Raw genomic sequence first — 57,671 nt, forward strand, 5'->3', positions numbered from 1 at the left:
GCAATCCAACCATATCTAATGTCCTTTTAATAACTGATTTATCTGGTATGCCTCGTTGAATACGCTGTACTTCCATATTTTGATAGGCAGTCATTGACGGGAATAGAGCAGGCGTTTCAATCATACTTCCAATTCGTTTACGCTGTTTCTGCAATTCTTCTGTTCCAGAATTTCCCCATAAAGAAAGTGTACCACTTGTTGGAAACGCAAGCCCTGTGACTAATCTTAAAAAAGTAGTCTTACCTGCTCCGTTTTGACCAATAAATCCATAAATTTTTCCTTTTTTTATTTGTAAATTTATGTGGTCTAATGCTAATGTTTGTTTATATTCTTTGGTTAAAGACTTTGCTTCTAAAATAATTGAACTCATATCCCAAACCTCCTTTACTTAAACCAGTATAACGGGCAATTTTAAAGAATTTCTTAAATCGTAATGAGAAAAGTTAAAAAAATAATAAAGCTAAGGAACGTTTAATCCTTAGCTTTATGTAGGCGGTAGCCAATGCCCCAAACAGTATCAATAAATTCTGTATCAGAGCATATCGCTTTTAATTTATTGCGTAAATTACTGATATGAACATTAAGTGTATTATCTTCAGCAATATATTCTGTATCCCAAACACTTTGAAAAAGATTCGATTTTGAAAATACTTTATCTGGATATTTCATCAACAATTCTAAAATGCCAAATTCTTTAGCGGTTAAGGATAATTCTATTCCATTCAAAAATGCTGTATTTTTCTCTAGGTCTAAAGTCAGATTGTTATGTTGCAAACATTCTGTCTGGCTATTTTGAAATTGTACTCTTCGCAGATTACTTTCAATTCTGGCAAGCACTTCTTCCATATCAAAAGGTTTTGTGATATAATCGTCTGCTCCCAGACGAAGCAAGTCGATTTTATTTTGTGTAGTTTCTTTCGCTGAAATAATAATAACAGGTATCGTAAATTTCTTGCGTACATCAGATAAAATAATATCACCACTCCGATAAGGAAGCATAATATCAAGTATAATCAAATCAATTTTTTCTTTATTCAAAAAATCCAGAACATGAAGTCCATCATATTGGCAATGCACAGCATATCCTTTTTCTTTTAGAAAATCAGCCAATAACGCATTTATTTCTAAATCATCTTCAATAATCAATATTTTATTCATTAGCCTACCTCATTCCTGCAATGCTACTTTCCCATTATACATTTAAGGTTGTATTTCCTCAATACCATTGCAACCAATTATATGAGAGGGATTCTTATTTTGTCAATCTAATTGTAAGCAGAATAGTATAGATTGGATAAACAATTACCATACTATTCTGCTGTAACATTTATTCTACAATCTTCCAGTTATCGTCCTTATGAAGCACAAGCTCATACTGTGAGATTTGCGTCATTTTCGACTTGTTATCCAGATACTTTACGGACACGCTGACTTTGAGGTTGTCGCCGTCTTTGGTAAAGACAGGATTTACCAGTTGCCAACTATATTAAAAACAAAGGAGACTATCATAAATGAATGTTAATAGTTTGGCACATACAAAGTGGAATTGTAAGTATTATATTGTATTTGTGCCCAAATACAAGAAGTCATATCTATACAGCAGAGTAGTATGCATGGAAGAAAAACAGAGTATGGTGAAATAATATTTAAAAATATATTGTTGCCTATTGTTGACATGAATTGCCAATAATGGTATATTTACCAACAAAAAAAGGAGAACATACACATGAATCAGAACTTATATTCAAGACGTTATATGTACATGTATTACGGACGTACACAGCTATAAATATGCAAGGTTAGTGCATTAGTTTATGGCGTGTAGGTCTTTTAGTCTAGTGCATAAAACCAGAATATAAGAGATGATTTAACACATTTTATATCTTAGATTGGAAATATCGCACTGGACTTTGAGGGTTTAGTGCGATTTTTTTTATGCTACCAGGCATCTGGAAGGAGCTGCCGGTGGCAGGTTTTGTAGGTGAAAGAGCATTTGTAAAGAACTGTTGGAAATAGGTTTACAAGAAGGAGAGATAAAAAATGAATGATGTAATAGAATTGGAACTCATAACAAGTGGAGAAGCAGAAGGTTTGCGTAAATTGCAGGTAGAAGCATTTATAGCGTTATATGAAAAATATCGGGATGATATTACAAGCCCGGCAAAAGAAAGTCTTGAAAAAATAACACAGAAGATAATTGAAGACAATTCGGATTTCTATTTTATTTTGTTTAATGGTAAGAGAGTAGGTGGTGTAAGAGTTAAATGGCATAATGGGAGAAATGTAAAATGGATTTCCCCTATTTTTGTTATTCCGCAATTTCAAAATAAAGGAATAGCAAGTGCTGTAATAGAACGATTATTTGAAATGTATTCTTCTGATACAATAGAATGGCGGTTAGATACTATTAAGCAAGAAGAAAAAAATTGCTATTTATATGAAAAATGTGGATTTGTCAGAGTCGGCGATGAAACAGTTATAAACGAAAAAATGACTTTAGTTGAGTATACAAAAACTTGTAAAAAATCATGAGGCAGAGTGACCTAAGGAGCCAGAAAAATGATAACAGAGGCATTTGATAATTCAGAGGCAATAATTAGACCGAAGGATTTTTATGGGGAGAAAAGGCAGTTGTGTGATAAGTGTATTATTGTTTTTTCAGAGCAGATATTTGACTATATACTGAAAACATATGCACATGAGCAGGCTGGTACAATAAAGTGTTGCAATGGAATTACAAAGGTATATGTTTTTGAAATAGATAATATGAAAATTGCGGCATACTTAAGCCATATAGGTTCTTCAATGGCAGGGAGTGATGTGATAGATGCAAATTGGCTGACGGACGCAAGCAGGTTTATTATGTTTGGTTTAGCAGGTTCGCTGGATAGTGACAAGACAACAGGAAAGTTTGTTATTCCAATAGAAAGTTACCGGGAAGAAGGAATGAGTTATCACTATGCAGAACCATCAAATTATATGAAAATTAGAAATTATCAGATTGTGAAATTCATATTTGATAATTTAGGACTTCCTAATGTGGCAGGAAAAGTCTGGACAACGGATGCAATATATCGGGAAACGAAAGCGAAGCTTGATGCAAGGAAAAAGGAAGGATGTATTGCCGTGGAGATGGAACTGGCTGGAGTTCAGGCAGTCTGTGATTTTTATGGTTGGGATTTATATAATTTTCTGGTTATAGGCGATGTGCTGGACCAGACAATTTATGATGCAACTGGGCTGGCGGCAGCAAATCATGACGTGGACAAATTATATATCGCAATTGAACTTGCCAAGAGAATTTGACACGTTGATATTTATTGATGAATCCAGTAGTAAAATATTATTTATAGATAGAAAAATCAGACAATTTGTCAATAAAAGGGTTGCAATTTGTAAAAAATAGTCGCATAATATCTATATCATATTTGGGAGAGTGAGTTATGAGAAATGAGCGCAGATATTATAATAAGAAAAAAATTAGAAGTTCACAAAAGAGACAATGCTTAGGGTGTTGGTTTTTTTGTGGGCTTTTTTTATTTAAAATTTCAATATTATAAAGTAAATTAGTTGGAAGGGATTAGGAGTTGAGGATGTTGATATTAAGATAATTATATGAAGCAAAAATAATTTTGAAAACAGTAAATTGAGTGTTTTTAAAGTTAAAGGAGGCTATATATGAAAAAGACAAACGTAAATGAGAAAAGAATTTTAGACATATAAGAAATTTAATGAAAAACTTGCAGGGAAAATAGAGGTTTGGACTGTTGAAATGTCGAACTATACATGAAAATTAGTCTATCGGAAGGAGAACGATATGGACGATGTAAAAAATATTTTTGTTTCACATTATCATGTAGATGCGGAAAGAATAGAGAATTTAAAATTATTGTTGGGTAAACATGGAATGACAATGAAAGATAGTTCTATTTATGAGAGTAAAAATCCAAATAATGCTCATAATGAAGAATATATAAAATCCATTATTCGACCTAGAATTGATTGGGCTGGGACTACGGTGGTATTAATAGGTAGGGATACCAGTAAAAGTGAATATGTAAACTGGGAAATTGAACATGCAGCTAGAAAAGGAAAACGAATTGTGGGTGTTTATTTGCCTGGTGAAAGCGATAGTGAGCTTCCGGAAGCATTGAATAAATATGGAAATTCACTTCAAAAATGGAATGGAGAAAGTATTATTTCTGGAATTAATGGAGATAATACATGGAATGGACCTGGTAGGAATTGGGGAACGGAAAGAGTGACTTGCTAAAAGGGGGAGGTATGCATAAATGTATTTATATTCATATGTAATCACCAGGGATTATGGATTTGCGCCAAATCCATTTTGGAATATTTGTTCATTGGCAACATGTAAACCACAAATTAGAGAGAGGGCATTAAAAGGAGACTGGGTTGCCGGTTTTGGAGGTGCAAATACAGCAATTGTGCATAAAATGGTCTTTTTAATGCAAGTTGACGAAATTTGTACATTTGATGAGTATTGGGTAGATCCTAGATATTTTGTGAAAAGACCTCGTTTTGATGGAAATTATCAGCAATGCTATGGTGATAATATTTATCATCATATTGATGGCGAATGGATGCAAGAAAATTCACATCATAGCTATGCTGATGGAATAAATAAAAATAATCTTATTCATGATACAAGGATAGATCGGGTATTGATATCTTTTCATTATTGGTATTTTGGGGAAAATGCTATAGAACTTCCAAAAGAATTCAAAGAGGTAATTGCTACTGGAAGGGGATATAAAAAACTACAAAATAATATTTGTGCAGATGTTACTAATTGGGTTGGAAACTATTATGAGATGGGACAGAACGGACTACCTTACAAGTGGAAGAAATTTGGACAATTTGTTAGGTTTGAAGGCGAAAAGAAATGATTATAAATATAAAAAGAGAAGAATTAAAAAAAACTAAAGTATATGATACATATTGGCAATTTGCATGTGAGCGCCAGAATATTTTTATGCGTAAATTGATGGGGAAAAAAGATAATCTTACGGAAGATATTATTTTAAGAGAATATAAGTTTACCAATACTTATAGGGCCAGTGATAGAGTAAGCCAATATCTGATAAAAAATGTTATTTATCAAGGCGGATATACAGAAGAAGATACCATATTTCGGGTTTTACTTTTTAAAACATTTAACAAAATAGAAACATGGGAAAAGTTAGAAAATATTTTGGGGAGACTTAATTACAAAAACTTTGATGTAGATCGGTATGGTAAAGCCTTGAATGTTTTTTTTGAACAGGGGGAAAAATTATATTCAGCTGCATATATAATGGCATCAGGAAAGTCAGCGTTTGGGCATGAACGTAAGTTTATGAATCATTTAATGTTAATAGATTATATGATGAAAGATCATATCACCCCCAAAATTATGCATTGCCAAAATTTGGAAGAACTTTATAATACGTTGCTGGCATATCCGACTATTGGAACTTTTTTGGCATATCAATATGCAGTTGATATTAATTATTCAGAACTGGTAAATTTTGATGAAATGGAATTTGTAGTTGCCGGACCTGGTGCTAAAGCTGGAATACGAAAATGTTTTAGTAATTCAGATGAGTATTCACAAGAGTATATTATTAGATATATGTGCGAACACCAAGAAGAAGAATTTGAACGTTTAGGTTTAAAATTTGCAACTCTCTGGGGACGGAAACTTCAGCTTATAGATTGTCAAAATATTTTTTGCGAAACTGATAAATATTCTCGGGTTAAGTATCCAGATATTATAGATTGTAATGGGCGAATGAGAATTAAACAAAGATATAGAATGAGAGAAGATAAAATAGCTTTTTTTTATCCTCCAAAATGGAAAATAAATGATAAAATAGAGGAATTTTATGGGAGTAAATGAGTGTGCTTTTGGCAGAACAGCAGATGAAGTGTATTGTGATATATATCAAAAACTTAAAACATTTGGTGAAAGTGTAATTGGACGTAATGGACAAACTAAGGAATTAACGCATGTATGTATGTCTATATCTGATCCAACACAACGTTGGGTGGAAAGACGAAAGCCGTCAATAAGTCCTGCGTTTGCTATTGCTGAATTAGTTATGATTATGAATGGAAGTGATGAGGCTGCACTACTAAATGCATGGAATCCGGCACTTCCAAAATATCAAGGGAGATATGAACGCTATCCAGGCGCATATGGTAAGCGACTGCGGTATTCTTTTGGATTCGACCAGATAAACAGAGCTTTTGAAGCTTTGAAAAATAATCCAGAGTCAAGACAGGTAGTAATGGAAATTTGGAAGCCAGATATAGATCTACCACAGAGTGCGGGAATACCAAATAATGATGATATACCATGCAATATTTGTTCATTATTAAAAATTAGAAATGGCAAATTGCTGTGGACTCAGATTATGCGAAGTAATGATATAGTGTTTGGATTACCATATAATTTCTTGCAATTTACTTTTTTACAGGAAATTATCGCTGGTTGGCTAAAGGTGGATGTTGGTGAATATATGCATATTAGTGATAGTTTACATATGTATGTTAATAATGAATGCAGTATTGATATTGAAAAAACAGCTCACGTCAATACAGAAAAAATAGGATTGGAAAAAATAGAGTCAGAAAAAGTATTTTTGGAATTGTTGGTTCGCATGAGAGAACTTTCTCAAAAAGAATGTACAAGTAATTATATTAAAAGTATTGTAAAAAACAAATATTTACCAGAGGCATATCAAAATATGTTGATACTTTTGTGCGAGTATATTGCATATCGTCATCATATGGATGAGGACGTAATTTGTTGTTGCGAGCAAAATATTTCTAATAAATTGTATCAATATATGATGAAAGAATGGATGTGCGGAAGAGTTAAACTATAATTTAGTATTATGCTGTTTGAAAAATTAGAAATAGATTTGTGTGGAAATATCTTCAATTTATATAAAATTTAAAATTATAAGGAGAAAACGGAAATGAATATATTTGATGTTGGGTTAGAAGGTTGGAATATCATTTATATTAAGGTGAATTGGCTTGCAGGAATCATTTTAGTAATTGCAGTTTTGATTGTTTCGTTTATGATTAGAAAATGTGCAAATATAGCAAAAAAGCATTCTATTACTATTGATGAGGTGAATTTAGGTATTGGAGATACTAGTGTGAAACTTGTGTATAATAAAAAGGACCAAGAAATCGCATACAAATTGTGGGTAGAATTAAGTACACGAAAAATAGGATTGCCATTTGATCAAGATAATGATGTTATAAGTGAGGTGTATAATTCGTGGTATGATTTTTTTGGAATTGCAAGAGAGCTGTTAAAAGAGATTCCAGTAAGTAGATTACCATATTCAAATGATTTGATTAAACTCACAGAGAAGGTGTTAAATACGGGACTACGTCCGCATTTAACAATGTGGCAAGCAAAATTTAGAAAATGGTATAGTGACAATATAAATAATAAAGAAAAAACACCGCAGCAGATACAGATGATGTATCCTGATTATGAAGAATTAAAAAAAGATTTAATTGAAACAAATACAAGAATGATTGAATACAAGAATCTTATGGAAAGAATGGCATTTGAGAAGTAGGGTGATTTTTTCCTATGTCTGGTGTTACAAAACATATATATGATAAAAGCTGATGCAGTAATTGGAGTGAATTTTTATTATGAAAATGTCTGGCAAGGGGGAGAAAAATGTCTTATCATGAAATTTTAAAAGAAAATGTTTTTATAAGGACAGCTATGTGGGAGGTATATGAGAAAAAATGTGTCTACTGTGGATGCGCTCTTATACCTAAAAATGCAGAGGTTGATCATATTCTACCGGATAACTTAAGCTTAGAGAAAGTTAAAAATTCAAATGATGAAGATTTAAAGAGGTATCTTAAAGAATTAGAAGATAAAAAATTTGTTAAAAATTCTATTGAGAATTATATGTTATGTTGCTCTAATTGTAATAAAAGAAAAACAAACATCCCATTTAAAACAAGTAATCTAAGATTTTTCCATGAGTTAGCTTCTCGTAAAGCGGAAAAAATATGGGAGAAATATGAAAAAAAGTTACAAATTAGTGGTGTAGAAAAGTCTGTTATTTTACAGCCAAGTAATATAGAACCGAATAAGTATAATGAAGAAGATCTAAAGATAGAATATGAGTGCTTTAATAATGGAGATAGAATGGTATTTCATTATGGCTTAGGAGAGGTTAGAATAGATGCCTATTTACCTATACGGTATAATGATAAAATGTGTTGTATGGTTTATTTTAGAAGCTTATACCAAACGGATATTGACATAGGATTTGATGAGAAAGATATTGTAGCTATATTATTTGAAGGATGCAGTTCGAGAAAAAATGCATATGAAAGAAGCTGGTGCAGAGTCAGGAAAACATTAGAGGATGAAAAATTTTATGTTATGAGTCTTCCAAATGTAATGATTAAAGCATCTACTGATATGGTTAAACAATTTGCCCAAATTATAGATAGATTATTTGATGACTATATTGTACAGAAGGAAATTATAAGAGCTGAATTGGGTGCTGAAAATTTCCAGGAATATAAAGAAAAGGGAGGTTATTATAAGATTTTAGAATTAGAATTGAATTTTTTTGCGGAGTTTTTAAAATTTATGAAAAAGCATCCATATGATGGTGAAGATAAGCCTTATAATATATTTCAGGTGTATTCTGATAATGATATGGTGGCACTACGCAGGAATGTCGATTCTAATGAGGATGCAGAAATATATGCATATTTGAAATTTATACCTAAAATGGAGGGATATATTGATGTGATTTGGCAACCGGGAATGTATAGACCTATAGGAGAAAGTGAACGGATGAAATATTTTGATAATAGAAAAAAGTGGACAGCACAATATGTACATGACTGGCTGGTTGGAGAGTTGTTTGCTGTTATACTTAGTGAAATGAAGCAGGAGAAAGTTTCTCTTTTGCAATTTATATTTAGCAACAGGTATGGGGTGAAATATACAGTTTCAGATGCAGTACGATGCGGGTGGATAAAATCATATTCAGAAGAAGGAATGGAAAAACAATTATAAACCATGAACACAATTTGCAGAGATATCTTCCGGGCCATTCATGAGAGAAAATGGCTCAGTATAGAGTACAGAAACGGAAAAGATGAAGTAACAAAATATTGGATTGGAATTATGGAGATAGACCCTATCCGGAAATCCATGCATGTAATGGGACTGCATTTGGGGCAGTATACCACAATGAGCCTTTACATTTATATTGAATCCATACTGTCATCGGCAGTAATAGAAGGCTCTTATTTTGAAACTAAGCAGGAGCTGATAGATGATATTACATATAATCAGGGAAAATACCGGAGAATCTTTGATAATATTGCAAATCTGAAGGTGCTGAATTATCTTGTTGACTGCAATAAAATGGATTCTGTACCTTACAAAACAGATTATGCACTCATTGAGCATCTGGATGGTGAATGGCAGGGGACTTATAAGCTCACACCGGAGCAGTTTAGGCAGATTGTATCAAAGTTTCAATATGGAGCAAAGGATGCCGCTTCCAAGAAGAAAATGAAGCAGCTGGCAATAAACGTATTAAGTATACATACGCCCAAAGGCGTATATGTGCTGGCATACCGAAAGCTGCGGCTGGATGTGCAGAAGAAGACCTTAAGGCAGGATGAAGAAATAACCGTCTGCATGGAGTTTTCGTTGGAGAAGAATAAGCCGGAAGCAAAATTCGGAATAAGGAAATTCCTAGATGCAGATGACTATGAACTTTTAAATGATTTTGAAAAGAATCAGGAGCTGATAAAAGATAAAATAACGAAGTCCAATCCCCAGATAAATGGTGTGGATGATATGCCATATGTAATTGCAGTCGGCAGGGATTTGCTGGTGGATCTTCATCAGGAGTATGAAGCAATTCATAAAATGTATGAAAAAGATGAAGTGACCATTCCGATAAAAGCATTTTTCGGAGAACTGTTAAAACAGGTAGACCGAAGGAAAAATTATCCGATAACACTTTTAGACCGGAAAATCAATCTGGACCAGTTACTGGCAATTCATAATGCCATGAAATATCCGCTGGCATATATCCAGGGACCGCCGGGAACCGGCAAAACAAATACCATCGTAAATACTATGGTGACTGCTTTCTTTAACGAGAAAACGGTCTTATTTGCGTCTTATAACAATCATCCCATTGATGGAGTGTGCGATAAATTAAAGTCCATTCCTTATCGGAATAAGGGGATGATACCATTTCCGATTATCCGCCTTGGAAATGATAAATGCGTGCTGCAGGCACTGGATGATATTCGGGATTTGTATAAGCGGACAAAGGATATTTCCATATTTGACAGTACCCTTGAGAAGAACAAGGACGATAAGACGAGAAGGACGGAGAAGCTGACCAAGCTTTTACAGAGGCATGAAGAGAGAATCGAATTAAAGGAGCGGGAAGAAGCGATTCTTAAAATGATAGAGACTAATCAGCATCTGACCTTTCAGACAGAATTGCAGGGTGTTCAGCTTCAGGAGGTACGGAAAAAATTAGCAGAAATTGGTGAGATTACAGATGAAGAAGCATTGAAACTTGTAGTGGAAGATGAGGAGCTGTTTAAGAAATATCTCTACTATACGTCTGCAAAATATATTCAGCGTCTGAAGGAACCGAAAAATCAGGATTTGATGGAGATTGTAAACTGTCCGGATGAGGAAAAGAAAGTCAAGCAGTTTAATACCTATATCCGTCAGGAAGAAAATTTGAAGAAGTTCCAGAGAATTTTCCCGTTTATTGCAACTACATCCATATCGGCACATAAGATTGGTGAGCCGGGAACTTATTTTGATATGGTCATCATGGATGAGGCAAGCCAGGGAAATATTGCCATGTCATTAGTGCCGATTATCCGGGGCAGAAGTCTTATGTTAGTAGGTGACCCGCAGCAGTTGAGCCCGGTAATTCTGCTGAATCCCATAGATAATGAGAAGCTTAAGCGGATTTATGGAGTGACAGATGAGTATGATTATATAAAGAATTCCATTTATAAGACCTATCTGGCATGTGATGCAGTCAGCGAGGAAATTCTGCTCAGCCACCATTACCGCTGCAATAAAAAAATTATTTCATTTAATAATAAAAAATATTATAACAACAAGCTGATTATCAACAGTCCGGATAAAGAAGCTAATCCGCTGATTTTTAAGAATATTCCAGCAAATACCACCAACTATAAGAATACAGCGCCGCAGGAAGTGGAAGAGATTATTTCGTTTATCAAAGAACATCCGGATAAGAGTATTGGTATCATTACTCCGTTTACCAATCAGAAAGAGCTGATTAACAAGGCGTTGAAAGACAATGGGATGGAAAATATTCCCTGCGGAACGGTTCATGCATTTCAGGGAGATGAAAAAGATGTTGTGCTTTTTTCGCTGGCAATCACCCAGCAGACTTATCAGGGAACTTATGACTGGCTGAAAAATAATAAAGAACTGATTAATGTGGCAACCTCCCGGGCAAAAGACCAGTTGGTAATATTGTCGGATATCAAGGAACTGAAGCGTCTGCATTCCGCTGGGGATGATGATATTTATGAACTGGTAGATTATGTCCAGACCAACGGTGAGGCGCAGGTGACAGCAAGAGAGACCTCTTCCAGGGCATTGGGAATCAAGCCGTACAGCACGCAGACAGAGGCTGCATTTTTAACCACATTAAATCATGCACTAGATAATGTGCTGAATACAAATAACCGCTGCGTTGTGCAGAGAGAAGTCAGCATTGCACACGTATTTCAGGAAAATGAATCCTATGACGACCTTTTTTATACCGGAAGATTTGACTTTGTGGTATATGAAAAAGGATACCGGGGACAGGACATGCCGATACTCGCCATTGAGTTAGACGGAAAAGAACATAAAGAAAATGCCATTGTACGGGCGAGAGACGAGAAGAAAAATGCAATTTGCCGGTCACATGGATTTGAGTTAATCCGGGTGGAAAATTCTTATGCTAGAAGGTATAATTACATTAAGAATATACTGATACAGTATTTTAAGAGTGTAAGGTAACGAAAAACCCCTTGACATCTTCCCCAAAACTAATTATATTTATAACAGTGTTATATAACACTGTTATAAATGAAACGGAGGCATCAGTGACGAAACCAATCGAAGGCGTATCGGAAAGAATACTTTCCTGCGCAACGGAAGAATTTTTAGAAAAGGGTTATTCCGATGCATCGCTTCGCACCATTGCGGCGAAAGCGGGAACAACTACAGGTTCTATTTATTCCAGATTTAAAGACAAAGAAGGGCTGTTTGCAGCAATTGTAGGACCGGTGGCAGAGTATATGATGAATCTTTTCGTGAAGACGCAGGAAGAATTTCATGCAGTAGAGCCGGAGCGGCAGCCGAAAGAAATGGATGACTATGTAATATCCGGAATGGATGAAATGCTGGATTACATCTATGATAATTTTACCACATTTCAGCTGTTATTAGAGGCGTCCTATGGAACGAAGTTCCAGAATTTTGTAGAACAGTTGGCAGAAGTAGAGGCAGAATATACCTACAAGTTCATGGAGGTTATTCATTTTCAGAATGAAGAGGAAAATGAAGTGACGGGAGAATTCATCCATATCATGACAAGGGCATTATTTGACAGCATGTTTGAAGTTGTGCGTCACAAGATGGAGAAAGAAACTGCACGGAAATACGTTCATATGCTGGAAAAATTCAACTATGCAGGCTGGAATACCATTTTAAAATTCGAAGTGTAAAAGATAGTAAGACTGCTTATCTTGTAACAGCAGGAAGCAGTCTTTTCTTAAAAGCATGGGTTAGCTAAATCTAATTTATGTTAGATAGCACTATGCAATGGAAATATCAAAAAGGTGCATTCCAGAATCCAAGAAGTCAGTTCTTCTGCCTGAATACCAACAGTGAGGTGGCACTTGGCTGTGAAAATATGTGACAGCAGCACACCGGGAGCGGTTTTTAAAACAGTTTTCGTTTCAATAAGTAGAAAGAATCAATTATTTTTAAAGGAGGAGAAGAAAAAGTGAAAAAGGAAAGTTCCTTATCAAAGCTTTTTGTCTATGCTGGTAAATTCCGCTATCTGACCATAGCATCCTGGATTTTATCGGTAATCAGCGCATGGCTGGCTTTGGTACCATTTTATTACATCTGGAGAATTATGAAAGAAGTGCTTTCTGTGGCACCGGATTTTGGCAAAGCAGCTCATTTAAAAGAATATGGCTGGGCAGCCGTTGGATTTGCCATTTTATCCATGCTGGTTTATGTGTGCGCGCTGATGTGTTCCCATCTGGCAGCATTCCGCGTCCAGGCAAATATCCGCACTAGCCTGATGCGACATATCCTGACACTGCCAATGGGATTTTTAGATAAAGACGGAACCGGCAAAATCCGTAAAATCGTCAATGAATCCAGCGCAGCAACAGAGACCTATCTGGCACACCAGTTACCGGATCAGGCAGGAGCTATCGCAACACCGGCAGGTCTTTTAGTATTGCTTATGGTATTTGATTTCCGGCTTGGACTTTTGAGCCTGATTCCTGTGGTGGCAGCATTTTTAATTATGGGAGCCATGACCGGACAGCGTATGAAAGATAAGATGGAAGAATATCAGAATGCATTGGACGAAATGTCCAGTGAGGCAGTGGAATATGTCCGTGGAATCCCGGTAGTAAAGACTTTCGGACAGTCTGTATTTTCCTTCAAACGTTTCCAAACATCCATTCAGAAATATGAAAAATGGACAATTGCATACACGAAGGAAATGCGGATACCAATGATGGTGTATACAACAGCAATCAATACGGTATTTGCAGTGCTGATTGCAGCAACCTTTTTCTTTACCGGAAAAGGAGGAGATAATACCTTTTTATTGAATCTTTTGTTCTATATTATCATTACGCCGATTATCACTGTGACCATGAATAAAATTATGTATTCCAGTGAAAATCAGCTGATTGTAGCAGATGCAATTTCCCGTATCGAAAGCATTTTAGAAAAGAAACCATTACCGGAGACCACAAAGGCACAGGACCCGGAAAACAGCTCTATTACCTTTGAAAATGTATCCTTCTGCTATGAAGATGCCGGAAGAGATGCACTGCATCAGATAAATCTTTCTATCAAAGAGGGCGAGCATGTGGCATTTGTAGGACCGTCCGGCGGTGGAAAGACAACATTGGCAAGCCTTGTGGCACGATTCTTTGATACTACGGAAGGACGCATCCTGATTGGAAACAAGGATGTGAAGGAAATTTCTTCCAAGCAGTTAATGGATATGGTGTCTTTTGTATTCCAGGACAGCAAATTATTAAAAACTTCCATTTTGGAAAATGCCCGCATGGGAAAGAAGGAGGCAACCAGAGAAGAAGTCATGCAGGCGTTAAAGGAAGCCCAGTGTGAAGATATTATTGCGAAGCTTCCGGATGGAATTGATACAGTAATCGGAAGCAACGGAACCTATGTATCTGGTGGAGAAGCCCAGCGGCTTTCCATTGCAAGAGCCATGTTAAAGAATGCACCGATTCTGATTCTTGATGAAGCAACAGCCTTTGCAGACCCGGATAATGAAGCAAAGGTGCAGGAAGCGTTTTCCAGACTGTCTAAGGGAAAGACCGTAATTATGATTGCCCATCGTCTGTCCTCTATTGTAGACGCAGACCGGATTTGCGTTTTAAAGGATGGCAGTATTGCAGAAGAGGGAACCCATGAGACGTTACTTCAGAAAAATGGTGTATATGCCCATATGTGGGAAGAATACAACAAATCGGTACAGTGGAAGGTAGGTGCGTAACATGAGCTGGAAAGAAAAATTACAATATAAATATGCACTTTCAGAGCAGGGTGCAAATGACATGATAAAGGCATTTCTGACAGCAACCGTTTCCAATATTGTGTTGATGTTTCCGGTGGGGCTGCTGTATTTTCTAGTAGAGGATTATCTGAACGATAATTTGAGCGGCAGAGGCATGTTCTATCTGATTGGAAGTATTCTCTGCCTGCTTCTGATTGCAGTGACAACATATATCCAGTATAACTGCACCTTCCTTGCCACCTATGTGGAAAGCGGTGTGCGAAGAATTACGCTGGCAGAAAAATTAAGAAAGATTCCATTATCTTTCTTTGGAAAAAAGGATTTATCCGATTTGACCAGTACCATTATGGCAGACTGCGCCACCATGGAAACGGCATCCTCCCACTATATTCCGGAACTTTTTGGAGCCTGTGTATCCACGGCAATTATTGCTATCAGCTTATTTTTCTTTGACTGGCGGATGGCACTGGCTGCGCTGTGGGTGCTTCCGGTATCATTCCTCATTGTGCTGAGTGCAGGAAAATTTTTAAGATATCTTAGCAGAAAACAGATGAAACTGAAAATGGCCTGCGCAGATGGCATTCAGGAATGCTTAGAGACGGTCCGGGATTTACGGGCAAATGATGCACAGGAAAATTATATGGTTGGACTTGAGAAGAAAATTAAAGCAGTAGAAAAACATGCAGTGGCGGCAGAACTTGGAAATGCTGTTTTTGTATCCGATGCCCAGATGATTTTAAAGCTTGGAATTGCGGCGGTAGCACTGGTTGGCGGAATTTTACTTTCGAAAGGAAGTATTGATTTACTGACTTTCTTTATGTTCCTATTACTGGTATCAAGACTTTATGACCCGATGCAGATTTCCCTGCAGAACCTTGCTGCCATAATCAGCGTGGATGTGCAGTGCGAGCGGCTGGATGAAATTTTATCCCATCCGGTACAGAGTGGAAGCACCGAGATGAAATATGACGGATATGATATTGCATTTTCACATGTGGGATTTTCCTATGACAGTAAGGAAAGTGTGCTGAAAGATGTTACTTTTACTGCAAAACAGGGCGAAGTTACAGCATTAATCGGACCATCCGGCGGCGGTAAGACCACGGTCTCAAGACTTGCCTCAAGATTCTGGGATATCGATAAGGGAACGATTACGGTAGGCGGCATGGACATTTCAAAGATTGACCCGGAAACACTGATGTCTCTTTATTCCATTGTCTTTCAGGATGTTACACTTTTTAACAATACGATTATGGAAAATATCCGTATTGGACGTTCCGATGCAACAGACAAGGAAGTCATTGCGGCAGCAAAATTGGCACACTGTGATGAATTTGCAGATAAACTGCCGGAGGGCTGGCATACCATGATTGGGGAAAACGGTTCTGAATTATCCGGTGGAGAACGTCAGAGAATTTCTATTGCAAGAGCATTTTTAAAGGATGCGCCGATTATATTCTTAGATGAAGCGACCGCATCCTTAGACGTAGATAATGAAACACTGATTCAGGAGGCATTGTCCCGGTTGATTCAGGATAAGACGGTTATGATTATTGCACACCGCATGCGTACGGTGGCAGATGCAGATAAGATTGTGGTATTAAAAGATGGAGTGGTAGTCGAAGAGGGTGCACCGGAAGAACTTACAGCAAAGGATGGCGTTTACCGGCATATGGCAAAGACACAGCTTCAGGCAGCAGGCTGGAAATTGTAAAAAGCAGTTGACCTCCCCTTTATTCCGTCATAAGATAAAAAAGATAGCGAGCATGCTATTGCGGAAACAGATAACGGAGGAAAAAAGAAAATGAGTTTTTTAGAAAGAAAAAACACAAAAGATGGTATGGCAGCAGGTCAGAAAGCCAGCGTAGATAATATTTATACGTTGGATGGCAAAGTGCCGGTTTTAAATGCAATTCCATTTGGCTTGCAGCATATTTTAGCTATGTTTGTAGCCAATATTGCACCGATTCTGATTGTGGCAGGGGCCTGCGGAATGGATGCAAAGAATACGGCAATGATTATTCAGAGTGCAATGATGATTGCTGGAATCGGAACATTGATTCAGTTATTCCCAATCTGGAGAATCGGTTCAAGACTTCCGATTGTCATGGGAATTTCCTTTACCTTTGTATCCATTGCCTGTGTCATTGGCGGACAGTATGGCTATGGAGCAATCATGGGAGCGGTTCTTGTTGGAGGTATCGTAGAAGGTGTCCTTGGACTTTTATCCAAATACTGGATGAAACTGGTAACACCGATTGTTGCAGCAACCGTTGTAACAGCAATTGGATTTTCTCTGCTTGAAGTAGGTGCAGATTCCTTTGGTGGTGGCAGCAGCAGTGCAGATTTCGGATCTGCAACCAACTGGATACTTGGAACTGTGACACTGGTATGCTGTATCGTATTTAATATTGTAGCAAAATCCTATTTCAAACAGTTATCCGTACTGTTCGGACTGATTGTAGGATATATCGTGGCACTGTGTATGGGGGTAGTTGATTTTTCTGCACTTTCCGATACAAGTCTTCTGGCGTTGCCACATCTGATGCCATTTAAAATGGAATTTCATGCAGATGCCATTATCGCATTTGTTCTGATATTTTTAGTATCGGCAACCGAGACAATCGGAGATACTTCGGCACTGGCATCATCCGGCTTAAACCGTGACGTTACTACAAAAGAAACTGCGGGCTCGCTTGCCTGTGACGGATTTGTCAGTGCATTATCTTCGGTATTTGGCTGTATGCCGATTACATCCTTCAGCCAGAACGTAGGTCTGGTTGCCATGACCAAGGTTGTAAACCGTTTTGTCATTGCAACAGGAGCTATAATTATGATTCTGGCAGGAATTTTTCCGGTAGTGGGCGCTGTGCTTGCCACACTGCCAAGTGCCGTTCTGGGTGGATGTACGATTATGATGTTCGGAACTATCGTAATCAGTGGACTGCAGATGATTGGAAAATGTGGATTTTCCCAGAGAAATATCACCATATCGGCACTGTCCTTAAGTATCGGATTAGGCTTTACCCAGCTGCCGGATTTATTTGCAATCTTCCCAGGCATTATCCGTTCTATTTTTGCGGAAAACTGTGTAGCAGTTGTATTTCTTACTGCCATTATTTTAAATCTTGTATTGCCTAAAAATATGGAAGTAGAACGTCAGGAAAAGTAGTGCCGGGGATTACAAATACAAAATACAGACCAAAAAGAAAACTCATAGTAAATTCCAAACGGAATCTGCTATGAGTTTTCTTCTTTCGCAAGCAGCGATATCTTAAAAAATTACTTGAAATAGTTTTATCCTAGCAACTGTTCTACATAATCTTTAATTGCCATATTGTCTTCCGGCATCTGGCAGCCGACGATATACATGCCTTCGTCGTCGGAACTTCGGATAATATGACCTTCCAAAGCAGCCTGATCTGGTAAATCAAAGGAAAGGATATTTAAGAGAATATCAGTCCCTTTGCTATCTGCAAAGAATGGTGCATCGCAAAGGAAAGCAAATCCGTTGGCACTGATATTTTCCATACGTCCATGGAAGGTTTCTCCGGTGTTCTTAACTGTAATATTACAGAAATTGGAAAGGTCGGCACGAGGATATTTCCGTCTGTTTAAAATATTTGGACTGCCGGTGATTTCTACGACGAAATCAGAGGTTATTTTATCTACATGGATGGAAGCATTATCCCAGCAGTATAGTACATTTCCAACAGTAATCTGGATGGAACAGGATTCACTGTTACGAAGAGAAAGCTTTTCTTCCAAGGAAAGTATAATCTGGTTGGAATACTGTTTCAGAACTTCACCATGGAAATCATGGTCGGGGTCTTTCGTCAGGCGGATAGTTGCTTTCATACCAGGATTGATATCTTCAATACCCATGAAGCCGCCGATTCCAAGCTTGCACATTAACGCCTGGATTTCATTTTCTATGCTGTTAATATTGTTAGCACTTTCATCATATTTACTTACCATACGCTGACTGATATCATCGGAATCATGAATGCAGAGTGTCATGGTATCGACAATTTCAGAAATATACTTCATGTTTTCTACTAACTGTCGGTTTGATGTTTCCACTTCTTTGATTGCATTGTCAATGACCTGTATATGCTCACCCATCTGAGATGAGTCAGCGGTAATTTTATTTACGTTTTCGCCGGTCAGTGTGACTTTCTCAAGAGTAAGCTGAATAAGTTTTAAGGTCTCTTCAATGGATTTTGTCATCTTGCCGGAGATTTCATCCAAACGCATCAGCGCATCCTGGATCTGTTTGGATGAAGCCTTGGTTTCAGTGCTCAAGGTACGGATTTCTTCAGCAACAACAGCAAATCCTTTTCCTGCTTCTCCGGCTCTTGCAGCTTCGATGGAAGCATTTAATGCCAAAAGGTTTGTCTGACCGGAAATATTATCAATGGTTCCGGTTTCAGATTTTACTTTTTCAAATTCAGAAGTAAATTCCGTAAGAACCTGTTCTACTTCGCTGGAAAGCTTTGACATAGTGCCGGCAGTTGTAACCAGACCCTCTAAGTCGGCAGAACTAATCTGTGCATGGTGAATGGATTCATCCGTCAAAGATACCATTTCGTGAATCATGGATACAACATGCTCAACCTGGGAATTGATGTCAGTTGTCATATCAAGGGAAGAAGTCGTACGGTTCTGTAATTCCTGATTGTTGTTGGTCAGATTATTCATTCCTTTTAAGACAACGTCAGAACCGTGTTTATTTTCATTAGCCAGTTCCCGGACAACGGTAATGCCATCCATAACGTTATTGCTGGCAGTTTTCACCTTTTCTACGGTATTTACCACACGGTGTAAATCATTCTTAATGCTGTCTGTTAATGCACCGTCAGCTTCATTTAAGTGGCGGATGGACATGATATAACAGATATAGCACAGAATCAGGCAGGATATCTGCAGCTGATAATTCTTTACGTCAGTAGCAGTGGTGCAGCTTAATACCATATAGCGGTAAATAATACTGATTACTACGCTGATAGTATTTGCAATACCGCACTGCAGCATGAATTTCCGGTCTTTAAAAATAATTAAAAGACTGGTTACCGGCAGAATGTAGGTAAATGCAATTGGGGATGCTGTGGTACATAAAAGATAAGTATAAAAGATACCGTAACCAAGCACCAGTATATAGCGATAGATGTCAGTAGTTTTGCCTTTGATTTTTAGAAATAATTCTCCAATAAAAAATGGAATCCAGCAGAGCAGAACAAAATAGAGATACTGCTTCGATGGATAGAGACCGTTGGACATATCGGCACCATAGTTAGCGGTCAGCAGCAGGGAAAATACAAGCCAGATTCTGCGGGCTTTGATATTGGCCTTGGCTTTAAAAACATTTTCATCATAATTCATAGATATTCTTAATCCTTCTCTTTCGTACAATGATATAATAAGCTAAACTAATTCTAAGCCATTTTTTTGTGGTTTTCAAGGTATTTTATGGAAAACATAGCTTGCTTTTTTGTGGGGAATGTGTATAATGAAAATCGTTGAAAAACGGGGTGCTCGCACAGGCGGGCTGAGAGTAAGCAGAAGCTTTAACCCAGAACCTGATTTGGATAATGCCAACGTAGGGAGATAACGAAACGCAGGTGCGATTACTTAGTGTGCAGGAATCTTTTTTACAGAGGTCCTGCACTTTTGTTTTTGCAGGTAGTGAGGAGAAATCACATATGAATATTACAAGAGAACAGCTTCTTCTTTATGCCGTTACCGACCGTAGCTGGCTTAAGGGAGAGACCTTATATGAGCAGGTAGAAAAAGCATTGAAGGGCGGAGTTACTTTAGTGCAGCTTCGGGAAAAAGAATTATCTGAGCCGGAATTTGAAGCAGAAGGCAGAAGCCTTTTGGAACTCTGCCACCGTTATAGGGTACCATTGATCATCAATGATAATGTGGAACTGGCAGAAAGGATAGGAGCCGATGGCGTGCATGTGGGACAGTCCGATATGGAGCTGACCCGTGCAAGAGAAATTCTTGGAACAGATAAAATCATCGGAGTGACTGCGAAAACAATAGAACAGGCACAGGCAGCAGAAAAAGCCGGTGCAGATTACTTAGGAAGCGGAGCCGTATTTGGCAGCAGCACCAAGACTGATGCAAAGCCGATGGAACTAAGCCTCCTGCAGGAAATCTGCCAGAGTGTCACCATCCCCGTAGTCGCAATTGGCGGCATCAACCACGATAACATCCTGAAATTAAAAGGATGCGAAATTGCAGGAGCAGCAGTTGTAAGTGGGATCTTCGCATGTGAAGACATCGAAGAGGGAACGAAAGAACTGTTGCAAAAAGTAAATATGGTAGTAAAAAATCATGTATAAGATAGGACATAAAAAAGTCTTGCTTATATAAAGTGCAGATGATGATTTTTGTGAATAAGGGATTCGGGTTGTTCTGATAATACCATTTCTTTGGCTGTTAGAGGCTATTGGATTTCCCTTATGCAACAGGCAACGCCGGCATCATGGATGTGCCGGCGAGGCGGAATGGAGCAAGGATGCGACTTTTCGCCGTTTGCCGGAAAAAAGATATACTTCCGGGAAATTCTAGTGACCCTGAAAGACAAAGAAGGTATGCAAGGGCAGCGGGATTGCTCATTGGAAATATAGTAAGATATATCATCGCCTGCAATGTAATAACAAACCACAGCGGCAGATTGGGGGCACCACCTTAGGTCGCTATACAAAATTAATGCAAAGGAGACAAATGTATGAACACAGCATTAACAATCGCTGGAAGTGATTCCAGTGGAGGCGCCGGCATCCAGGCAGATATTAAGACGATGACCGCCAATGGCGTATACGCCATGAGTGCGATCACGGCACTTACTGCCCAGAATACAACCGGCGTAACAGACATTATGGAGGTAACTCCAGAATTTTTGGCAGAGGAGCTGGATCGTATTTTTACGGATATATATCCGGATGCAGTGAAGACCGGAATGGTCTCTTCCAGTGCTCTGATAGAGACAATTGCGGACAAACTGACAGCGTACCACGCAAAAAATATAGTCGTGGATCCTGTTATGGTAGCGACCAGCGGAGCAAAGCTCATCAGCGATGACGCTATCGGTACATTGAAAACTAAATTATTGCCTCTGGCAACTGTTATAACCCCAAATATCCCGGAAGCGGAAGTGCTTTCCGGTATGGAGATAAAGACAGAAGCAGATATGGAAAAAGCAGCAGAAATCATTTGTAAAACCTTCGGTTGTGCCGTGTTATTAAAAGGCGGACATCAGTTAAATGATGCCAATGATTTGCTCTGGCAGAAGGAAAAAGAGCCGGTATGGTTCCACGGAAAGAGAATTGACAATCCAAACACCCACGGAACCGGTTGTACCTTATCATCTGCCATAGCATCTAATCTTGCCAAGGGACGCAGCCTGGAAACATCCGTGCAGTACGCAAAGAATTACATATCCGGCGCACTGGCAGCCATGTTGGATCTTGGAAAGGGAAGCGGCCCGATGAATCACGCATTTGCAATAGAAGGAGAATATACCAATGAATGAGAAGAAAACATCTGTATTCAGTAACGGATTAATCTGGTTTGGAGCCGGCGTATCCATTGCTGAAATTTTAACCGGAACTTATTTTGCACCACTTGGATTTGGCAAAGCCATGGCAGCTATCTTATTGGGACACTTAATCGGTGGACTGATGATGTTTGCAGCAGGAATAATTGGTGCAAGAGAACGAAGAAGTGCCATGGAAACCGTAAAAATGAGCTTTGGAGAGAAGGGAAGTCTTCTTTTTGCAGCGTTGAATGTATTGCAGCTGGTAGGATGGACAGCCATAATGATTTATGATGGCGCACTGGCAGCCAATGGTGTCATTCCGGTAGCAAACTGGTTCTGGGCAGCCATTATCGGAGTCCTTATTATCCTTTGGATCCTGATTGGACTTACCAATCTTGGAAAGCTCAATACCGTTGCAATGACCGCATTATTTATCCTGTCACTGGTATTGTTTAAAGTGATTTTTATTGGAAATGGAGCCATTCCGGCAATTGTGGATGATGGAAGCCTTACCTTTGGCGCAGCCGTAGAGCTTGCGGTAGCAATGCCACTTTCCTGGCTGCCATTAATCAGTGATTATACAAGAGAAGCAGAAAAACCATTTGCAGCAACCGCAGTCAGCGTTGTTGTATACAGTCTGGTCAGTATTTTCATGTATGTCATTGGTATGGGTGCAGCACTTATTACCGGTGAATATGATATTGCACAGATTATGTTAAAGACCGGATTTGGTATCGTAGGACTTGTGATTATCATTTTCTCAACAGTAACAACGACTTTCTTGGATGCTTATTCTGCTGGTGTTTCCAGTGTATCCATTTCTGAGAAAATCAATGAGAAATGGGCAGCAATTATTGTAACGGTAATCGGAACTGTTGCAGCAATTGTATATCCAATGGATAACATTACAAATTTCTTATATCTTATCGGTTCTGTCTTTGCTCCGATGATTGCCGTACAGATTGCAGATTACTTTATTTTAAAGAAAGCCAATGCAAAAGACATGGCATTTCAGTGGCGTAATCTTGGTGTCTGGCTTATCGGATTTGTGCTTTACCGTGTGCTGATGCACATAGATACTCCGGTTGGAAATACACTTCCGGATATGGTGGTTACCGTCATTCTCTGCGTGATTGTGGAAAAAGTTGCAGAAGCAGTAAAGAAAAACTAAGAGGTTCCCGTCCTCTCGGATGGGAACAGAAGAGAGGACAACATGAATCACAAATCAAACTTAAAGAAATTAACCGTAACCGCAATTTTTGCAGCAATCGCAGTCGTAGGAAGCCTTTTCTCATTTCCGGTATTCGGCTCAAAATGTGCCCCGGTACAGCATCTTGTAAACGTACTGTGTGCTGTTCTGGTAGGACCTTGGTGGGGACTTGCCCAGGCATTTATTGCATCCTTAATCCGTAACCTTTTAGCATTGGGAAGTCCACTGGCATTTCCGGGAAGTATGTGTGGAGCACTTCTTGGCGGACTCCTTTATAAATATGGAAAGAAACTCCCATTTGCATATATCGGTGAGGTAGTAGGAACCGGAATTATCGGTGGAATGCTTTCTTATCCGGTTGCTTATCTGGTAATGGGAAATACAGCAGCTGCATTATTTACTTTTGTAGTACCATTTTTAATCAGTACCTGTGGCGGAACCATTATTGCAATGATTATTACCATTCCTTTAAAGAAATCAGGAATGTTAGCAAAAATGAAAGACAGTCTGGAGAACTAGAATATGGAATTAGAAGCCGGAAAAATTGCAGAACTGCATCATGAGATAAAAAAGAAACGTCCGGTCATTCACTGTATAACCAATGCGGTGACCGTCAATGACTGTGCCAATATTCTGCTGGCAGCAGGCGCATCTCCGACCATGGCACATCATCCGCTGGAAGTGGAAGAGATAACAGAAGGGGCAGCAGCCTTAGTCTGCAATCTTGGAGCTATTGCGGATTTTGAAGCTATGGAAAAAGCCGGAAAGAAAGCGGATGAAATGGGACATGCCATTGTATTAGACCCGGTAGGAATTTCCGGTTCTACTTACCGGCGGATGAAATGCCAGACTTTGATAAAAGAAATCCACCCGACCTGCATTCGGGGAAATTATTCTGAGATTCGTGCACTGTTAAAGGACTGCAATACCGTAACCGGTGTGGATGCATCGGATAAGTCTGTTGATGTGGAAAGCATGAAACAATATGCGAAGGTACAGAAGACCATACTGATTGCATCCGGTGCAGTGGATGTGATTACGGATGGCGTAGAAGTCTTTGAATGCAGAAGAGGCCATGAAATGATGGCGCATATTACCGGAAGCGGTTGTATGTCATCGGTTATGCTGGGTGCATTTCTTGGAACAGAAGCAACCATAGAAGCGGCAGCAGCCTGCTGCAGTTTTATTGGATTGTGCGGCGAGGCAGCCGCAGAAAAAACAAAGGAATGTCAGGGCGGTACCATGACATTCCGAAATGTTTTCATCGATGAAGTTTCGTTGATGACACCGGAGAAAATTTATGACCGGTATCAGGAAAAGTAGTTTTGTATACCAGATGATGCATTAATCATTTGGAGTATTGTGAAACCGGCCTTCCAATTCCTCCGTCTTTACAATATTGATAAATGCGTGTGGGTCGATGGAACGTATCATAGGAATTAACTGGCGCTTAGCCTCCGTATTAATGACGGAGTAGATAAGCGTCTTTTCTTTTTCTTCATAACAGCCAATGCCCTGAAAGAGGGTGGCATCGTGGTTGGTGGTTTCCCGGATCGCATGATAAATTTCATTGGATTTATCAGAAATAATAAACAGAGTCTCTTTCTTGTAACGCTTATAAAGCATCTGAATTACCTGTGTGCTGCAGAACTGGTAAATAATGGAATAAAGTGCAATAGACCAGCCAAAGAGAGCACCTGCAATGGCAAGGATAATGACATTGCCAAGGAGAATATAATTCCATGCATCAATTCCCTTCTGGGAAGAAAGATAAATACTGATAAAATCGGTTCCACCGGTAGTAGTTCCAACGTTTAAGCACAGGCAGATGGCAAATCCGTTTAAAAGACCACCGAACACACTGATTAAAAGAACATCCTGTGTAAATACATAAGCCGGCAGCAGGTCTACGAAAATACTGGATAAGAAAATCGTAAGAATCGAGTACCAGGTAAATTTTTTCCCAAGGAACCGGAAACCGATATAGATTGGGAAAATATTTAAAGCCACGTTGAAAAAGGTATATGGAATATCAATATGGAAAAAGGTCAGTCCGATTTCCTGCAAGAGCAGGGATACTCCGGAAAAGCCACCCGGAAATAATCCGGCAGTTTTCGCAAAACAACGCAGGTTCCATGCATACAGAATCGATGCAAAAAATACGATGAAAATCCGGAAGACCTGATAAAATTTTGGATGTTTGGACTCAATGGAAAGAAACATAATGATTACCTCCTGTTATCAGATTTTTTTATAGGGACTGTGTCCATAACACTTCTCACAGACCCGGAACGGATAACCTACCGGCAGCGTTACGCCGCAGTATTTACAGGTGCGGATATAATCCTTCTTATCTTTGGCAAGAAGCTTCATAATTGTATCTTCTGTCTTTTCCCGTTCCCGGTTTAATCGCTCGCTATCAGAAATTTTTCCCATTCTGGTGGAAAACTGATGGTACAAGTCCAACATTTTATAAAAAGTTTCGTAACGCATCAGTCCCTTGTCATTACACATAATCAGTGATGGAAAATGAAGGGAGACATCAGCAGTATAGGTTTTACAGTAATAGAGCCACAAATCAACGATATCCCGGTTTTTGATATCAATGGAGCAGGTCAGCATCCGGTAGAGTATATGTTTATCCTCAAACCCATCGATTTCTTTACGGGCTTTATATGCCTTATCATATAGAAAGAGAATTTCGTCAATGCTGATTTTCTCAAAAGGAGCAGAGGGCTCTACGGATTTCCATATTTTTAAAATGGCATTTAATGGCTCGTCCATATCTAAAAGGACATGTGGGAAACCAAGGCTTACCTTCTTAATAACCGGTTCCGGCTGGTCAAAACGTTTGGCAATATAATTTCTGGCATCCTCGCCCATGGCATTGACATAACCGGTGTCATACATGCCAAACCGTCCGGCACGTCCGGCAATCTGCCGTATCTCCGGAATATTAAGCGGGCGGGTGGAAATGCCGTCATACTTTTCTGTCTGGATAAAAACAATTCTTCGTACCGGAAGATTCAGTCCCATACCGATGGCATCGGTGGAAACCACTACTTTTGTTTCGTGGCTTAAGAAAAGACGAATCTGTCTTCTGCGGATTTCCGGTGGAAGACTGCCGTAGATGACACTGGCACGAATTCCCTCACGTTCTAATCGTCCGGCAATGTCTAAGACAGCACGCTTGGTAAAAGTGATTAGTGCATCACCTTCTGTGACATCATCCGGAAAAACAAATGCCTCTTGCTCACAGACTAGTGCAGTTTTCCGTTCATAGTGGCGAACCTCAAAGGTATCCTCGCAAAGGGCTATGAGGTGGGTAACAACTTCCTCGGCAGCAGGACTCATGCAGATATGGATTTCATCTGCTTTTACCCCCAGAATAGCGCGGGTCCAGGAGTGCCCACGGTCACGGTCTGCAATCATCTGTGCTTCATCAATAACGGCAATATCATAGTGCTGTTCCATGTCCAACATTTCAATGGTAGAAGAAGTAATCCGGCTGTTTTCCTCCGGAATGCATTCTTCTCCGGTAAGCATTGTACAGGCAATGCCGGCATCTTTCATTTTCTCATAGATTTCCAGCGCTAGAAGACGCAAAGGACCAAGATAGACTCCGCACGAAGCCTCTTTTAAACGCTCTAATGCGTGATAAGTTTTGCCACAGTTGGTAGGACCAACATGCAGGATAAAATGCCGCTGCATGCCTCTGGTCTGTGGAAATTCTGTTTCCGGTTTCAACGGAACCATCCCGACAATCTGATGACGCATTCCAAATTGTCCATACTGATGGCACAAATCCTTTAAGGTGCGCCGGCAGATTGCAAGGGGCATTTCCTGATATAAAAAGTTTAAGAAACGCTCTGTAATTAATTCCGGTTCCTCGTCCCGCAGGGAACTGATATCAAGACGGACCAGCTCAGCAACAAGATACGTCTCAAACTGCATAATATAAATGGGATTGGCATCCCGATAAACAAAATAGGAAAGATTACGGAGCTGACGGTGATAATTCTCCAGCTGCGGCTGCTTTATCTTCGGAGAATGGATAGCCAGCAGTTCCTTGGAAAGCCGCTGCATCCGCTTCGGATAAGGACCTGTTTCCGGTATCGTTTTTTTATGCTTCTTTTTCGCAAAGGTTTTATACTGGGCACAATAGAATTGTACCAATTTATCTGTCTGTATCATACGACCTCCATATCTATGCTAAGTATACCATTCTTTGGGTATGGTTGCAAAAGACATATTTTTCACTTTACAGGAAATTGCTTTCCTGTAAAGTAAGAAACGCTCCGCGAGGATGCGCACTGCGGCGTATAAGGTAGATGTCGCAAGCGACCGCCGCAGGCGCGAGAATGTGCCAAGGCACATTCTATGTTCTATGAAATCTCTTCCACCGCTGGTTTGACTTCGGAGAAAATGGGTGTTACAATCGTTCGGTATGAAATGCTTTATGCAGGCGATGGGGAAAGCTTATAAGATAATACAAAATCATTGGTTATTCACCAATTGCCTGTTTGGGACTGGAAAATCCCACAGTTCTAAAGTACATGTTTTTCTTTTTGCTATGAAAACAGTCTTTTCCATGTTTGACAGTAATACTGCACCGTTCGCTGAAATACGGATGTATTTTAAGGACTGTTAGGGGCACTTGGAATTTCGTCTGACAACAGGCAACGCTGGTACAGGGATGTACCAGCGAGGCACAATTGAACATGGATGTGAATTTGTGCCGGTTGCCAGACAAAGCAGGCTGTAAATCGAAATTCCTAGTGCCCCTTGCAGGACTTATGTGGCATCCGTATCCAGCGGACAGTACAGTATTCCAGTCAAAGCAGGCAAAAGACAGTTTACAATCAAGAAAAACATGTACTTAAGAACGGTTGGTATTTTCCGTCAACAAACAGTTAATTGCTGAATATCCAATTGATTATTTGTTTCAGTCATAAGCTTTCCCCTTCGCCTGAGAAAGAAAGGAGACCGTGATGGAACACACAGTAGAAACTACGAAGAATCCGCTGGCGGAAGAAAAAATCGGGAAACTGATTGCCCGCTTTGCAATACCGGCAATCATCAGCATGCTGGTAAGTTCCCTTTATAATATAGTAGATCAGATATTTATCGGACAGGGCGTTGGCATGCTTGGAAATGCTGCAACAAATATTGCATTTCCGGTATCCATTATCTGCACGGCAACGGCATTGTTACTTGGAATCGGAAGTGCATCCAATTATAATCTGGAGACCGGAAAAGGAAATGTAGAAGAAGCAAATAAGATTGCAGGAACAGGACTGGGTCTGCTGTTTATCTGTGGAGTGATAATTGCAGCAATCGTATTGCTGTTTTTAAATCCGCTGCTGTATTTATTTGGTGTAACACCAGATGTGTTGCCATATGCACAGGATTATACATTTATTACAGCCTTAGGAATCCCGTTTCTGGTATCCACAACCGGCGGAACGCATCTGATCCGTGCGGACAGAAGTCCGACCTATTCTATGACCTGCATGCTTGTGGGTGCAATTATCAACACGATTTTAGACCCGTTATTTATTTTTACATTTAACTGGGGAATCAAAGGAGCCGCATGGGCGACTGTAATCGGACAGTTTGTATCAGGTCTGCTTGTTATTATATATTTTGTAAAATTCCGTAAAATGGAACTTCGGCTTTCCATGCTTCGCCCAAAGGTAAAATATATGAAAGCGATTGCAGCATTGGGAATGGCTTCCTGCATCAACCAGATAGCCATGGCAATCGTGCAGATTACCATGAATAATACGCTGCGTCATTACGGAGAAATGTCTGTATATGGAACAGATATCCCCCTTGCCTGCGTTGGAATTATCTCAAAAGTAAATATGGTATTTATGGCAATCTGTATTGGAATTTCCCAGGGCTGTCAGCCAATCTGGGGCTTTAATTATGGAGCGGGAAGTTTCGAGAGAGTAAGAAAAACATTCTGGCGTGCCTTTGAGATATCTATGCTGGTGGGTGTTGCATTTTTTATTGTATTTCAGATATTCCCACATCAGCTGGTGGCGGTATTTGGTGATGGAAGTGCAGAATATTTCCAGTTTGCAGAGCGGTATTTCAGAATTTTTATGTTTATGACATTTATCAATGGAATCCAGCCAATGTCTTCTGGTTTCTTTACATCCATTGGAAAAGCCAGACTTGGTATTGTAGTATCGCTGACCAGGCAGGTGCTGTTTTTGCTGCCGCTGATTCTTATTTTCCCTTTGTTTATGGGAATCGATGGAGTAATGTATGCAGGACCAATCGCAGATGCAGCTGCAGCTGTCGTTGCCATTTTCTATGCATTGCGTGAATTAAATATCATGAAAAACTTAGAAAAGAAAGCAATATAAAAAATATCAATATAAAGAAACGTCAAAAAGAATCCCATGGAAAACAGAAATATTCTCCATGGGATTTTTGCTATTGCCGGACATCTGTAAGAATTTGCCGGTGGCAGGTTCTACAGGTTATGAAATAGCGGTATGAAACGGCAAAAGGCAGGTCTTGGGATTAGAAGCTGTGACCGCCGCCACCGCCGCCACCGCCACTGCTGCTGCCACCGCCGCCACCGCTGCTGCCACCGCTGCCGCTGCTGGAAGGCGGACTGTAGACACGGGATTGCCGGATAAAACGGACATTTGGATTGACAATATTGCACTGTGTAAATACCTTTCCTAAAAGATCTGTTTTCGATGGTCTCTTCGCACGGGAGAAGGAACGTACCAGAAAATAATTTAACAACAAAGCAATGATAACTGCTAAAAAGGCATTACTGATATATTTCATCGGCTGCGCAATTTTTCGCCCTTCGAGCAATGTATTAATCTGACCAAAAGCGGTAAATGCACAGGTGTAATAATCACCATCAGAGGCATATTTGTATACATTATCGGTGATAGTGTTGGCATAATTTTTCGTAATGGTTTCATAAATGGTTCCGTTGCTGTGAATCCAGATGTTCCGATTGTCCATATCAATGAGAAATACGGTTGCACTGGTGGAACCGAAGGTGTCGCGGTAATAGCTTCGGATATAATCCTCAGTAGAATAGTAAGGATTGTAATCGATGGATTTAAAAGCAACACTTCCGTAAGTGGTAATCGGAGCCATCTCTTTTCCAAGGGTGGTTTCTTCCTCGTCTGTTAAAAGGTTGGCATCGTCCTCAACGATAACCTGATAACCGGTGCTTTTATTGGTATAGGTCTTGGTTTCGGCTTTGCAGGTAATACTTCCGTTAAGTAAGAGGAAGAAACATGCAAGCAGGCAGCCAAGAATTATTTTTGCAGAAAAAGAGCTGTATTTCTTCTTATATGTATCAGGCACGGTCATCACCTCCCTGTCGGTTAAACTGCGGCAGTTTCCGCATGGTAAGCATATTGTATTCCTTTAAAATGCTAAGAAGCGTAAAAATAATACCGGCAAAAGATACAATTGCACCACCATAGTAATAAAGGTCGGAAACCGGATGCAGGAAAGTAATCATTCCGGCAGCAGCAATGGAAATTAAGGCACCTAGGAATCCCGGAATTTTTCCACGGGTGGTTGTTTCACTGAACTGGGAAAATCCAAACAGCGAAGTCAGAATCCCACCGCCGATAACAATAAGCATAACAATTTTAGAAAATGAAAAACCGCCGGAACTAAAGATTCCCATTAGAACCTGAATTGCAAATACACCTAAAAACAGATAAGGAATAATGCTTTCAAATTTAGATTTCATGCTTTTATGGGGCTTTAAGTTTATTTTTACGTTGGCTTCTTTCTTGACATTTCCCTGTTTGGACTGATATCCCCTGTCATTCTCATAGGTTTCCTGACTATGGATTTCGCTCAGCTCCACAAAATAAATAATGGAGGCAAAAAGTGCCAGAGCCGCAGAAAGTATCAGGGTTGAAGCAGGCCGTATGGTAAAGAAAAGATTTAAAAGCAGAAAAACCGGGATAGCCAGTAGAAAGGAACCGAGTAAAAATTTACGTCTATCTACCGGGATATCAGCAGCAACCTTTCCGGTCTGTCCATTGACCGTAGCGTAGGCAACGCGGTCTTTGTTACGGTAGGATAAGAACCATACCGGAAGCATGGCGCTGGCAGCTTCCTTGCATTCCGTATTTAATGCATAACTCATATAATGGTTTGTTTCCGGATAAATAAAATTAAATTCCTGGAAGGCAGGTATTTTTTTGACTTTGGAATAAGTCTGTTCATTGGCAATGGCTTTTGCGTCCTCCAGATAAATATCGCTGTCCACATCGGCAGTATCAGCATAGAAACCACACAGAATGGACGGAGTAAAACTTTTCATGCCGCGCACATCAAAGGGAGCAATATTCTCGCTGATAACATCCGAAAAAGAAGAAGACGCATCATAAGAGAGCCCTTTATAATAGGCATCCGTCTGGCAGAGCAGATTATAGTGGTCGGTTACAATATAGTTACCTTCCCGGTGGCTTTTTTCAGCCGGCAGCTGTACCGTACCTTCGTGGGTAATGTTATATACCCAGTAAGGCATATAAATCCCACGGAAATTGTCTACATTGCGCGGGTCTTTCAGTTCCTTAGGGGCAAAAATGGCATGGCGCATCATTTTGCCATAAGCCTTCTTGCAGTCCTCCTTGGTAATCTGGAAAGGAACAATGTAGTCCGGACGTTTTTCCCTGGCAATCCGGCTGTCAAGAATCGTAGAAGCACCACAGAAACTACAGAATCCGGTTGCAGCATTCTCAGTACTTAAGATTTCACCGCCGCATTGCGGACAGGTGAAAATGTTGACATCATAAGTAGATGTCTCCACAGCATCGTGATCCTTCTGATAGCTGTAAGGATTCAGCTGTGTGTGACAGTAGTCACAGACAAGTGATTGTGTTGGAATATCAAACCTCAGATTTCCTCCACAATTGGGACATTCATACATAACATTCTCCTCTTTTGATTTAATATACTCAGGTATTGACCGCACAAGGATACGTTGTCCCCGGAAAACTTCTGGTATCGAAGACCTTTGTTTTAGATATAAAAATACCGAATTTCTAATGTGTGTGTTTCACTTTTGGTTATAAAAACTATCTTTCCAATGTTTGACAAAATCACTGTACGGTTCGTCGAAATGCAGATGCCTTATAACGACTGCTAGGGGCACTTGGAATTTCGCCTGAAAACCGGCAACACTGGCACAGGGATGTGCCAGAGAGGTGCATATGAGCACGGATGTGAATTTGCACCGGTTGCCGGATAAAGTGATATATTGTCCGAAATTTCCGGTGCCCCTTGCAGCCGTTAGGTGGCATCTACAATCGACGGACAGTGCAGAGATTCCGTCAAAGCAACGGAAAGACAGTTTACCATCAAGCGAAACACACACATAAGAAATGCAGGTATTTCATATTATAAAAACAAAAGGTTCTTCGATACCAAAGTTTTCCGGTATCAACTTATCTCGTTGACAATGACCTAATGTAATATACTAATATGGTAATAGAAATATAACAGAAAGTAAATACATTTTACTTTATATTTTCAGAAAATTGAGTTATAATATATATATCTAGAAGTAATACGAGAGAGTTGTCATACGACCGTAGAGGAGGGGTGCTTATGAGACAGGAATTTACTTATAACCAGATTGCACACCTGAATGCAGCGTTACATGAACAACGCCTGCCATACCGTATTAGCTTTCATGATGCGGAGACAGCCGTTGTAGAACCGTTAGGATTTTGTGCATGTGATGGTAAAGAGGGTATGCTCAAAGCGGCAATTGAAGCATTTTTTGAAAAAGAGGGAATGACCGTAACATTCTCTGACCATTGCGAAATTATTTCACCGGGATGCCGGACCGTTTCTGTGGCAGCCTGCCAGTAGAAACAGGTGAAACCGGAAAGATGGGCAGATTAGAAGGAAGAAGCCGGAATTCAAAAATCTTTGAGATGGGAACAGATTTTTGAAAATACGTTCTCTTTTAAGTCCTCATCAGAACAGAACATTTGAATCGCTATATCCACTGCTTTCGGAGAGAGAGCAGTGGATTTTTTGAGCCATGAAATATCAGCGGCAGACTCTGTCCCTGTAAGAAAATGATTTACAATTTCATTTAACCGGTGGCAGAATTCCATCAGGGAATGATAATCATGAATCATATCTAAAAGGTTGTGCCCATAAAGTTCCTGTTCAAAGGAACAGGTAGAAATTACCTGCATGCAAAGGTGCAGTTCACCGGTAATATCAGAAGCTTCCATCAGAATGTCCGGGCGTTTCGCATAGCTTTCCATGAAAATGGACTGGGCTTTCTGGTAGTCGCCATTCGCAAAACATTTTGCCAGAGATTCCCGGAGAACTCTTGTTTCATGTTTTTCGCCGGACATCCCCACCATACATTCATAAGTGGAGAGATTCTGCTTCGCAATGTAAACTGTTAACAGAAATTCCGACAGGAATCCAAACAACCGCTTGCAGTAATTATCATAGTTGCTGATATCGACCCGGCACTCCACTTCAAAGAGAATGTCAAACAGCCATTCACAGTAGGCATCAAATCGTTCCTTTGAAGTAATGAAAATATTCCCAAAATAAGTATGTACATCATGAACCATATGGTGAAAAACAGGCAAATAGTCAGGGTATTTTTCAGAAATAACCTGCTCAGTAATCAGCAGATCCTTCTGGTGATGGTTCTGGCTGAAACCATTAAAATACGAAGTATTTAAAGTCAGAAGCTTTGGTGTGATCATGTCATGATTCTGAAGCAGCCGCATCAGCTCTCTTTCCGTGAAAATAAGCCCCTGCCTATTTATGAGATAGCGGCGGTAATGACAGATGCCGATATAATCGCAGGCATGGTAATTTTTCCAGAGCCAGTAAATGCCGGTCAGCTCGCAGAAACTTTTGTTTTTCCGGGAAATATTATCTCCGGTATCATCTGCAAGATAGCCCAATTCCGGAGAAATTGCATGTCCGACCTGCAGAGGAACATACATGGAATCGGTGGGAGCTTTAAATTGTTTGTGGGTCATAACGAATATTTTAATGGACATAATACACCTCGCAAAAACATGCTTTTCCCTTACTGTATACGCAATCACATTCCCTGGCAAGAGCAAATCGGGGAACCAATCAACATTTTTGACATAAACTAATACGAAAGTAAGAAAGAATGGAAAGAGGTCAGCGTGAACTGCAGCAATTCAATCGAACATACCGTGGAAGCCGGGGATACATTATACAAACTTTCCCGGCAGTATAAGACAACGGTATCCTCTATTATTTTAAGCAATCCAAGGATAAATCCTTACAATTTACAGATTGGAATGAAGATAGAAATATGTCCGGGCAGAGAATACACAAGACCGGAAATGTCGGGAAATACAGGAAATTCCGGGATTTCCAATAACAACGGAAAAGGAAATTTAAAAGAACTGATGCGGATGGCATGGCTGAATCATACTTACCTGCTCCGGATGCTTTTGGTCAGCATGGCGGCGGATTTGCCGGATCAGCAGGAGCTGGTTACTGCATTAATTGATAATGCAGAGGAAATAGCAGACCTTTTCGGCAGATATTATCCGGAAAATACGGTGCACAGCCTCAGAGATTTACTGGTGCGCCAGGTAGAGCTTACCGGTGGACTGATTACCCAGAAAAAAGAAGGGAGAACGAAGGATATGGCGGAGCAGGTACGCCGGTTAAACGAAAATGCAGACCGCATCGCAGAACTTTTAGCATCTGCAACACCGGAATATGAAGAAAGTGCATTAAAAGAAATGTTCCGTATGTACGTAGACCTGACCGGACAGGAAATCAGTGAGCGGCTTGCCGGCAATTATGAAAAAGATTTACAGACATTCTGGAATATCCAGCGGCAGATTATTGCTATGGCGGATTATTTTGCCAACGGACTGGAAACAGAGGCAAAGGAATCCGGGCTTCGTTAAAGAAAAGGCATTAAAAAGTATTGTTTCTTATGGTTTCACAGCAGAAGCGGCTGTGTTATAATAGAAAAACAGGACAAAAATAACCGGGGCTGTCCGAATGCAACTGCGGACAGCCACAACATAAAAGTACAGAACAAAAACAATAGTAAATAGAAGGAGACAGCAAAAAATGACACCAGAATTTTTAAACAGCACATTAGAGCATTTATATGAGAGAACCAAAGAGGGAAAGCAGCACTGGAATGTTGAGATGAAGACCAGCGAATATAAAGAGGAATCCGAAAAGCCGGTTGTAGAAGCCGACGGAAAGCAGTGGGTAGTAGATGAGTGTTATACAGCCTATTCCTGCGAAGAGCATGGAAATGAATTTGTAATGATTACTTATGAAAATATTGAGACTTGTGGAGAAGAAGTGCGGAGCACCAATATGGTATTCCTGCCGGATCCGAATGTCCGCTATTTTGATTTGGACCGGCTGGCTCAGTATGCAATTCTTCCAAGCCAGAAATTGATGGAGACCATTCATCAGTTATTTACTCTTCTGCTTTCTCTTCAGAAGGAAGAAAGTGCCCAGGTAGAGTGGAAAGTCAGCGAATAGGAAATGGCATCGCAGACAGATTACAGTTACATATGTTTCCTGTAGTTGTTTTAACAATTTAAATAAAACTGAAAATTCAGATAATTTACACAATATATGCAATATAATAAAGTAAATACGAAAAATAATTAAGAAAATTCTAAAAATAGTATTGACAAATGAACTATAGTTAGATATAATCAAATCATCAAAAGAAACAAATGAACGGAAACAAAGTAAGGAGGAGATTCCACCAGAAAGAGAAGGAACAAACTCATAATAATGTAAGAGGAGGTCGATACCACCAGGATATTAAATCAGAATCGGACAAGCGTTTAGACGAAGAGAAACGCAATAGTAAGAAAGGAAGGTACGGTCCAATGCAGAGCTGATAGATATTATGAAACCTGACATAATAAATAATAAAATCAGATTCAGTTCATGGATTCAGAATCGGAAGGAAAACCTGAGGTAAATACAAAAGAAAAGTGGATGGAGAATCAGAACGGCAACGTAAAGATATGGTTCCAGTCCAACAGGACTCAGAAGCGAACGGATTCAGGAGGAAGGGTTCAGGGATTGAAGACGAAATATACGAAATGAGGTAAAAGTCCAATGGACGAAATAGTATGAAAGGGCATCATCTTAAGAGAATTTAGATGATGCCCTTTTTCACTTTACAGGGAATTGCTTTCCTGTAAAGTAAAAAACGCTCCGCGAGGATGCGCACTGCAGCGTATAAGGTAGATGTCGCAAGCGACCGCCGCAGGCGCGGGAATGTGCCAAGGCACATTCTTTGTTCTGTTATGCTTCTTTTTTCTGCGCTTCAAGGGCTGCTAAGCATGCCTGGGCAAGCTGGTCGCCACAGGAAGTGGATTTGAATCCACAGGTGATGCCCTTTAATTTTTCTTCTACTTCTTCTACCGTTAATCCTTCTACCAAAGAAGAGATAGCCTTTAAGTTGCCGTTACATCCGTTGGTAAAGGTAACATGTTTTAAAACATTTCCCTCTAAATCCAAATCAATCTGGGTGGAACAGGTTCCTTTGGTTTTGTATGTGTAATGCATAAGAAACTCCTTTCTATACCTGGACTTGTTGTCAGGCGATTGCAAAATGAAAAATAGTGTATGACATATTTTTTATGAGGTGAAAGGCTCCTCTTCTTTTCGGATATGAAATATTGTAACACTAAGCACTTTATTTTTCTTTCTGTTATATCGACTGTCTTTCCAATGTTTGACAAGAAATTCCGGAACTGTCCGCCGGAGTGCGGATACCTTGGCAAAGCTGCTAGGGGCACTTGGAATTTCACTGGCAACCGGCAACACTGGCACAGGGATGTGCCAGTGAGGTGTATCTGAACATGGATGTGAATATACACCGGTTGCCGGACATAATCATGATTTCATCGAAATTCCTAGTGCCCCTTGCGGGTTTGGCGTTGTATCCGCAACCGGCGGACAGTTCTGGAATCCTATGTCAAAGCAACCGGAAAGACAGTCTTCAATCAAGAAAAATAAAGTGCTAAGAGTTACGAGATATTTCATATCCATTAAAAAGAAGTGAAGTCTTTCACCTATAAAAATATCTTATTCTGTTTTTCCATTTTGCAATCGCCTGTTCAATCTTTGCCTATTATAGCATCTGTTTGTAAAAAGTCCACTGATTTAACAAAAAGTTTATAAAACGTTCATGGGATTAGATATTGTGAAGAAAGGCAGATAGTGGTACAATATTTCATAGTTGCGTAAGCAAAATTATGGATAGGAGCATTATATGAAAGCAATAGAAAAAATCTTTGGAACACATAGCGAAAGAGAATTAAAAAGAATTTATCCGCTTATAGATAAGATAGAGTCTTATCGGCCTGCCATGCAGGAACTGACTGATGAGCAGTTAAAGGATAAGACAAAAGAATTCAAAAAGAGACTTGCTGATGGTGAGACATTGGACGATCTGCTTCCGGAAGCATATGCAACCGTTCGTGAGGCAGCAAAGAGAGTGCTTGGAATGGAACATTACCGTGTTCAGCTGATTGGTGGTATTATCCTGCATCAGGGACGTATCGCTGAGATGAAGACTGGTGAAGGAAAAACACTGGTATCTACCCTGCCAGCATACTTAAATGCATTGGAAGGAAAGGGCGTACATGTTGTAACTGTCAACGAATATCTGGCAAAACGTGATGCTGAGTGGATGGGACAGGTTCATGAATTCTTAGGACTGACTGTTGGCGTTGTGTTTAACGGCATGGACACTAAGGAACGTCAGGATGCATATAACTGCGACATTACCTATATTACCAATAATGAATTGGGATTCGATTACCTGCGTGATAACATGGTAATTTACAAGGAACAGTTAGTACAGCGTGGACTTCATTTTGCGATTATCGATGAGGTCGACTCTGTGTTGATTGACGAGGCAAGAACACCGCTTATCATTTCCGGACAGAGTGGCAAATCCACCAGCATTTATGAGGCATGCGATATTCTGGCAAGACAGATGAAACGTGGTGAAGATCAGAAGGAATACACCAAGATGGATGCTATCATGGGAGTGGAAATCGAAGAAGATGGAGACTTCGTGGTAAATGAGAAGGATAAAGTAGTCAATCTGACATTAGAAGGTGTAAAGAAGGTAGAACAGTTTTTCCACATTGATAACCTTGCAGATCCGGATAATCTTGAGATTCAGCATAATATCATTTTAGCACTGCGTGCACACAATCTGATGTTCCGTGATCAGGATTATGTGGTAAAAGATGATCAGGTATTAATCGTAGATGAATTTACCGGACGTATTATGCCGGGCCGGCGTTATTCTGATGGATTACATCAGGCAATTGAAGCAAAAGAGCATGTAAAAGTAAAACGTGAGAGCAAGACCCTTGCCAATATTACATTCCAGAACTTCTTCAATAAGTATGATAAGAAAGCAGGTATGACCGGTACCGCTTTGACAGAGGAAAAAGAGTTCCGTGACATCTATGGAATGGACGTTATCGAGATTCCTACCAACAGACCGGTTATCCGTGTGGATAAAGAGGATGCTGTTTATAAGACCAAGAAAGAAAAATTCCATGCTGTTGTGGATGAAGTAGAAGAAGCATACAAGAAAGGACAGCCGGTTCTGGTTGGTACCATCAATATCGATACTTCTGAGCTGGTAAGCTCCATGTTGAATAAGCGTGGTATACCACACAAAGTTTTGAATGCAAAATTCCATGAGTTAGAGGCTGAAATTGTAGCACAGGCCGGTGTACATGGTGCGGTTACCATCGCAACCAACATGGCTGGTCGTGGTACTGATATTAAGCTGGATGATGAAGCAAAGGAAGCCGGCGGTCTGAAAATCATCGGTACTGAGCGTCATGAATCCAGACGTATTGATAACCAGCTGCGAGGACGTTCCGGCCGTCAGGGAGACCCGGGAGAATCCCAGTTCTTCATTTCGCTGGAAGATGATTTGATGCGTCTGTTTGGTTCTGAGAAACTGCTTAGCATGTTTAATACTTTGGGTGTGCCGGAAGGCGAGCAGATTCAGCATAAGATGCTGACCAGTGCAATTGAAAAGGCACAGAAGAAGATTGAGGGAAATAACTTTGGAATCCGTAAGAATCTGTTGGAATATGATCAGGTTATGAATGACCAGAGAGAGATTATTTATGCAGAACGTCTCCGCGTATTGAATGGCGAGAGCATGCGTGATGTTATCTATAAGATGATTACCGACAGAGTGGAAAATACAGTAGATACCTGTATTTCGCCGGATTTACCACCGGAAGAATGGGACATTAATGAACTGAACCAGTTATTGATTCCAATTATTCCACTTCAGCAGGTGACACCGGAGCAGGCAAAAGAATACAAGGATCAGAAGAAGTTAAAACATGCTTTAAAAGAACAGGCTGTAAAACTCTACGAGGAGAAGGAAGCAGAGTTCCCGGAGCCGGAAGCTGTCCGTGAATTAGAGCGCGTTATTTTACTGAAAGTTATTGACCGTAAGTGGATGGATCATATTGATGATATGGATCAGCTGCGTCAGGGAATCGGTTTACAGGCTTATGGGCAGAGAGACCCGCTGGTAGAGTATAAGATGAGCGGTTATGATATGTTCGAAGAGATGATTAACAGTATTCAGGAAGATACCGTCCGTCTGTTATTCCATGTCAGAGTAGAGCAGAAGGTAGAAAGAGAGCAGGTTGCAAAAGTAACCGGAACCAATAAGGATGAGACTGCACAGGGCGTACCGAAGAAACGTGCGGCAGCAAAGGTTTATCCGAATGATCCGTGCCCATGCGGAAGTGGCAAGAAATACAAACAGTGCTGCGGAAGAAAAGCTTAAGAATAAAAATACAAAAATTAAATCGACTTATAATAATTAAATTACATTATAACAGTAAATATGACAAAAGGAGGAAAATAGATGCATTGCACAAGAAAAGTAACAGAAGATATAATCTGGATTGGTGGAAGTGACAGGAGACTTGCTTTATTTGAAAACGTATTCCCGATTCCAAGAGGCGTATCCTATAATTCCTATCTTTTAAAAGATGAAAAAACAGTATTATTAGATACCGTAGACCGTTCCATTGCAGGACAGTTTTTAGAAAATCTGGCATTTGCACTGGATGGAAGAAAACTGGATTACATGATTGTAAATCATATGGAACCGGATCACTGTGCTTTAATCGAAGAAATCGTAAGACAATATCCGGAAGTAAAGGTTGTGGGAAATGCCAAGACCTTTGGCATGATACAGCAGTTCTATACCTTTGATATTGCAGAACATTCCGTTACTGTGAAAGAAGGCGAGACATTAAATACCGGAAAACATACCCTTCACTTTGTGATGGCACCGATGGTACACTGGCCGGAAGTAATGGTAACATATGATGAAACGGACAAAGTATTATTTTCAGCAGATGCATTCGGAACCTTCGGTGCATTGAACGGAAATATTTTTAATGATGAAATTGATTTCGACCGCGACTGGCTGGATGACGCAAGACGTTATTATACCAATATTGTTGGAAAATACGGTGGACCGGTTCAGACAACCTTGAAGAAGGCAGCAGGACTTGATATTTCCATTATCTGTCCACTGCATGGCCCAATCTGGCGTTCCAATCTTGGTTACATTCTGGATAAATACAATACCTGGAGCAGCTATGAGCCGGAAGAGAAAGCAGTTATGATTGCTTATGCGTCCATGTATGGAAATACAGAAAATCTTGCAAATGTACTCGCAGCAAAGCTGGCAGAAGCAGATATCCATAATATTGTAGTATATGATGTATCCAATACACATGTTTCCACTTTGATTTCAGAAGCATTCCGTTGCAGCCATATTGTACTGGCAGCTCCGACTTATAATGGAAACGTTTATCCGGTTATGGAGAACTTCTTGAATGACATGAAAGCACTTGCCGTACAGAAACGTACCGTTGCAATTCTGGATAATGGTACCTGGGCAGCAACAGCTGGAAAACAGATGGCAGATAAGATTGCGGAAATGAAAGACATGAAGATTATTGAACCAAAGGTAAGTATTAAATCTTCATTAAAGAACGAACAACTGGAACAGCTGGATGAGCTGGTGGCAGAGATTAAAAAAGATTTCTAAAGCACTGGCAGTTATCAGAAGAGAAAATAAAATAAAAACGAACAGAGTAAAAATGAGTACAGAACAAACATTCGATTTTGTCCTGTACTTTTTTGCTATGGGGTGCTATAATGAGCGGAGAAACGTGGTAATACTAAAGGAAGAGTAAATGAACAGAGGAGAAATTGAGTGGATCATTTTAAATTAGTTTCCAAATATCAACCCACTGGAGACCAGCCGCAGGCAATTGAGAAGCTGGTGAAGGGATTTAAAGAGGGCAATCAGTTTGAAACACTACTGGGTGTAACCGGTTCCGGTAAGACATTTACCATGGCAAATGTCATTGCCCAGATGAATAAACCGACATTGATTATTTCGCATAATAAGACGCTGGCGGCGCAGCTCTATGGAGAATTCAAGGAATTTTTCCCCGAAAATGCAGTAGAGTACTTTGTCTCCTATTACGATTACTACCAGCCGGAGGCATATGTGCCATCCACGGATACTTATATCGCAAAGGATTCTTCTGTGAATGATGAGATTGATAAACTGCGTCTGTCTGCTACAGCAGCATTGACGGAACGGCGGGATGTTATTGTCGTTTCCAGTGTATCCTGTATCTATGGACTGGGTGAACCGGAGAACTTCCAGAAGATGATGGTATCTCTGCGGCCGGGCATGGAACGGGATCGTGATGATGTTATCCGGCAGTTGATTGATATACAATATACAAGAAATGATATGGATTTCCAGCGAGGCACCTTCCGGGTACGGGGAGACGTTTTGGAAATCTTTCCGGCAGACCGTGGAGAGACTGCTATCCGGGTAGAATTCTTTGGCGATGAAATAGACCGGATTACAGAAATCGATGTATTGACCGGCGAGATTAAGAATAGTCTTAATCATATCAGTATTTTTCCGGCATCCCATTATGTAGTGCCAAGAGAGAAAATCCTGCGTGCATGCGATACCATTGAAGCAGAGCTGGAAGAGCGTGTGAAATACTTTAAGGGGGAAGATAAGCTCTTAGAGGCACAGCGGATTGCCGAGCGGACGAATTTTGATATTGAAATGTTAAAAGAGACAGGCTTTTGTAGTGGAATTGAAAACTATTCCAGACACTTATCCGGACAGCCGGCAGGTTCAAGACCGTTAACACTGATTGATTATTTCCCGGATGACTTCCTGATTATGGTAGATGAGTCCCATATTACAATTCCGCAGATTCGTGGAATGTATGCGGGAGACCAGTCCAGAAAGACAACGCTTGTGGATTATGGCTTCCGTCTGCCTTCGGCAAAAGACAACCGTCCAATGAATTTTGAAGAGTTTGAAAGCCAGATAGACCAGATGCTGTTTGTATCTGCAACGCCAAATGATTATGAAGAAGAACATGAACTTTTGCGGGTAGAGCAGATCATCAGACCGACAGGACTTTTAGACCCTGACGTGGAAGTGCGTCCGGTAGAAGGCCAGATTGACGATTTGATTGGAGAGGTCAATAAAGAGACTGCGGCAGGACATAAGGTGCTGGTAACGACACTGACCAAGAAAATGGCAGAGGATTTGACAGAATATATGCGTGAAGTGGGTATTCGTGTGAAATACCTGCATTCGGATATTGATACTTTGGAAAGGGCAGAGATTATCCGGGATTTACGGCTGGATGTATTTGATGTGCTGGTGGGAATTAACCTTTTGCGGGAAGGACTTGATATACCGGAAATTACATTAGTGGCAATTATTGATGCGGACAAGGAAGGTTTCTTGCGTTCCGAGACTTCACTGATTCAGACTATCGGACGAGCGGCAAGAAACAGTGAAGGTCATGTTATCATGTATGCAGATAAGATTACAGACTCCATGCGGGTTGCGATTGATGAGACAAAGCGCCGCCGTGAGATTCAGCAGAAATACAATGAAGAGCATGGTATTACGCCGACTACCATTCAGAAATCTGTCCGTGAGTTAATCAGTATTTCCAAGAAGGTAGCCAAGAATGAAATGGAATTCAAGAAAGATCCGGAATCCATGGATAAGAAGGAATTGGAGAAGCTGATTGCAGATATTCAGAAGAAGATGAACCATGCTGCTGCAGAGTTGAACTTTGAGGCTGCGGCAGAATATCGTGATAAGTTAATTGAGTTAAAGAAGATGCTTCACGATTTGTAAGGTAGAGAAAGAGGAAGAAAAAGTGGCAAAGAAAGAGAGAAAATATATCAGGATTCGTGGCGCAAGCGAACATAATTTGAAGCATATTGATGTGGATATACCAAGAGATGAATTTGTGGTACTGACGGGACTCAGCGGCTCCGGTAAATCCTCACTGGCATTTGATACGATTTATGCAGAGGGACAGCGGCGTTATATGGAGAGCCTGTCATCTTATGCAAGGCAGTTCTTGGGACAGATGGAGAAACCGAATGTAGAGAAAATAGAAGGTTTGTCTCCGGCAATTTCCATTGACCAGAAATCCACAAACCGTAACCCGAGATCTACTGTAGGAACGGTAACGGAGATTTATGATTATTTCCGTCTGCTCTATGCGCGGATTGGAATTCCGCACTGTCCGAACTGCGGCAAGGAGATTAAGAAACAGACCGTAGACCAGATGGTAGACCAGATTATGAAACTGCCGGAGCGTACCAGGATACAGCTTTTAGCACCGGTAGTCCGTGGAAGAAAGGGTGAACACCAGAAGCTCTTTGAACAGGCAAAGCGAAGCGGCTATGTGAGAGTACAGGTGGACGGAAATACCTATGAACTGACGGAAGAGATAAAGCTGGATAAGAACAAGAAACATAATATCGAAATCGTAGTGGATCGTCTGGTGGTAAAGGAAGGTATTGAAAAGCGTCTGACGGATTCTATTGAAAATGTGTTAGAACTTTCAAACGGACTTCTGATGGTGGATATCATTGATGGAGAGACCATGCAGTTTTCCCAGAGCTTTTCCTGTCCGGATTGTGGAATCAGTATTGATGAAATCGAACCGAGAAGCTTTTCCTTTAACAATCCGTTTGGAGCCTGCCCGGAATGTTTTGGACTGGGTTACAAGATGGAATTTGATGAAGACCTGATGATACCGGATAAGAGATTAAGCCTTGCAGAGGGCGCAATTCAGGTGATGGGCTGGCAGTCCTCTACCGATAAGAAGAGCTTTACTTATGCAATCCTTAAGGCACTTTCTGAGGAATATGGCTTCAGTCTTGATACACCATATAAGGAATTGCCGGCAGAAGTCCGGAATATGCTGATTCATGGAACCAATGGAAGGTCTGTAAAGGTATATTATAAAGGTCAGCGTGGAGAAGGTGTATATGACATTGCCTTTGAAGGACTGATTAAAAATGTGGAACGCCGCTATCGTGAGACCGGCTCTGATACCATGAAACAGCAGTATGAGGAGTTTATGCGGATTACACCATGTAAATGCTGTGGCGGACAGAGGTTGAAGAAGGAGTCACTGGCAGTAACGGTTTCCGGTAAAAATATATATGAGATAACAGCAATGTCCATCCGTAATCTGGATGCCTATTTAAAAGAAATGGAACTGACGGAACAACAGCATCTGATTGGTGACCAGGTCTTAAAGGAAATCCGGGCGCGTGTAGGCTTTTTGATGGATGTGGGACTGGATTATCTGTCACTGTCCCGTGCAACCGGAAGCTTATCTGGTGGAGAAGCACAGCGAATCAGACTTGCAACCCAGATTGGTTCCGGACTTGTAGGCGTGGCTTATATTCTGGACGAGCCGAGTATTGGTCTGCATCAGCGGGATAATGATAAACTTTTGAATTCTTTAAAGGGGTTAAAAGACCTTGGAAATACACTGATTGTAGTAGAACATGATGAAGATACTATGCGTGCAGCAGATTATATTGTGGATATCGGACCGGGAGCCGGTGAACATGGCGGAGAAGTCATTGCTACCGGAACAGCAGAGGAGATTATGAAAAATAAGAACTCTATCACCGGTGCTTATTTAAGCGGAAGAATCAAGATTCCGGTACCGAAAGAAAGACGGAAACCAACCGGATTCATTACTGTAAAGGGTGCAAGAGAGAATAACCTGAAGAATATTGATGTGAAGATTCCACTGGGTATTATGACCTGCATTACCGGAGTGTCCGGCTCCGGAAAGAGTTCACTGACCAATGAAATCCTCTATAAACGTCTGGCAAGGGATTTAAACCGGGCAAGGTGTATTCCGGGTGCCCATGATGATATTGAAGGTCTGGAACAGTTAGATAAGGTAATTGATATTGACCAGTCTCCAATCGGAAGAACACCCCGTTCCAATCCGGCTACTTATACCGGTGTGTTTGATATGATAAGAGATTTGTTTGCATCCACTCCGGATGCCAAGGCAAGAGGATACCAGAAGGGAAGATTCAGCTTTAATGTGAAGGGTGGCCGGTGTGAAGCCTGCTCCGGCGATGGTATTCTTAAGATAGAAATGCATTTCCTGCCGGATGTATATGTTCCGTGTGAAGTGTGTCAGGGCAAACGATATAACCGTGAAACACTGGAAGTAAAATATAAGGGCAAGAGTATCTATGATGTGCTGAATATGACAGTGGAAGAGGCACTGGAATTCTTTCAGAATGTGCCTTCTATTGCAAGAAAGATACAGACCCTTTATGATGTGGGCTTATCTTATATCCGTCTGGGCCAGCCATCTACTGAACTGTCTGGTGGAGAAGCACAGAGAATTAAGCTTGCAACAGAATTGAGCAAACGCAGTACAGGAAAGACTATTTATATTCTGGATGAGCCGACAACAGGACTTCATTTTGCAGATGTCCACAAATTAATTGAAATTCTGAGGAGATTGTCTGATGGTGGCAATACAGTAGTTGTAATTGAACATAATCTGGATGTAATCAAGACGGCAGATTATATTATTGATATGGGGCCGGAAGGCGGAGACGGTGGCGGAACTGTGGTTGCCCAGGGAACGCCGGAAGAGATTGCCAAAGTACCGGAATCCTATACCGGACAATATGTAAAGAAATATCTGGAATAGTAATACCGGATAAGCATAAGACAATGAAAAATGGCATCTGCTAGAAACTGCCAGTGGCGGGTTCGGCAGGTGCTATTTTCTATAGGCACATTCTTTGTTCCTGTTATGTGTACAAAAAAACTGCTGAAACATTCAGCAGTTACGATCTTGGGGAGTACCCTCCGGACATCCCGAAGGACATCCGAAGGGCTGAGTTATGAAAAATTATATTAGCTTAATAGCTAGTACATATATGATAGTATAGAAGACCTATGACTATTATGTGAACAAAAAGTTAAGACAATTAGAGAGCAAAAGAAAGTTAAGAAGATGTTGCGATTTCATTAAAAATAAGTAAAAACAGAAAAAAACCTTTGAAAAATGCCATTTATTGTATATAATGTGATTATATATGTAAGAATATGATTGAATGCGTAGTCTGTCTTTTTTTTGAGATAGATTACTCCACATATAATGAAACAGATGAAAGGGGAAACATTGACATGGTTTCAACAGATATTGGAATTGATTTAGGAACAGCCAGCATATTGGTTTATATTAAAGGAAAAGGCGTAGTTTTAAAAGAGCCGTCCGTAGTAGCGTTTGACAGAGATACAAACAAGATTAAAGCGATTGGTGAAGAAGCAAGACTGATGCTTGGTAGAACACCGGGCAACATTGTAGCAGTAAGACCACTCCGTCAGGGTGTTATTTCTGATTATACCGTAACAGAGAAGATGATTAAGTACTTTATTCAGAAGGCACTGGGAAAGAAAACCTTCCGTAAGCCAAGAATCAGTGTCTGTGTACCAAGTGGTGTAACAGAGGTTGAGAAGAAGGCAGTAGAGGATGCAACTTATCAGGCAGGAGCAAGAGAAGTTGCAATTATTGAAGAACCAATTGCAGCAGCAATTGGAGCAGGCATCGATATTGCAAGACCTTGTGGAAATATGATTGTAGATATCGGAGGAGGAACCGCAGATATCGCAGTAATTTCACTGGGTGGTTCGGTAGTAAGTACATCAATTAAAATTGCCGGAGATGATTTTGATGAGGCAATTGTCCGTTATATGAGAAAGAAACATAATCTTCTGATTGGAGAAAGAACTGCAGAAGATATTAAGATTAAGATTGGAACCTGTTTCCCGCTGGCACAGCCGGAAACGATGGATGTCCGTGGACGTAATCTGGTAACAGGACTTCCTAAGACAGTAACTGTTTCTTCTGAAGAGACTGAGGAAGCATTAAGAGAACCGACTTTACAGATTGTAGAAGCAGTACACAGTGTTCTGGAAAAAACACCACCAGAGCTGGCAGCAGATGTTGCAGACAGAGGAATTGTGCTGACAGGTGGCGGTTCATTACTTAGAGGACTGGAAGAGCTGATTGAAGATAAGACAGGAATTAATACAATGACAGCAGAAGAACCAATGACCTGTGTAGCAATTGGTACAGGTAAATTCGTAGAATTCTTAGCTGGTAAGAGAGACGACGATTAAGATTTCGGGAGGACTGTAGATGGTAAAAGGATTATATACCGCATGGACCGGAATGTTAGACGAACAGAACCGTCTGGATATTCTGACAAATAATCTGGCAAATGCCGACACAACCGGATATAAGAAGGAAGGTACCACAAATCATACATTTGCTGATACACTGGCAATTAAGATTAAGGATACTTCTGATTATGGGCAGCCGCGGGTACTGGGAAATATCAGTATGGGTGTGCATATTGGCGAAGTATATACCGATTTCAGCCAGGGAAGCTTTAAAGTGACAGACAGAAGTACCGATATGGCATTGGATGGAAATGGTTTTTTTACGGTATCATTTACCAATAAGAATGGTGAAACATCTATGAAGCTTACCCGGGATGGAGCATTTACACTGACCAGAGAAGGCTATCTGGTGACCAAAGACGGTGATTATGTGCTGAACCAGAATGGAGCTTCCACTGGCAATCCTGGTGCAGAGAATTATATCCGGATTAATCCGAATCTGGATTTTGAAGTGCTTTCCGATGGAAGTATTATGCAGAATAATCAGGTGGTTGCAAGACTTGGTGTGGTAGATGTAGATAATTATGACTATATCAGCAAATATGGTGAGAATCTCTATGATGTAGTAAATGGCGGACAGCTTGTGGCATCGAATGCGAGAGTAGAGCAGGGTGCATTGGAAGCTTCCAACATTAATGTAGTATCCGAAATGGTAGATATGATTACAATCACCAGAGCTTACGAGGCTGGACAGAAGATTATCCAGACGATGGATTCAACACTGGACAAAGCCGTAAATAATGTAGGTAAAGTATAAAAAGAACTAAAGAAAAGAGCAAAAGAAGCCGATATAAATAAGTAGGAAACAGGTACGTTTCATAAAAGGCTGGCCACGGATGGCGCAAGAGAGATAAGGAGCGCAGGGCTTATGATGAGAGCATTGTGGACTGCTGCATCAGGAATGATTGCACAGCAGACAAATATTGATTCGATTTCTAATAACTTATCGAATGTAAATACAACAGGTTACAAATCCGAACAGGCAGAATTTAAATCGCTGCTGTATCAGACACTGCAGTCTAAGACAACTTCTGCAAATGGTGATGAAAAGCCGGTTCCGGTTCAGGTAGGACTGGGAACCAGAGTAGCCTCTATTACATCTGATTTTACCAATGGAGCATTAATTGCCAATTCCAGCAATACAGCATTTGCGTTGGAAGGAAAAGGATTTTTCTCGGTACGTGGAGAAGATGGACAGACATACTATACCAGAAATGGTAAATTTGGCTGGGCAATCGGAACTAATGGAACGACACTTTGCAATGAAGCCGGACTTCCGGTATTAGATAGTAATGGAAATGAAATTGTTCTGCCGGATGGCGTGACTGCATCATCTATCGAAGTATCAAATGATGGAAAGTTCTATTATAAAGATGCGGCAGGCAATACCATAGATATGAACAGACAGATTGGCGTATATCAGTTTACCAATCCGGCTGGACTGGAAAAGGATTCCGGAAGCCTTTTGGTTGCAACAGCAGCATCCGGTAATCCGATGAATGAGCTGACTACTCCGGGACTGACCAGAAGCAAGGTATGCCAGAATTATCTGGAAGCATCCAATGTCCAGGTGGCAGACGAGATGGTTAATATGATTATTGCACAGCGTGCATATGAATTAAACTCTAAGGCGATTCAGGCAGCAGATGAGATGCTTGGACAGGCAAATTCATTAAGAAGATAGTTTTAAAGGCAGGGTAAAATATGAGTATATCGATGGATAATATTTCGACATTACTGAATACAACTGCATCACAGGCAAGTAACAGTTCCAATGGACTGGAGAAGACATTGAATTCAGATTTATCAGGTGCAACGGATGATGAACTGATGGATGTCTGCAAGGAATTTGAAGCTTATTTTTTGGAACAGGTTTATAAGGAAATGAAGAAAACCATTCCGGAGAACGAAGACCAGGATGCCAGTATGAGTCAGATGACGGATTATTTTGAAGACGAGATGATTCAGAAGCTGGCAAGCCAGTCAGTAGAACAGAGTGGCGGAAGTAACAGTCTGGCACAGCAGCTGTATGAGCAGATGAAGCGTAATTATAATATGGAATAGAATTTAAAAAAGACGATAAAAGGGGCTGTCATATGATGACAGCCTTCTCTTACTTTACAGGAAATTGCTTTCCTGTAAAGTAAAAAATGCTCCGCAAGGATGCGCACTGCGGCGTATAAGGCGGATGTCGCAAGCGACCGCCGCAGGCGCAAAACTGTGCCAAGGCACATTCTTTATTCTGTTGGAAAGGAAAGACGATGGAGACGATAACCGGTTATGTAGATCATATCATATATCGAAATGCTGACAATGGCTATACGGTACTGGTGCTGGTTTGCGAAGAAGAAGAGATAACCTGCGTGGGAATCTTTTCGGGGATCAGTGAGGGAGAGAATATCGAAGTGACCGGTGAATATACGGCACATCCGACCTATGGAAAGCAGTTTAAAGCTGAAAGTTATGTGGAGAAAGAACCAACCGATGAACTGTCCATTGAGCGTTATCTTGGCTCCGGAGCAATTAAAGGGATTGGTGCGGCACTTGCAGCAAGAATTGTAAGAAGATTTAAAGGCGATACCTTCCGGATTATCGAAGAAGAACCGGAGCGGTTAGCGGAAGTAAAAGGAATCAGTGAACGGAAAGCAATGGAAATATCAGACCAGGTCTCTGAAAAACGAGATCTGCGTCAGGCAATGATATTTTTGCAGCAGTATGGCATTACACTGAATCTTGCGGTGAAAATCTATAAAGAATACGGACAGGAAGTATACGGCATCATTCAGGAGAATCCATATCGTCTGGCGGATGATATCAGTGGTGTGGGATTCCGGATTGCAGATGAAATTGCTAAGAAAGTCGGTATTCATACAGATTCTGATTTTCGAATCCGAAGCGGTATATTGTATACACTTTTACAGGCATCCGGGGAGGGTCATACCTTTCTGCCGGAGGAAGAACTGACAAAGCGGGCAGGAGAACTTCTTGGTGTAACAGAAGAAGCAATCGAAAAGCAGTATATGGATTTGTCGATAGAGCGGAAAATCATTATGAAACAGGAGGGTGAACAGGTTCAGATTTATGGCGCACCACTCTATTATACGGAAGTAAATACAGCCATGATGCTTAAGAATCTGGATATTGCCTATGATGTGTCAGATGCAGAGATTGCCCAGCGAATCCATAAGATTGAGAAGCAGACCGGCATGGAACTGGATGAACACCAGAAAGAGGCTGTTTCGGAGGCAGTAAGAAACGGACTTTTGGTAATCACCGGTGGACCCGGAACTGGTAAGACGACGACAATTAACAGTATTATCAAATATTTTGAACTGGAAGGTCTGGACATTTTTCTGGCAGCACCTACCGGAAGAGCTGCAAAGCGAATGAGCGAAATGACCGGATATGAAGCCAAAACCATACACCGGATGCTGGAATTAAACGGTGGAATGGAAGGAGCGGTAGGATTCGAACGAAATGAAAGTAATCCGCTGGAAACGGATGTTGTAATTATCGATGAGATGTCCATGGTGGACATCAGCCTGATGCAGTCCCTGTTGAAGGCAATGGTAGCCGGAACAAGACTGATTCTGGTAGGAGACGTAAACCAGCTTCCAAGCGTAGGACCGGGAAGCGTATTAAAGGATATTATCGACAGCGGACAGTTCCATGTGGTACAGCTTACCAAGATTTTCCGACAGGCATCCCAGAGTGATATCATTGTCAATGCCCATAAAATCAACCGGGGAGAAGAAGTAGTGTTAGATAACAAGAGCATGGATTTCTTTTTCCTGAAACGATATGATGCAGATGTGATTATCAATGTGGTACTGCAGCTGATTATGCAGAAACTGCCTAAATTTGTAAATGCACAGCCTTATGATATACAGGTGCTGACTCCGATGAAAAAAGGAAATCTGGGCGTAGAACGATTGAATGCCATCCTGCAGCGATACTTAAATCCTCCCGCTCCGGATAAGAAAGAAAAAGAGTATGGCGATAAAGTGTTCCGCGAAGGGGACAAGGTCATGCAGATAAAAAATAATTATCAGCTGGAGTGGGAGGTCTTGAGTAAATATGGATTTGCCATTGACCGTGGAACCGGTGTGTTTAATGGGGATACGGGAATTATCCGTGAAATCAATGATTATAAAGAGACAATGACCGTGGTCTATGATGAAGACAAGGTGGTAGAGTACTCCTTTAAAATATTAGAGGAACTGGAACTGGCATATGCCATTACAATACATAAATCCCAGGGTAGTGAATATCCGGCAGTTGTAATTCCGCTTCTTGGGGGACCGAGAATGCTGATGAACAGGAACCTTTTGTATACAGCGGTAACCCGGGCAAGAAAGTGTGTAACACTTGTGGGAAATGAAATGTGCTTTTATGAGATGGAACAGAATATTACAGAACAGACCAGATACAGCGGTCTGCGGGCAAGACTGGAAGAAAATGTGTAGAGGTGGTTGACTGTGCAGGCATGCGGAACCTTCCACCGACCGCTTCTTACGGGTGTCTGGAAAGAAAGAAAAACCAGCCGAAATTCTGTATTTTGCAGAATTCCGGCTGGTTTTTGCGTGTTTGACAACTTGCAAAGCAAGTCATTTGTCAATTTTCGTTTAAAAACCGGCAGATACCAATTACTTGGATAATAAAGCTTTGTCATTGGCAAATTCTTCGCCACTGATTTCTTCAAATTTCTCTAATAAATCTTCTACGGTAAGATTCTTTTTCTCTTCTCCGGAAATATCTAAGATAACCTGACCTTCATTCATCATAATCAGACGGTTGCCATGAACAATTGCATCACGCATGTTGTGTGTTACCATCAGAGTGGTAAGGTTCTGCTCTGCAACTATTTTATCCGAAAGAGTAAGAACCTTTGCAGCAGTCTTTGGATCCAAAGCAGCGGTGTGCTCATCTAAGAGAAGCAGCTTTGGACGGTTTAAAGTAGCCATAAGAAGAGTCAGTGCCTGACGCTGACCACCGGAAAGCAGTCCGACTTTAGAGGTAAGACGGTTCTCAAGTCCTAAATCCAGCTCTTTTAACAATTCTTTGTAATGTGCTCTTTCTGCCTTGGTAATACCGCTTCCAAGACCTCTGCTTTTGCCACGACGGGCAGCGAGGGCAAGATTCTCATCGATTCCCATGGTAGCAGCGGTTCCCATCATAGGATCCTGGAATACGCGACCTAAGAAACTGGCACGTCTGTGCTCAGACATTCTTGTAACATCTACGTCATCAATAGAAATGGAACCTTCATCCACAAGGAATACTCCTGCAATAGCATTTAATAAAGTGGATTTTCCGGCACCATTTCCACCGATGACAGTAACGAAATCACCTTCGTTTAAAGTAAGGGTAGTGCCGTTAAGAGCGGTTTTTTCGTTAATGGTTCCCGGATTAAATGTTTTGTAAATATGATCAACTTTAAGCATTGGTTTTGGCTCCTTTCTTTACTGGTTTTGTAAAGTATTTCTTCTTCCAGTAAGGAACTGCAAGGAAGAAAGCAACCACAAGTGCAGATAACAGCTTTAAGTAGTTGGTATCAAGACCAAGCCAGATAACAATCTGAAGTACAGCGTAGTAAATAACAGCACCGATAGCGACAGATAAAAGCTTCAACGCAAAGTTGTGGAAAATCTTTTCGAACAGTACAGTACCGATAATAACGGCAGCAAGACCGATTACGATAGCACCACGTCCTGCATTGACATCAGCAAATCCCTGATACTGTGAGTAAAGAGCGCTGGCAAGACCAACAAGACCGTTGGAAATCATTAAACCGATTACGGTATTGAAATTTGTGTTGATACCCTGGGCACGGCTCATATTCGGGTTGCATCCGGTAGCACGGATAGAACAGCCTCTTGCAGTTCCGAAGAACCAGTACAGGATAGCTATAATGGCGATGACAAAGATAGCAACGATAAATATGGTGTTTTTATAAAAAGCCACATTTTTTACATATCGTAAAGATACAATTAAATCGTATTTGTCAGCGCTGATTGCCTGGTTGGATTTGCCGCCAAGAATCTTTAAGTTAATGGAGTATAATCCAAGCTGGGTTAAAATACCTGCAAGGATTACCGGAATTCCCATTTTTGTATGGAAGATTCCGGTAATTAATCCTGCCAGCATACCGGATATGGTAGCGGCAAGGATTGCTACCCAGATATTCTGTCCAGAAGCAATCAGAGTAACACAGACAGCACCGCCAAGACTCATGGTTCCATCCACGGTTAAGTCTGCCACATCCTGTATTTTAAAAGTGATGTATACACCGATTGCCATAATACCCCAGATTAATCCCTGGGCTACAGCACCGGGCATAGCGTTTAATAAATCAGCAATTTGCAATTCCACAATAAGTTCCTCCGGTTTCTAAATAAATAATTCAAAAGTAAAAATTACTCAGACATGTCTAAAGCTTCGTAATCGTCTGGGACAGTGATGCCAAGCTTCTCACAGATGTCAGGGTTGTACTGTTTGGTAACTGCTGGGGCAAATTCAACTTCCATAGTGGATGGGTCTGCACCGTTTACTAAGATTTCGTATGCCATTTTACCTGTCTGATATCCAAGATCATAGTAGCTGATGGATAAGGTAGCAACACCACATCCTTTGCAGATACCGGCTTCACCTGCAATAATTGGAACACCGGCTTCACCTGCAATGTTATTGATGACTTCTGTATTAGAAGCGGCAGTGTTGTCGGTAGGAACGTAAAGAACATCGTTTTCATTTACAGCACTCTGGACAACACTTGCAATATCGTTGGAATCAACGAAAGAATATGCAGTACAGGTGTAATTTAATTTCTCTAATTCTTCTTTGATAACATCAATCTGATACTGTGAGTTTGCTTCTGCGGAGCAGTAAAGCAGTCCGACATTTTTAGCGTCCGGGAATAATTCATTTAACATAGCTGCCTGCTCGGACAGAGGAGCTAAGTCAGAAGTTCCTGAAATGTTACGTCCTGTTGTGCCTGACCAGCCGGAAATGTCAAGAGCGGTTGCGTAATCTGTTACGGAAGTTCCAAGAATAGGAATATCTGTAGTTGCAGCAGCTGCAGACTGAAGAGGAGCAGTTGCATTTGCAAGAATCAGGTCTTCATTTTTGGAAACGAAGGAGTTGACGATAGTTGCACATGTGGCAGAATCACCCTGGGCGTTCTGCTCGTCAAAAACAACGTCATCACCTAATTTCTCGGTAAGATAGTCTTTGAATCCTTTTGTTGCAGCATCTAATGCCTCATGCTGTACGAGCTGACAGATGCCAACGGTGTACTTTGCGTTGGATGAACTTTTCTCTGTAGCGTTGGATGAACTTTTCTCTGTAGCGTCAGCGTTTTGGGTATCTCCTGCTTTGGAGCCACAGGCGGTCATGCTGAGTGCAAGAACTGCTGCAACTGAAAGAGAGAGAAATTTCTTCATTTTTTTCATAATAATTTCCTCCTGAAATATGTAATATTTTTTTGATTTAACGCGTTCGTGCGTCTGTGCGTTTATGCATTAAAGCGTTAATTCGAATAGACTAATTATAATAAGTAGAGAAAAATAAGTCAATAAATTAAATCCTATTTTTATCAGGAAAAATTAAGAGAATGTTAATGTTTTTGCAAAAGGGACTGTGCTAATATGTGCAAAGAGAGTTTTGGAAAGGAAATAATGAATATACTTGATATTATATTCCCAAGAAGATGCCCACTGTGTGATGAGGTGATACCGCCGGATGGAAAAATCTGCCCGGAGTGCATCGGAAAGGCAGAACTGGTGAAGGAACCGGTCTGTAAACGGTGCGGAAAACCCATTGGGAATGCCAGGAAGGAATATTGTGGTGACTGTGACCGAAAAAAACATTTTTTTGATTCGGGAAAGGCAGTATTTGTCTATCAGGGGGCAGTGCAACACTCGCTGTATCGTTTTAAATATGCCAATCGGCGTGAATATGCAGCTTTTTATGGAAAAATGGCATGTATACAGTATGCCCGGTGGATTTCAAGACTGGGGATAGATGCAATCATACCGGTTCCGCTGCATCGGAAACGCAGGAGGGAGAGAGGGTATAATCAGGCAGAACTCTTTGCAAAGGAAATAGGAAAACGTACCGGAATTCCGGTAGAAACGAAATTGCTATATCGGTGTATAAATACCAGACCCCAGAAGGAACTTAATGACCAGGAACGCAAGAAAAATCTGAAAAAGGCTTTTACAATCGCACAAAATATAGTACAATTAAGAAAAGTTCTGCTTGTAGATGACATTTACACAACTGGAAGTACCGTGGATGCAGCAGCAGAATGTTTGAAGGTATCAGGAATACAAGAGGTTTATGTACTTTGCATTAGCATTGGCAGGGGGCATTAGGAGGAGAAAGAATGGACGTAAGAAACTGCAAAGGATGCGGAAGATTATTTAATTATTATGGGGGCGTACCGTTATGTAAAGCCTGCAAAGATAAACTGGAAGAGAAGTTCCAGGAGGTAAAAGAATATTTGCGGCAGAACCCGAATACTCCGATACAGGTTGTATCGGAAGATAATAATGTTTCTGTAAAACAGATTAAACAGTGGGTGCGTGAAGAAAGACTTGTCTTTTCAGAAGATTCACCACTTGGTCTGGAATGTGAAGGCTGTGGAACAATTATCAAAACAGGGCGTTTCTGTGAGAAATGCAAACGTAAAATGGAAACGGACTTCCAGAGTGTAATAAAGAAAAAACCGGTGGAGCCTCAGTTGGATAAGAGACCGAAGGAAAGAGATAAGATGAGATATCTGTAACTGTAGATTAAGAACTGCCGCAGTGACTGGTGGCAGTTTTTTCTTTTCAGAAGATAATATCTATGTTATACTAAAGAGAGTTTGTTTAGGAGCAGAGTATGATTAGTAAAGAACGCGTCAGACATATGACAAAGCTGTCAGAATTCGAAAATGAAGAAAGTAAAGCCTGCCAGAAAGCAACACAGTATTTTAGAAGAGATTATGTTGCCATGGAGTTGATAAAAAGCTTTTTTGCCGGAACCATTGCGTTCGGACTTCTTTTTGTGCTGTGGCTTTTTTACGACATGGAGAATCTGGTAAAGAAAATTAATGATATGGATATGATCGGATTTGGCATCCGGATTGTAATGGTGTATCTGGTATTTCTGGCTGCTTATCTGATGATTACTTATATTATCTATAATCGTAGATATACAAAGGGGAGAAAACAGGTAAAGGAGTATTATAACAGACTGAAGAGGGTGAGCAGTCTGTATCGTGAGGAAGAAAATATATCTAATACGGATGACTGGGAGGTTTAGGATGACGGGTTTACTCGA

The 57,671-nt window shown here is 40.6% G+C and carries 47 protein-coding genes and 2 pseudogenes (2 of these 49 running past the window's edge); 36 read left to right on the top strand and 13 right to left on the bottom strand.

Annotated features, from left to right (window positions below):
* The 3 genes and pseudogenes from DWW33_RS05825 to DWW33_RS05835 all read right to left on the bottom strand — a co-directional run.
* On the bottom strand, positions 1–370 hold the beginning of the coding sequence (locus DWW33_RS05825; protein WP_118639049.1) for an ABC transporter ATP-binding protein. The gene continues 569 nt to the left of window position 1, outside the view; 370 of the gene's 939 nt are visible here — the first part of the coding sequence; the start codon lies at positions 368–370; its stop codon lies off the left edge, out of view.
* Positions 371–471: 101 nt separating this feature from the next.
* Complete coding sequence (locus DWW33_RS05830) at positions 472–1,158, bottom strand: response regulator transcription factor (RefSeq protein WP_117828252.1); 687 nt, start codon at positions 1,156–1,158, stop codon at positions 472–474.
* Positions 1,159–1,327: 169 nt separating this feature from the next.
* Positions 1,328–1,477 (bottom strand): annotated as a pseudogene (locus DWW33_RS05835) (conjugal transfer protein); the annotation flags it as partial.
* Between the two features lie 34 nt (positions 1,478–1,511).
* Between DWW33_RS05835 and DWW33_RS15930 the strand changes: the two are divergent.
* The 14 genes and pseudogenes from DWW33_RS15930 to DWW33_RS05900 form a co-directional block, all read left to right on the top strand.
* A pseudogene (locus tag DWW33_RS15930) lies at positions 1,512–1,607 on the top strand (IS200/IS605 family transposase); the annotation flags it as partial.
* 433 nt (positions 1,608–2,040) lie between these two features.
* Complete coding sequence (locus DWW33_RS05840; RefSeq protein ID WP_117841274.1) at positions 2,041–2,532, top strand: GNAT family N-acetyltransferase; 492 nt, start codon at positions 2,041–2,043, stop codon at positions 2,530–2,532.
* Between the two features lie 27 nt (positions 2,533–2,559).
* On the top strand, positions 2,560–3,306 hold the full coding sequence (locus tag DWW33_RS05845; RefSeq protein ID WP_118639050.1) for a nucleoside phosphorylase: 747 nt from the start codon (positions 2,560–2,562) through the stop codon (positions 3,304–3,306).
* A 511-nt stretch (positions 3,307–3,817) separates the two neighbouring features.
* Positions 3,818–4,273 carry a TIR domain-containing protein gene (locus DWW33_RS05850; protein ID WP_118639051.1) on the top strand — a complete coding sequence of 152 codons (456 nt, stop codon included), beginning with the start codon at positions 3,818–3,820 and terminating at the stop codon, positions 4,271–4,273.
* A 19-nt stretch (positions 4,274–4,292) separates the two neighbouring features.
* Positions 4,293–4,910: a hypothetical protein gene (locus DWW33_RS05855; protein WP_117841271.1), complete on the top strand. Its 618-nt coding sequence runs from the start codon at positions 4,293–4,295 to the stop codon at positions 4,908–4,910.
* Positions 4,907–5,902, top strand: coding sequence for a nucleotide kinase domain-containing protein (locus tag DWW33_RS05860; protein ID WP_243088554.1), 996 nt, complete (start codon positions 4,907–4,909; stop codon positions 5,900–5,902). Before DWW33_RS05855 ends, DWW33_RS05860 begins: the two co-directional genes overlap by 4 nt.
* Entirely contained in the window at positions 5,889–6,893 is a 1,005-nt protein-coding gene (locus tag DWW33_RS05865; RefSeq protein WP_118639052.1) for a thymidylate synthase, read from the top strand. The genes DWW33_RS05860 and DWW33_RS05865 overlap by 14 nt, the downstream gene beginning before the upstream one ends.
* A 93-nt stretch (positions 6,894–6,986) precedes the next feature.
* Positions 6,987–7,607 (top strand): hypothetical protein, encoded by a 621-nt coding sequence (locus DWW33_RS05870; protein ID WP_117841268.1) that lies wholly within the window; start codon positions 6,987–6,989, stop codon positions 7,605–7,607.
* Between the two features lie 107 nt (positions 7,608–7,714).
* Positions 7,715–9,085 carry an HNH endonuclease signature motif containing protein gene (locus DWW33_RS05875; protein WP_117841267.1) on the top strand — a complete coding sequence of 457 codons (1,371 nt, stop codon included), beginning with the start codon at positions 7,715–7,717 and terminating at the stop codon, positions 9,083–9,085.
* Positions 9,086–9,088: 3 nt separating this feature from the next.
* Entirely contained in the window at positions 9,089–12,100 is a 3,012-nt protein-coding gene (locus DWW33_RS05880) for an AAA domain-containing protein (protein WP_118639053.1), read from the top strand.
* Positions 12,101–12,186: 86 nt separating this feature from the next.
* Positions 12,187–12,810, top strand: coding sequence for a TetR/AcrR family transcriptional regulator (locus DWW33_RS05885; RefSeq protein WP_118639054.1), 624 nt, complete (start codon positions 12,187–12,189; stop codon positions 12,808–12,810).
* A 281-nt stretch (positions 12,811–13,091) separates the two neighbouring features.
* Positions 13,092–14,858 carry an ABC transporter ATP-binding protein gene (locus DWW33_RS05890; RefSeq protein ID WP_118639055.1) on the top strand — a complete coding sequence of 589 codons (1,767 nt, stop codon included), beginning with the start codon at positions 13,092–13,094 and terminating at the stop codon, positions 14,856–14,858.
* A gap of 1 nt (position 14,859) precedes the next feature.
* Positions 14,860–16,593 carry an ABC transporter ATP-binding protein gene (locus DWW33_RS05895; protein ID WP_118639056.1) on the top strand — a complete coding sequence of 578 codons (1,734 nt, stop codon included), beginning with the start codon at positions 14,860–14,862 and terminating at the stop codon, positions 16,591–16,593.
* A gap of 126 nt (positions 16,594–16,719) precedes the next feature.
* Positions 16,720–18,051, top strand: a complete 1,332-nt coding sequence (locus tag DWW33_RS05900) for a uracil-xanthine permease family protein (protein WP_118639152.1) — start codon at positions 16,720–16,722, stop codon at positions 18,049–18,051.
* A 125-nt stretch (positions 18,052–18,176) separates the two neighbouring features.
* Here the strand turns inward: DWW33_RS05900 and DWW33_RS05905 are convergent, their stop codons facing one another.
* A complete protein-coding gene (locus DWW33_RS05905; protein WP_118639057.1) occupies positions 18,177–20,261 on the bottom strand; it encodes a methyl-accepting chemotaxis protein in 2,085 nt (694 codons plus the stop codon).
* A 320-nt stretch (positions 20,262–20,581) separates the two neighbouring features.
* On the opposite strand from DWW33_RS05905, the gene thiE reads away from it, so the two are divergent.
* From thiE to thiM, 5 genes are all read left to right on the top strand, one after another.
* Positions 20,582–21,229 (top strand): thiamine phosphate synthase, encoded by a 648-nt coding sequence (gene thiE, locus DWW33_RS05910; RefSeq protein WP_118639058.1) that lies wholly within the window; start codon positions 20,582–20,584, stop codon positions 21,227–21,229.
* A gap of 389 nt (positions 21,230–21,618) precedes the next feature.
* On the top strand, positions 21,619–22,422 hold the full coding sequence (gene thiD, locus DWW33_RS05915; protein ID WP_118639059.1) for a bifunctional hydroxymethylpyrimidine kinase/phosphomethylpyrimidine kinase: 804 nt from the start codon (positions 21,619–21,621) through the stop codon (positions 22,420–22,422).
* Positions 22,415–23,599, top strand: coding sequence for a putative hydroxymethylpyrimidine transporter CytX (gene cytX, locus DWW33_RS05920; protein WP_118639060.1), 1,185 nt, complete (start codon positions 22,415–22,417; stop codon positions 23,597–23,599). Before thiD ends, cytX begins: the two co-directional genes overlap by 8 nt.
* Before the next feature lie 42 nt (positions 23,600–23,641).
* A complete protein-coding gene (thiW, locus tag DWW33_RS05925) occupies positions 23,642–24,157 on the top strand; it encodes an energy coupling factor transporter S component ThiW (RefSeq protein WP_022243897.1) in 516 nt (171 codons plus the stop codon).
* A 3-nt stretch (positions 24,158–24,160) separates the two neighbouring features.
* Complete coding sequence (gene thiM, locus DWW33_RS05930; protein ID WP_117946333.1) at positions 24,161–24,961, top strand: hydroxyethylthiazole kinase; 801 nt, start codon at positions 24,161–24,163, stop codon at positions 24,959–24,961.
* 21 nt (positions 24,962–24,982) lie between these two features.
* Here thiM and DWW33_RS05935 read toward each other — a convergent pair whose 3' ends face one another.
* A complete protein-coding gene (locus tag DWW33_RS05935; protein ID WP_117698457.1) occupies positions 24,983–25,861 on the bottom strand; it encodes a YitT family protein in 879 nt (292 codons plus the stop codon).
* Between the two features lie 18 nt (positions 25,862–25,879).
* Complete coding sequence (locus tag DWW33_RS05940; protein WP_118639061.1) at positions 25,880–27,832, bottom strand: helicase-related protein; 1,953 nt, start codon at positions 27,830–27,832, stop codon at positions 25,880–25,882.
* Between the two features lie 797 nt (positions 27,833–28,629).
* Between DWW33_RS05940 and DWW33_RS05950 the strand changes: the two genes are divergently transcribed.
* Positions 28,630–30,015 carry an MATE family efflux transporter gene (locus tag DWW33_RS05950; protein ID WP_118639062.1) on the top strand — a complete coding sequence of 462 codons (1,386 nt, stop codon included), beginning with the start codon at positions 28,630–28,632 and terminating at the stop codon, positions 30,013–30,015.
* 160 nt (positions 30,016–30,175) lie between these two features.
* On the opposite strand, the gene DWW33_RS05955 is transcribed toward DWW33_RS05950, so the two are convergent.
* Together DWW33_RS05955 and DWW33_RS05960 are read right to left on the bottom strand one after the other, a co-directional pair.
* The gene (locus tag DWW33_RS05955; RefSeq protein ID WP_158577460.1) at positions 30,176–30,988 is read right to left on the bottom strand and encodes a TPM domain-containing protein; all 813 of its coding nucleotides are present in this window, start codon (positions 30,986–30,988) and stop codon (positions 30,176–30,178) included.
* Positions 30,981–32,576: a zinc ribbon domain-containing protein gene (locus DWW33_RS05960; protein WP_117698454.1), complete on the bottom strand. Its 1,596-nt coding sequence runs from the start codon at positions 32,574–32,576 to the stop codon at positions 30,981–30,983. Before DWW33_RS05960 ends, DWW33_RS05955 begins: the two co-directional genes overlap by 8 nt.
* A 680-nt stretch (positions 32,577–33,256) precedes the next feature.
* Here DWW33_RS05960 and DWW33_RS05965 point away from each other — a divergent pair.
* Entirely contained in the window at positions 33,257–33,523 is a 267-nt protein-coding gene (locus DWW33_RS05965) for an RDAC family protein (protein ID WP_117698453.1), read from the top strand.
* A gap of 50 nt (positions 33,524–33,573) precedes the next feature.
* On the opposite strand, the gene DWW33_RS05970 is transcribed toward DWW33_RS05965, so the two are convergent.
* Positions 33,574–34,692, bottom strand: coding sequence for a DUF4422 domain-containing protein (locus tag DWW33_RS05970; protein WP_118639064.1), 1,119 nt, complete (start codon positions 34,690–34,692; stop codon positions 33,574–33,576).
* A 135-nt stretch (positions 34,693–34,827) separates the two neighbouring features.
* Here DWW33_RS05970 and DWW33_RS05975 point away from each other — a divergent pair, with 135 nt between their 5' ends.
* Positions 34,828–35,589: a LysM peptidoglycan-binding domain-containing protein gene (locus DWW33_RS05975; RefSeq protein ID WP_118639065.1), complete on the top strand. Its 762-nt coding sequence runs from the start codon at positions 34,828–34,830 to the stop codon at positions 35,587–35,589.
* 169 nt (positions 35,590–35,758) lie between these two features.
* A complete protein-coding gene (locus tag DWW33_RS05980; RefSeq protein ID WP_118056522.1) occupies positions 35,759–36,187 on the top strand; it encodes a hypothetical protein in 429 nt (142 codons plus the stop codon).
* Positions 36,188–36,970: 783 nt separating this feature from the next.
* On the opposite strand, the gene DWW33_RS05985 is transcribed toward DWW33_RS05980, so the two are convergent.
* Positions 36,971–37,234, bottom strand: coding sequence for a TIGR03905 family TSCPD domain-containing protein (locus DWW33_RS05985; RefSeq protein WP_022244527.1), 264 nt, complete (start codon positions 37,232–37,234; stop codon positions 36,971–36,973).
* A gap of 709 nt (positions 37,235–37,943) precedes the next feature.
* Here DWW33_RS05985 and secA point away from each other — a divergent pair.
* The 9 genes from secA (at position 37,944) to recD2 (ending at position 52,810) form a co-directional block, all read left to right on the top strand.
* Positions 37,944–40,514: a preprotein translocase subunit SecA gene (gene secA, locus DWW33_RS05990; protein ID WP_117946347.1), complete on the top strand. Its 2,571-nt coding sequence runs from the start codon at positions 37,944–37,946 to the stop codon at positions 40,512–40,514.
* 81 nt (positions 40,515–40,595) lie between these two features.
* Positions 40,596–41,795 carry an FprA family A-type flavoprotein gene (locus DWW33_RS05995; RefSeq protein ID WP_118639066.1) on the top strand — a complete coding sequence of 400 codons (1,200 nt, stop codon included), beginning with the start codon at positions 40,596–40,598 and terminating at the stop codon, positions 41,793–41,795.
* 168 nt (positions 41,796–41,963) lie between these two features.
* On the top strand, positions 41,964–43,946 hold the full coding sequence (uvrB, locus tag DWW33_RS06000; RefSeq protein ID WP_118639067.1) for an excinuclease ABC subunit UvrB: 1,983 nt from the start codon (positions 41,964–41,966) through the stop codon (positions 43,944–43,946).
* Between the two features lie 22 nt (positions 43,947–43,968).
* On the top strand, positions 43,969–46,803 hold the full coding sequence (gene uvrA, locus DWW33_RS06005) for an excinuclease ABC subunit UvrA (protein ID WP_118639068.1): 2,835 nt from the start codon (positions 43,969–43,971) through the stop codon (positions 46,801–46,803).
* Positions 46,804–47,285: 482 nt separating this feature from the next.
* Complete coding sequence (locus DWW33_RS06010) at positions 47,286–48,281, top strand: rod shape-determining protein (RefSeq protein WP_022244522.1); 996 nt, start codon at positions 47,286–47,288, stop codon at positions 48,279–48,281.
* A gap of 19 nt (positions 48,282–48,300) precedes the next feature.
* Positions 48,301–49,101, top strand: a complete 801-nt coding sequence (locus tag DWW33_RS06015) for a flagellar hook-basal body protein (RefSeq protein ID WP_117698444.1) — start codon at positions 48,301–48,303, stop codon at positions 49,099–49,101.
* Between the two features lie 111 nt (positions 49,102–49,212).
* Positions 49,213–50,028 (top strand): flagellar hook-basal body protein, encoded by an 816-nt coding sequence (locus DWW33_RS06020; protein WP_117698443.1) that lies wholly within the window; start codon positions 49,213–49,215, stop codon positions 50,026–50,028.
* A gap of 20 nt (positions 50,029–50,048) precedes the next feature.
* Positions 50,049–50,408 carry a rod-binding protein gene (locus DWW33_RS06025; RefSeq protein WP_118639069.1) on the top strand — a complete coding sequence of 120 codons (360 nt, stop codon included), beginning with the start codon at positions 50,049–50,051 and terminating at the stop codon, positions 50,406–50,408.
* A gap of 197 nt (positions 50,409–50,605) precedes the next feature.
* Entirely contained in the window at positions 50,606–52,810 is a 2,205-nt protein-coding gene (gene recD2 / locus DWW33_RS06030) for an SF1B family DNA helicase RecD2 (protein WP_118639070.1), read from the top strand.
* Between the two features lie 180 nt (positions 52,811–52,990).
* Here the strand turns inward: recD2 and DWW33_RS06035 are convergent, their stop codons facing one another.
* From DWW33_RS06035 to DWW33_RS06045, 3 genes are read right to left on the bottom strand one after another with little or no spacing between them, the layout of a single operon-like run.
* Positions 52,991–53,788: an ABC transporter ATP-binding protein gene (locus DWW33_RS06035; protein ID WP_022244517.1), complete on the bottom strand. Its 798-nt coding sequence runs from the start codon at positions 53,786–53,788 to the stop codon at positions 52,991–52,993.
* Complete coding sequence (locus DWW33_RS06040) at positions 53,781–54,710, bottom strand: ABC transporter permease (RefSeq protein WP_117698468.1); 930 nt, start codon at positions 54,708–54,710, stop codon at positions 53,781–53,783. Before DWW33_RS06040 ends, DWW33_RS06035 begins: the two co-directional genes overlap by 8 nt.
* A gap of 50 nt (positions 54,711–54,760) precedes the next feature.
* On the bottom strand, positions 54,761–55,795 hold the full coding sequence (locus DWW33_RS06045; protein ID WP_330419807.1) for an ABC transporter substrate-binding protein: 1,035 nt from the start codon (positions 55,793–55,795) through the stop codon (positions 54,761–54,763).
* A 225-nt stretch (positions 55,796–56,020) separates the two neighbouring features.
* Here DWW33_RS06045 and DWW33_RS06050 point away from each other — a divergent pair, with 225 nt between their 5' ends.
* The 4 genes from DWW33_RS06050 to DWW33_RS06065 form a co-directional block, all read left to right on the top strand.
* The gene (locus tag DWW33_RS06050; RefSeq protein WP_243088555.1) at positions 56,021–56,719 is read left to right on the top strand and encodes a ComF family protein; all 699 of its coding nucleotides are present in this window, start codon (positions 56,021–56,023) and stop codon (positions 56,717–56,719) included.
* An 11-nt stretch (positions 56,720–56,730) separates the two neighbouring features.
* On the top strand, positions 56,731–57,132 hold the full coding sequence (locus tag DWW33_RS06055) for a hypothetical protein (RefSeq protein WP_022244513.1): 402 nt from the start codon (positions 56,731–56,733) through the stop codon (positions 57,130–57,132).
* 98 nt (positions 57,133–57,230) lie between these two features.
* Positions 57,231–57,653 carry a hypothetical protein gene (locus DWW33_RS06060; protein ID WP_118639071.1) on the top strand — a complete coding sequence of 141 codons (423 nt, stop codon included), beginning with the start codon at positions 57,231–57,233 and terminating at the stop codon, positions 57,651–57,653.
* Position 57,654: 1 nt separating this feature from the next.
* On the top strand, positions 57,655–57,671 hold the start of the coding sequence (locus DWW33_RS06065; RefSeq protein ID WP_022244511.1) for a hypothetical protein. The gene runs 985 nt beyond the window's last position; 17 of the gene's 1,002 nt are visible here — the first part of the coding sequence; its start codon is at positions 57,655–57,657; its stop codon lies beyond the right edge, outside the window.

This window comes from Roseburia sp. AF15-21 (genome assembly GCF_003479505.1).
Taxonomy (GTDB): Bacteria; Bacillota; Clostridia; order Lachnospirales; family Lachnospiraceae; genus Roseburia_C; species Roseburia_C amylophila.

What these genes read in the sequence shown, in the direction of transcription:
- DWW33_RS05830 (WP_117828252.1), bottom strand. Translation starts at nt 1,158, where the DNA reads ATGAATAAAATATTGATTATTGAAGATGATTTAGAAATAAATGCGTTA.
- DWW33_RS05840 (WP_117841274.1), top strand. Translation starts at nt 2,041, where the DNA reads ATGAATGATGTAATAGAATTGGAACTCATAACAAGTGGAGAAGCAGAA.
- DWW33_RS05845 (WP_118639050.1), top strand. Translation starts at nt 2,560, where the DNA reads ATGATAACAGAGGCATTTGATAATTCAGAGGCAATAATTAGACCGAAG.
- DWW33_RS05850 (WP_118639051.1), top strand. Translation starts at nt 3,818, where the DNA reads ATGGACGATGTAAAAAATATTTTTGTTTCACATTATCATGTAGATGCG.
- DWW33_RS05855 (WP_117841271.1), top strand. Translation starts at nt 4,293, where the DNA reads ATGTATTTATATTCATATGTAATCACCAGGGATTATGGATTTGCGCCA.
- DWW33_RS05860 (WP_243088554.1), top strand. Translation starts at nt 4,907, where the DNA reads ATGATTATAAATATAAAAAGAGAAGAATTAAAAAAAACTAAAGTATAT.
- DWW33_RS05865 (WP_118639052.1), top strand. Translation starts at nt 5,889, where the DNA reads ATGGGAGTAAATGAGTGTGCTTTTGGCAGAACAGCAGATGAAGTGTAT.
- DWW33_RS05870 (WP_117841268.1), top strand. Translation starts at nt 6,987, where the DNA reads ATGAATATATTTGATGTTGGGTTAGAAGGTTGGAATATCATTTATATT.
- DWW33_RS05875 (WP_117841267.1), top strand. Translation starts at nt 7,715, where the DNA reads ATGTCTTATCATGAAATTTTAAAAGAAAATGTTTTTATAAGGACAGCT.
- DWW33_RS05880 (WP_118639053.1), top strand. Translation starts at nt 9,089, where the DNA reads ATGAACACAATTTGCAGAGATATCTTCCGGGCCATTCATGAGAGAAAA.
- DWW33_RS05895 (WP_118639056.1), top strand. Translation starts at nt 14,860, where the DNA reads ATGAGCTGGAAAGAAAAATTACAATATAAATATGCACTTTCAGAGCAG.
- DWW33_RS05900 (WP_118639152.1), top strand. Translation starts at nt 16,720, where the DNA reads ATGGCAGCAGGTCAGAAAGCCAGCGTAGATAATATTTATACGTTGGAT.
- DWW33_RS05905 (WP_118639057.1), bottom strand. Translation starts at nt 20,261, where the DNA reads ATGAATTATGATGAAAATGTTTTTAAAGCCAAGGCCAATATCAAAGCC.
- thiE (WP_118639058.1), top strand. Translation starts at nt 20,582, where the DNA reads ATGAATATTACAAGAGAACAGCTTCTTCTTTATGCCGTTACCGACCGT.
- thiD (WP_118639059.1), top strand. Translation starts at nt 21,619, where the DNA reads ATGAACACAGCATTAACAATCGCTGGAAGTGATTCCAGTGGAGGCGCC.
- cytX (WP_118639060.1), top strand. Translation starts at nt 22,415, where the DNA reads ATGAATGAGAAGAAAACATCTGTATTCAGTAACGGATTAATCTGGTTT.
- thiW (WP_022243897.1), top strand. Translation starts at nt 23,642, where the DNA reads ATGAATCACAAATCAAACTTAAAGAAATTAACCGTAACCGCAATTTTT.
- thiM (WP_117946333.1), top strand. Translation starts at nt 24,161, where the DNA reads ATGGAATTAGAAGCCGGAAAAATTGCAGAACTGCATCATGAGATAAAA.
- DWW33_RS05935 (WP_117698457.1), bottom strand. Translation starts at nt 25,861, where the DNA reads ATGTTTCTTTCCATTGAGTCCAAACATCCAAAATTTTATCAGGTCTTC.
- DWW33_RS05940 (WP_118639061.1), bottom strand. Translation starts at nt 27,832, where the DNA reads ATGATACAGACAGATAAATTGGTACAATTCTATTGTGCCCAGTATAAA.
- DWW33_RS05950 (WP_118639062.1), top strand. Translation starts at nt 28,630, where the DNA reads ATGGAACACACAGTAGAAACTACGAAGAATCCGCTGGCGGAAGAAAAA.
- DWW33_RS05960 (WP_117698454.1), bottom strand. Translation starts at nt 32,576, where the DNA reads ATGTATGAATGTCCCAATTGTGGAGGAAATCTGAGGTTTGATATTCCA.
- DWW33_RS05965 (WP_117698453.1), top strand. Translation starts at nt 33,257, where the DNA reads ATGAGACAGGAATTTACTTATAACCAGATTGCACACCTGAATGCAGCG.
- DWW33_RS05970 (WP_118639064.1), bottom strand. Translation starts at nt 34,692, where the DNA reads ATGTCCATTAAAATATTCGTTATGACCCACAAACAATTTAAAGCTCCC.
- DWW33_RS05980 (WP_118056522.1), top strand. Translation starts at nt 35,759, where the DNA reads ATGACACCAGAATTTTTAAACAGCACATTAGAGCATTTATATGAGAGA.
- DWW33_RS05985 (WP_022244527.1), bottom strand. Translation starts at nt 37,234, where the DNA reads ATGCATTACACATACAAAACCAAAGGAACCTGTTCCACCCAGATTGAT.
- secA (WP_117946347.1), top strand. Translation starts at nt 37,944, where the DNA reads ATGAAAGCAATAGAAAAAATCTTTGGAACACATAGCGAAAGAGAATTA.
- DWW33_RS05995 (WP_118639066.1), top strand. Translation starts at nt 40,596, where the DNA reads ATGCATTGCACAAGAAAAGTAACAGAAGATATAATCTGGATTGGTGGA.
- DWW33_RS06010 (WP_022244522.1), top strand. Translation starts at nt 47,286, where the DNA reads ATGGTTTCAACAGATATTGGAATTGATTTAGGAACAGCCAGCATATTG.
- DWW33_RS06015 (WP_117698444.1), top strand. Translation starts at nt 48,301, where the DNA reads ATGGTAAAAGGATTATATACCGCATGGACCGGAATGTTAGACGAACAG.
- DWW33_RS06020 (WP_117698443.1), top strand. Translation starts at nt 49,213, where the DNA reads ATGATGAGAGCATTGTGGACTGCTGCATCAGGAATGATTGCACAGCAG.
- DWW33_RS06025 (WP_118639069.1), top strand. Translation starts at nt 50,049, where the DNA reads ATGAGTATATCGATGGATAATATTTCGACATTACTGAATACAACTGCA.
- recD2 (WP_118639070.1), top strand. Translation starts at nt 50,606, where the DNA reads ATGGAGACGATAACCGGTTATGTAGATCATATCATATATCGAAATGCT.
- DWW33_RS06035 (WP_022244517.1), bottom strand. Translation starts at nt 53,788, where the DNA reads ATGCTTAAAGTTGATCATATTTACAAAACATTTAATCCGGGAACCATT.
- DWW33_RS06045 (WP_330419807.1), bottom strand. Translation starts at nt 55,795, where the DNA reads ATGAAAAAAATGAAGAAATTTCTCTCTCTTTCAGTTGCAGCAGTTCTT.
- DWW33_RS06050 (WP_243088555.1), top strand. Translation starts at nt 56,021, where the DNA reads ATGAATATACTTGATATTATATTCCCAAGAAGATGCCCACTGTGTGAT.
- DWW33_RS06055 (WP_022244513.1), top strand. Translation starts at nt 56,731, where the DNA reads ATGGACGTAAGAAACTGCAAAGGATGCGGAAGATTATTTAATTATTAT.
- DWW33_RS06060 (WP_118639071.1), top strand. Translation starts at nt 57,231, where the DNA reads ATGATTAGTAAAGAACGCGTCAGACATATGACAAAGCTGTCAGAATTC.